The organism is Serratia sp. CY33525 (assembly GCF_052169115.1).
Classification (GTDB): domain Bacteria; phylum Pseudomonadota; class Gammaproteobacteria; order Enterobacterales; family Enterobacteriaceae; genus Serratia; species Serratia sarumanii.
Genome location: NZ_JBJNLK010000017.1, coordinates 1 through 56405 on the forward strand (window position 1 = coordinate 1; position 56405 = coordinate 56405).

The following is a 56405-nucleotide window of genomic DNA, read 5'->3' on the forward strand; positions in this document are numbered from 1 at the left end:
GCGCTTACTGCTGAATTCACTGTCGGCGAAGGTAAGTTGATGACTCATGATGAACCCTGTTCCATGGCTCCAGATGACAAACATGATCTCATATCAGGGACTTGTTCGCACCTTCCCTAACTTAGTGATAGTGCCGATAAAAGACGTCGTCGTATCAGCACCTGTTAACGTCAGTTTTAATCGGATAGTACCGGAAATTGGTGTGCTGACTTCTCGGAAGTGTGGACGCAAACTTTCGCTGAATTTGTTATACATATAATCCGCCAATAACTTGCGCTCTTCCGGCAAGAGATCGCCAAACTGGTGATCCCCACCTTTATAAATAACGACCGGTTCGATAATGATATTGGTGTATTTACTCCAGTCCACTGGCGGGGCATAGCGGTAAGGAATACGGTTGGATTTATCATCAGTGTTAGGAGTGAGCAATGATGATGAATCAATGCTAGCATACCGTACCGGTGGTTTTGCCGAACATCCGGCCAAAATAACGGTAGGTACCGCAACAACCAAGAGAAAAGCGTTGATATAATTAGACATTTAAGGCTCCCGACCAGAGATATCATCGATACTGATTTTAACTGATTGTTTTTCCCCAGAAAAACAACCGAAATATGGTGCTTAACAAGACTTTTTCTTTAGGTGGATGGTGGTGTACACAACCAAGAGCGATCATAAAAACACCAAAACAGTACCACCTGGTACACTTTTATCACAGTTTCATCGCGTGTCAAGAAAAAGCGTCTTGTCATGTAACCATTGCTTTAACGGTAAGGAATGCTAATGAAAGTACGTACTAAAGCACGCCGAGACGCTATCGTCGAAGAAGCGGCATTGCTTTTTCAAGAAATGGGCTATGAACGAGCGTCAATGAATGAACTGGTCAAGCGGATTGGCGGATCGAAAGCGACTCTTTACCGTTATTTCCCTTCTAAAGAGGCGCTATTTGTCGCCGTTGTTCGTGAGCATGCAACTCAGCACCTCACAGAAGCCGCTGAGGGACTGATGATTGATGCGCAAACTTTCACGCTGGAACAGACTTTGATGCGTTTTGCCGAGCGAAAGCTGCAGGTTGTTGCCAACGATAATAGCGCAATCGCCGTTTATCGGATGGTGGTTGCCGAGTCTGGTAATTCTGATATCGGCACTCTATTTTATGATGCAGGAATACGAGAAAGTGTAACAAAACTCTCGGAACTCATGGCGATAGCGATGGAGCGTAAGGAACTGCATTTGGCAGATCCGCACCTTAGAGCTTTACAATTTTTGTCGCTATTAACCGCAGAGGTTGATATGCGTGTGTACCAGCGCCAATTAACCCCGCTAAGTACACCGCAAATTCAGGAAATGGTTTGCCATGCAGTTCACATGTTTTTAAATGGAGCGGCATTCAGAGATAATGGCTGAAAAAAGGCCTCTGTACCTCAGGCATCCCTTATTTTTTCTTTTAACGATTCGTTTGAAATCACGCTGAATCATTAAATTCAGTGTAGTCACGCATCTGGTATTCAAGGTTTTCGAAACAGACTTTGAGACAAACATGCACCTGAAACATCCCCGTTCTCTCAGTAATACAGCCTCCAGCGCACTCGAAGAGGGTTCGGCTCGCCTTTCATGCCATCGGAGCCGAGCCTGGACAGGCAAACGCCCCCTGGCAGAAATATGCCAGGGGAATGCCTCCACGGTGCCCCCTCTCGCCCGGCGGCCCAAAACCTTCTGCCCGGCCAGTTGTGCTGTCTGTCGTTCGACGCCGGCCGGCGCACCCGAACTTAGCCCGAAAGCTGCTCGATAGTTTGCAGAATGCGCTTGTCGGAGATCGGGTACGGCGTGCCCAGCTGCTGCGCGAACAGGCTGACGCGCAGCTCTTCGATCATCCAGCGCACCGCTTTCACCTCTTCCTCCTGCTGCCGCTTGGGCGGCAGCTTGTTCAGCCACTGCTGCCAGGCCTGCTGCACCTGCTCCACCCGCAGCATCTGCGCGCGATCGCGATGCGGATCGATGGCCAGTTTTTCCAATCGGCGTTCGATCGCCTGCAGGTAGCGCAGTGTGTCCGGCAGGCGTTTCCAGCCGTTGCCAGTGACGAAACCGCGGTAGACCAGGCCGCCAAGCTGGGTTTTGATGTCCGACAACGCCAGCGCCAAGGACATGTCCACCCGGCCTTTCAGCCGTTTGTTGATGTTGAAGACCGCCGTCAGGATCTGCTCAACCTGCCTGGCCACCTCGACGACCGTGTCGTTCAGCTCGGCGCGGATCTGCTCCTGCAGGCGCGCAAAGCCTTCTTCTTGCCAGACCGGGCCGCCGTGTTCGGCGATCAGCTTGTCGATGCCGCACGAAATGCAGTCGTCGATCAGCTCCAGCACCTTGCCGTACGGGTTGAAGTAGAGCCCCAGCTTGGCCTTGTTCGGCAGCTTTTCATGCAGGTATTTGATCGGCGAAGGAATATTCAGCAACAGCAGGCGGCGCGTGCCCTGCCACATCGCCTGTTGCTGCTCGCTTTCGCTGTCGAACAGGCGGATCGCCACGCTGTCCTTTTCATCCACCAACGCCGGGTAAGCCTTCATCGAATAGCCGCCGCGCTTCTGCTCGTAAAACGCCGGCAGTTGGCCAAAGCTCCAGACATGCAGATTGCTCTGCTCCAGCCCATCGTCGGCCACCGCCGACAGCGTCTCCTGCACCTTCTCTTTCAGCTGCAGGCGCAACGCGGCCAGGTCTTTGCCTTCGCGCAGCGTCTGATTTTTCTCGCCCACCACGCGGAAGGTCATCTTCAGGTGATCGGGTACCTGATCCCATTGCCAGTCATCACGTGACACGGTCACGCCAGTCATGCGCCGCAGCTCGCGCTCCAGCGCGTCCAGCAGCGGCAATTCCAGCGCAGTGACGCGGCCAAGGAACGCCTCGGCGTAGTTCGGCGCCGGCACGAAGTTGCGGCGCACCGGTTTCGGCAACGATTTGATCAGCGCAATCACCAGCTCGCGGCGGATGCCGGGGATCTGCCATTCGAAGCCCTGCTCCTCCACCTGGTTGAGGATCGGCAGCGGAATGTGCACCGTCACGCCGTCGGCGTCGGTGCCCGGTTCAAACTGGTAGCTCAGCCGCAGCTTGAGGTTGCCCTGATGCCAAAAGTTCGGGTAATCGAGCGCGCTGATCTTGTTGGCGCCGTCCTTAATCAGCATCTCTTTTTCGAAGTTCAGCAGATCCGGCTGCTGTTTGGCCGCGCTCTTCCACCAGCTGTCGAAATGACGGCCGGAAACCACGTCGTTGGGGAGACGGCGATCGTAGAAGCCGAACAGCGTTTCGTCATCCACCAGAATGTCGCGGCGGCGTGATTTATGCTCCAGCTCCTCCACTTCGGCGCGCAGCTTTTGGTTGTCGCGGAAGAAGGCGTGGCGCGTCTGCCAGTCGCCCTCCACCAGCGCATGGCGGATAAACAGCTCGCGGCACAGCAGCGGATCGATGGAGCCGTAGTTGACCTGGCGCGCCGCGACGATCGGCAGGCCGAACAGCGTGACCTTTTCGCTGGCCATCACCGCCCCCTGCGACTTCGACCAGTGCGGTTCGCTGTAGCTGTGTTTCACCAGGTGCTGAGCCAGCGGCTCGATCCATTCCGGTTCGATGCGCGCAGCGATGCGCCCCCACAGGCGGCTGGTTTCCACCAGCTCGGCCACCATGATCCACTTCGGCGGCTTCTTGAACAGGCCGGAGCCGGGGAAGATGGAGAAGCGGGCGTTGCGCGCGCCGGTGTATTCCTGCTTGTCCGCATCCTTCTGGCCAATGTGCGACAGCAGGCCGGTCAGCAGCGCGGTGTGCACGCTGCGGTAGTCGGAAGGCGTGCTGTTGATCGGCAGCCCCAGCTCTTTCACCACCTGGCGCAGCTGGGTGTAGATATCCTGCCACTCGCGCACCCGCAGGTAGTTGAGGAAATCGTTGCGGCATAGCCGGCGGAACTGGCTGGAGGAGTTCGCCTTTTGCTGCTCCTGCAGATAATCCCACAGGTTGACGAACGCCAGGAAGTCCGAGTCCTTGTCGGCGAAGCGGCGGTGTTTTTCATCCGAGGCCTGCTGCTTGTCCATCGGGCGCTCACGCGGATCCTGAATCGACAGCGCGGCGGTGATGATCATCACCTCGCGCACGCTGCCGCTCTTCTGCGCTTCCAGCACCATGCGCGCCAGACGCGGGTCGATCGGCAACTGCGCCAGCTGGCGGCCCTGCGGCGTCAGCTGATAGTGGCCGTTGTCGGCGGTGGCGATCGCCCCCAGCTCTTCCAGCAGGCGCACGCCATCCTGAATGTTGCGCTTGTCCGGCGCCTCGACGAACGGAAACGCGGCGATGTCGCCCAGCCCCAGCGAGGTCATCTGCAGAATGACCGAAGCCAGGTTGGTGCGCAGAATTTCCGGATCGGTAAACGCCGGCCGCGACAGGAAATCCTGCTCGGAGTACAGACGGATGCACACCCCTTCCGACACGCGGCCGCAGCGCCCTTTACGCTGGTTGGCAGAGGCCTGCGACACCGGTTCGATCGGCAGGCGCTGCACCTTGGTGCGGAAACTGTAGCGGCTGATGCGCGCGGTGCCCGGATCGATGACGTACTTGATGCCCGGCACCGTCAGCGAGGTTTCCGCCACGTTGGTGGCCAGCACGATGCGGCGGCCGTGGTGCGACTGGAACACCCGGTTCTGCTCGCTGTTCGACAGGCGTGCATACAGCGGCAGCACCTCGGTGTGCGGCAGATTGAGGCGGTTCAGGGCGTCGGCGGTATCGCGGATCTCGCGCTCGCCACTCATGAAGATCAGAATGTCGCCCGGCCCTTCGCGGCCAAGCTCGTCCACCGCATCGAAAATCGCCTGCAGCTGGTCGCGATCGGTATCGTCGCCGTCGTCGACCACCGGGCGGTAGCGCACCTCCACCGGGTAGGTGCGGCCGGAAACCTCGATGATTGGCGCATTGTTGAAATGGCGCGAGAAGCGCTGCGGATCGATGGTCGCCGAGGTGATGATCACCTTGAGATCCGGGCGCTTCGGCAGCAGTTCGCGCAGGTAGCCGAGAATAAAGTCGATGTTGAGGCTGCGCTCGTGCGCTTCATCGATGATCAGCGTGTCGTACTGCATCAGCAGGCGGTCCTGCTGAATTTCCGCCAGCAAGATACCGTCGGTCATCAGCTTGACCAGGGTATTTTCTCCCACCTGATCGTTGAAGCGCACCTTGTAGCCGACGCTGCCGCCGAGCGGGGTTTCCAGCTCGTCGGCGATGCGGTTGGCGACGGTGCGGGCCGCCAGGCGGCGCGGCTGGGTATGGCCGATCAGCCCTTTCACCCCGCGCCCCAGTTCCAGGCAGATCTTCGGCAGCTGGGTGGTTTTCCCCGAGCCGGTCTCCCCGGCGACAATCACCACCTGGTGATCGCGGACGGCGTTTAATATGTCCTGTTTTTTTTGGCTGACCGGCAGGCTTTCCGGATAGGTAATGCGCGGGCAAGACGCGGCGCGCGCCTGCACTTTTTGCCGCGCCGCCGCGATGTCGCTTTCTACTTCGGCGGCCACCGCCAACTGGGCATCGGGATTTTTGATTTTTCGTGCGCCCTGCAGGCGACGACGCAGACGTTGTTGATCGCGGAGCATCAGCTCACCCAGTTGGGCCGGCAGTGCCTCGAGCGGAGATTTCACGTTCGGTGTTCCTTGTTTCTTCGCCGCCAAGGCCAGGCTTGGCAACGGTTTGATGTTTTTTTAGCGATTTTTTTGCTTTAGCCGCACAGCCTATCACAAACGGCTTTCTCCCCCTACTTCCACGAGTAAAGCCTCGCCATGTCATTCAATAAAATCGAACGAAGATCTCGAAATATTGCGCTATCACTGTTGGAGGAATGTGAATAGCATGTACTCCATGCAAGGGACGCTGAGTCCTGATGTCACTGTCACAACGTAAGGAATTATCGATGAGCAACGTATTGGTTCTGAAATCAAGCATCCTGGCGACCTACTCTCAGTCTAACCAACTGGCCGATTTCTTCGTAGAGCAATGGAGCAACGCCCACAGCGGCGACACCATCACCGTGCGCGATCTGGCCGCACAGCCCATCCCGGTGCTGGACGGTGAACTGGTCGGCGCGTTGCGTCCTTCCGATGCTCCGTTGACCCCGCGTCAACAAGAAGCGCTGGCCCTGTCGGACGAGCTGATCGCCGAGCTGCAGGCCAATGACGTCATCGTGATTGCCGCGCCGATGTACAACTTCAACATCCCGACCCAGCTGAAAAACTATTTCGACCTGGTTGCCCGCGCCGGCGTGACCTTCCGTTACACCGAAAACGGTCCGGAAGGCCTGGTGAAAAACAAACGCGCGGTGATCCTGACCAGCCGCGGCGGCATTCATAAAGGCACCCCGACCGACCTGGTGGAACCTTACCTGCGTCTGTTCCTGGGCTTCATCGGCATCACCGACGTGGAGTTCGTCTTCGCGGAAGGCATCGCCTACGGCCCGGAAGTGGCGACCAAAGCACAGGAAGACGCCAAGGCGGCCCTGTCTCAGGTGGTGTCTGCCTAAGATCCTGCGCAGGGGCGCCGCGCCCCTGCCGGACAAGACGCACATCCTGTCAAACCTGCACTACCCTCATAATAATCATCTATCCGTATCTCTTGGCGCGCCAGACGGCGCGCTTTTTTTATTTCTTCAGCCACTGGCCGTTGATGCCGCGCACATACTCGCCGCTCTGCGCCCGCGTCACCAGCTTCTGCCCGGCCATGCGCGCCACTTCGTCGACGGCGATATGGTTGCCGTCCGCCACTTCCTGATACTTCTCGGCGCGGCCGGCGTTGATGCGCTTCACCAGCGCCAGCGTTTCCGCGTCCTGCTTCACCGGGGCGATATAGCCGCTCAGGGTTTCGCCCACCCGCCCTTGCTGCTTCGCCTCATCCAGCGTCAACGCCATCGCCACGCCGCTGAACAACCAGGCGGCGCCGGCCAGCCACAAATAACGTTTTTTCATGTCGGCTCCTAGAACAGACCGCTTTGGGTTTTCAGCAGGTTTTCGACGTCCTTATCCACCTTGATATGAATTTCATGCTCGATCTTGACGTTCATATTGATGGTGATCGGATCCTTCGGCGTCGCCACCTCGATGCGCGGCACGCAGCCGCTCAGCAGCGAAACGCACAGCACCGCTGCCAGCGTCGACACACTCATGATTTTCATTGTTGCTCCCCAGGTTGTGAGAGGGCCTGCTCCAGCCACTCCTGTAAATTGTCGCCGAAGCGCAAACTGCGCCACAGCTGAAACACGTTTTCCTGATGCCGATAGTTCAGGATCACCTCGCGCTTGGCGTTCTTCTGCGGGTTGATGCCGTCGATACGCGCGCTCAGCGTCAGTTCGCCCAGGTTGTCGAGATCGACCCGGGCGTGCGAACGGTTGATTTCCATGTAGCGCAGCCAGTCGATCGCCGCGCCGGTCGCCAGGTTGTTGCTGCCGATGGCGTCGGCCATGTCTTTGTCCAGCCGCAGCGTCAGGGTGCCGGCGTTGGCGATCCAGCCGTTTTGCACCAGCCATTTCGGGTGGTTCAGGAACAGCGGCAGCTCACCGTCGACCCGGCCGGACATGGCGAACTGCTTCGGCTTCAGGGCGGTAAACAGCGCGCTGAGATCGACCTTGTCCAACTTCAGCACCGCGGCGTCATGCTGCGGCAACCGCAGCGCCGACAGGCTGATATGCCCGTTGAGCATGTCCACGCCGACGTTGCTCAACGTCAGCGGCTGCCCTTCGCTATAAGGATAGGTGCCCTGCAGATCGGCGGAAATGTTCTGCATCTCGAACAGGTTGCTGAAAGACTTGATGCGCAGCGACACCGGCTGTTTGGCCCCCAGCAGCCACTGATGCTGCTTGAACCGGTACGACAGGATAAAGTCCAGGCCGCTCATTTCGCCGTCTTTCAGCCACATGCCGCCGTTTTTCACCACCCAGTGGCCGCCGGCTTCGAAGCCCTGCTCGCGAGCGGCGGAAAACGCCGACTGCGCATAAAACTCGCCGTCGCGCAGCGTGAGATTGAGCTCCGGCGCGAGCAGCGGCTGGAAGACCTTCAGCGACTGTTTCGGCCACCAGGCTTCACCGCGCAGGCGTTCGCCGTCCCAACGGCCGCGCAGCGCGATCGGCCCGATCTGCTGTGCCTGCAGTTTGCCCTGCAGCTGGAAACTGTCCGGCGAAAGGCCGTTCACCTGCAGCGCCAGCACCGGCGCCGGCAGATGGCCGCCGTCGCTGAAGCTGACCTTATCCGCCGCCAGTTGCAACTCGCCGTTGAACTGCGGGCTTTGTTCATCACGCCGCCAGCGCAGCGGCCGGTTGAGGCTCAGGCGCGGCGCAGCGACCGTCACCAAACCATACTTCAATTTATCGAAACCGGTGGAGAGCTTGTCGAGCACCAGCTCGCTGTCCTGCCAGCGCCCGCTGCCGGCGACGTCCCAGGCGGCCTGCAGCGGCGGCAACCGGCCGTTGCCCCAGTAACGCCACTGCCAGTCGCCCTTGTCCGGCCAGAAATCCTGCGCCTGGCCGTCCAGGTGCAGCTTGAAGCGCCCCCAATAGCTGTCGCTGGCGTTCAGAATCGCCTGCAGGCGGCCGGTGATACCGGCGGCAGTCACCTTCACGCCCGCCAGCGGCAAACGCGCCTCTTCCAGCGTCATTTCCGGCGTCACCTTGCCCCACAGGCGCAACAGCGACCCCGGCTGCAGCACCAGCGTCGGGTTGAGAATGCTGCCGCCGATCACGCCCGGAATCGACGCGGTGGCGGAGAAGTCGGCCAGATTGGCCTGACCGGTCAATTGGAAGCGCAGATCGCTGTCGGTCAACCCTACCTTGCCCGGACCGAGGGTGAGCACCGCATTGCCCTTGCCGTTGTGGCCGGCGGTGATCACGTTCAGCCGCGCGCTGATCTCCGTTTCATCCCACCCTTTGCTCCAGTCGTGCAGCGCAACGCTCAGGCCGCCGTTCAACGGCTGCCCGCTGTACGGCCAACGCCACTCGCCCTGCCTGATACTGACCCGCTGCGGCGCGACTTCCCACGGCAGCACCGCCAGCGGCCGATCGTCACCTTTTTCGCTTACCGTCAACACGCCCTGCCGCTGTTGCCAGCGCATGTCCAGCAATACCGGTTTTTCCAGATAGGCGGTCTGCATTTCCCCCTGCAGCGCGCCCTGCGTCGGCAGGCTGGCCAGATCCAGCGGAATGGTTATCTTGCCGGCGAGACGCAGCGGTTGCGCGCTGTTGGGCGGGACGACGGTCAGGCTCTGCAACGTCAGCTGCTGTTTTTCATCCAGCTGCGCCTCGGCGCTGAGATTCGGCCCCTGATAATGCAGGCGTTGCCCGTCAGGGCCGGAGGAAAGCTGCAGCTTGCCGGCATAACGCTGCCAGGGAACCAGCGTCAGGTCATTAATGGTGAGGTCCAGCGGCGGCAGCTGTTGCTGCAGCTGATCGAGCGCCAGCGGCGCGCTGTTGGCATCGCCGCCCGGCAGTTTTGACAAACAGGCGCTATCGACGCTGACCTTATCGCTCGACAGCTGCCAGCGGCCCTGGCGGTAAGCCAACCGCGTCGGCCCGACGTTGGCCAGCAGGCAATCTTGCGCGGTGAAACGCGCCCCCGCCAGCGCCAGGCCGCCCTGGCGCCAGTGCAATTTGCCCTGCAACTCCAGGCGGCTTCCCGCCGGCAACCAATGCGATAACACGCCCGGCAGCCAGCGCGGCAAAGTTTGCCACAACGCCAGCACCAGAATTGCGCAGCCCGCCACCGTCCCTATGAATACTTTTAATCGCCTGGTCATTAAATGGTTGCTTCGTTCCTGAGTTAGGCATTGGTTAAGTCTATGCCTGAATTGACAATAATGATGGCATGAATTTGACATAGGGTGAAGCTGAGCGGGGTCGCAGCGGCGATTTGCACCTTTTTGGCGCAAACGTGTGCGGAGTTGTAGATTTTCGTTACATATGCATCACATAAACAGGACAGTTTTCAGACTTTTGTTATTGTCGTTGCCATTGATGATTAATAGTCTTGCAACCATTCTAATAAAAGTTCAGCTGCTAGCTAACTGTGTACTAGAGAAGCCATTCCCCACACCCCCGTGGGGATTTTTTTGCCTTAATGCCGAATCACGGCGTCAATAAAATCGTGCAATATGCGGCTGTCGCTCGCTTTACGCCAGATAGCATAAATATCGCTGCGCATTTCATTCCCGCATTCTATGTATGCAACCTTTCGCTGCCGCGCCAGGCTTTCGGGCACAAACGCATAGCCTAATCCCGCTGTTACGCAGGCAAATATCACGTCGTAGCATTCCACCTCCAACAGCGCGGCGGGGATGACTTGCTGCTTCTGCAGCCAGGCGTCCACCAGATGGCGATAGTGGCATTGCCGCGAATAAACATAGAGATCGCTTTTTGCCAACAACGCCGGCCGACATGCCCCGCCAATGAAGACCAAACGCTCCTGGAAAGCACGCCGGCTCTGCATCTGCGGATGTTCGATCGGCCCATCTGAAAACACCACGTCCAGCGCCCCTTTTTGCAGCTGAAACTCCAGATCCAGCGAATATCCCTGCACCACACTCAGCTGAACGCGGCGATTTTGCGCACGGTAATGGGCCAACTTTTGCGGCAAATGATGACTCAACGCGATATCCAGCGCGCCAAGCCTCAGTTCGCCCTGCACCGGATCCTGTTCAAACTGCGCTCGCGCCCGCTCTTCGATAGCCAAAAAGCGCTTGGCCTTATGGTAAAGCGCCCGGCCTTCCGGCGTGAGCGACAACCGATTGCGCTCACGCTCGAACAGCGTGACGCCGCACGCCATTTCCAGCTCTTTTAATTTCTTGGTCACGTTAGAGGGCACGCAAAACAGCCGCTCCGCCGCGGCCGTGAGACTCTCCGACTCCACCACCATGCAAAAGGTGGCTAACTGGGCACGTTTAAACATCTTAAGCCTTCACCAATAGTGAACGATTCACGAACTTTATTTCACTTTTAGTCAGCCATCAAGTCCGTAAAATCCTCGCTGTCAGCACAATGCTGCCCCTGGAGATATCCAGTTTCATTACCGACCGAGGAAATCAATCATGATTACGCTCAACGTCTTTTTTCAGGTCAATCCGGCCAAGCGGCAAGCGTTTCTGAGTCTGCTCAACACCATGGTGCAGGAATCCAATAAAGAAACCGGCTGCTCTTTTTACCAGCTTTGGCAATGCCAGAGCGATGAGAACAGCTACGCGCTGATCGAAAACTGGGACGATAAGGCGGCGCTTTCAGCACACCAGAAAACGCCTCATTGGATCGCCTTTAACGATGTCGTTAACAGTTATTTGACCCATGATTACGATGAGCATCATTACACGGAAATCGCTCGTTAAAACCGCGTGAACCGGCCCAAGGCGGGCCGGTTTCACTCCCCTGTCTGATAGAACAAGCCCCGCGCGGGACAAACTGCTAACCAATTGTCGAATTTACTAAAATCTGTTAAATTGATCACAAAATCACGGTGGAGAAACCACGATGAAATTGGCGATATACAGTACCAAACAGTATGACCGTAAATATCTCGAACTGGTGAATCAGCAGTTTGGCTATGAGCTGGAATTCTTCGACTTTTTACTCAGCAAAAAAACCGCCAAAACGGCCGCCGGTTGCAAGGCGGTGTGTATCTTCGTCAACGACGACGGCAGCCGTGAAGTGCTCGAAGAACTGGCGGCGCTGGGCGTCGAAATTCTCGCCCTGCGCTGCGCCGGTTTCAATAATGTCGATCTGGACGCCGCCAAAGAACTGGGCATCAAGGTGGTGCGCGTGCCGGCCTACTCACCGGAAGCCGTGGCGGAGCACGCGGTAGGCATGATGATGTGCCTGAACCGCCGTATTCACCGCGCCTATCAACGCACCCGCGACGCCAATTTCTCGCTGGAAGGGCTGATCGGCTTTAACATGCACAACCGCACCGCCGGCGTGATCGGCACCGGTAAAATCGGCGTGGCGACGATGCGCATTCTGAAAGGCTTCGGTATGAAGCTGCTGGCTTACGATCCGTTCCCGAGCGAACAGGCGCTGGAACTGGGCGCGGAGTATGTCGACCTGAAAACGCTGTACGCGCAGTCCGACGTGATCACCCTGCACTGCCCGCTGACGCCGGAAAACCACCATCTGCTGAATGCCGACGCCTTCGCGATGATGAAAAACGGCGTGATGGTGATCAACACCAGCCGCGGCGCGCTGATCGACTCCACCGCCGCCATCGACGCGCTGAAGCAGCAGAAAATCGGCGCGCTGGGAATGGACGTTTACGAGAACGAACGCGATCTGTTCTTCGAAGACAAGTCTAACGACGTGATTCAGGACGACGTGTTCCGCCGCCTCTCGGCCTGCCACAACGTGCTGTTTACCGGCCATCAGGCCTTCCTGACCGAAGAGGCGCTGACCAGCATTTCGCAAACCACGCTGCAGAACATCAGCCAGTTGGATCGCGGCGAAGCCTGCCCGAACCAGTTGAACGCCTGAGCGTCACCTCGGGGCGCCCCGGCGCCCTGTTTATTTGAGAGAACGCGATGAGAAAAACCACGGTAGCCGCCCTTGCGGCGCTGGCTTTAGCGGGGTGCAGCATGAAACCACATACGGCCGTCACGCCAGGCGATCTGCTGCATCACAACTTCGTGTTGCAGAGCGTGGATGGCGAAACGGCGAAGCCACCGGCGGGCGGCGGCCTGCTCAATCTGGAGTTCGGCGAGAACCTGCATGTCTCCGGCGCGATGTGCAACCGCTTCTTCGGCCAGGGGCAATTACGCGACGGCGTGCTGACGGTGAAACCGCTGGCGACGACGCGCAGGCTGTGCCCTGATGAACAGCGCAACCGCTGGGATCGAGTGATCGGCACCGTGCTGGAAAACGGCGCCGAAGTGACGCTAAACGCCCAGCAGCTGACGCTCAACGGCAGCGGCCACACGCTTATCTATACCCTGCGCGATTGGGTGTATTGATCCTGCGCGCCAGGCCTGGCGCCGCGGGCTTACCCGGCGCAGCTGCCCAGGCCCAGCGTGCGTTCTTCGCACTGCTTGCCGTTCGGCATTTGGCACATGCGCAGCGCTTCACCGTTCAGGTTGTGCGCGATGGTGGTGACGCCGCCGACCGCCGCGCAACCGGCGCTGGTCTGCAACGTATTGATTCTGGCACTGTTGCCCTGCTGTACTGGTTCTTCGTTATTGCTGCTGCAGGCGGCTAAAAGCAGCACGGCGCTGGCAAGCAGCCATTTTGATGTCGTCATTATCCCACTCCTGAACCCGGAACTGCGCTGTGTAAAATCGCCATTGCTGATAACGCGCGTCACTTGGCGGACACGTTTCGCTATCTTTGATGCAAACTTGTTTAATCTAGCTCGATATATAAATAATGAAAATATATTCCAGCCATTATTTGTCGTTTTTTTGCGTCGGCCGGACATTTATTTTGTTTGCAGAATATTTCCGCACCGGCGCGCGGTGCCAAACGTGACGGCGCCACCCGCTGCCAGGCTTCGGCCGCACGCAGAAAGTGATAACGTCACCGCTGCCGACCAGGAAGTTTTTCCGGCGATATCGCTATTCATTATCTTCGCGTGCTTTCAGTGAAACGGCGCATTTTTTGCTACCGGAGAGGACGATATTTGCGTCTATGCTGGCGGCGCTAAGTAATTAGCATTCCACTATTTTCAGTGAATGATGGCTGAATTCTTCAACCGGCGCGACTTGCTGTCGCGCCGGCCTTTTTTCACATTAAAATAACACTCAGTGCACCGTGGCTTTCGACAGTAAATTAATCACCAGCACGCCGGCAATAATTAATCCCATGCCGACGATCGCCGGCCAATCCAATTTTTGCTGATAAACAAATACCGCGGCGACCGACACCAGCACGATCCCCATGCCTGACCAAATCGCATACACGATGCCCAGCGGCATACTCTTGACCACCATCGACAGCCCCCAAAATGCCACGCCGTAGCCCAGCACCACCAGCAGCGACGGCCACAGGCGGGTAAAGCCCTCGGAAGCTTTCAACATGGTGGTGGCGATCACTTCCGCGACTATCGCCATCGTCAAATACATAAATGCGCTCATGATTTTCTTCTGTCAGTTTGCCGATGCGCAATTATGACGTGCCGGAAATAAATTGTCTTTAAACGGTGAAAACAATTTATTGCCGCCGACCCCCAATCGACGAGGAAATAGGCCTTTGACGATTTGTCACCCGCCACACAAACACGATAAAGCCGCGTTCAAACCCTCTGTTAGACTTTTTTCCATTACTGCGAAAGTGCGCTTTCGCGGCTTTGAGAGCAATGAAAAGGTAACGCCGATGATAACTACAGATGGTAATAATGCAGTCGCTTCCGTGGCCTATCGCACCAACGAAATGATTGCCATCTACCCTATCACGCCGAGTTCCACCATGGCGGAGCAGGCGGATGCCTGGTCCGGTGATGGCCGGCAAAACATCTGGGGCGATATTCCCCGGGTAGTGGAAATGCAGTCGGAAGGCGGCGCTATCGCCACCGTGCACGGCGCCTTGCAAACCGGCGCGCTGTCGACCTCGTTCACCTCATCGCAGGGTCTGCTGTTGATGATCCCGACGCTGTACAAACTGGCCGGCGAGCTGACGCCGTTTGTGCTGCACGTGGCCGCGCGCACCGTAGCCACGCACGCGCTGTCCATCTTCGGTGACCACTCGGACGTGATGGCGGTGCGCCAGACCGGCTGCGCCATGCTGTGCGCCGGCAGCGTGCAGGAGGCGCAGGACTTCGCGCTGATCTCGCAGACCGCCACCCTCAACGCGCGCGTGCCGTTTATCCATTTCTTCGACGGCTTCCGCACCTCGCACGAAATCAACAAGATCGTACCGCTCAGCGACGATACGCTGCGGCAAATGCTGCCGCAGGCGGCGATCGACGCTCACCGCAGCCGGGCGCTGTCGCCGGATCATCCGGTGGTGCGCGGCACTTCCGCCAACCCGGACACCTATTTCCAGTCGCGCGAAGCCACCAACCCGTGGTATGACGCCACCGGCCAGCACGTGATCGACGCCATGGAAGCCTTCGCCGCCCTCACCGGCCGCCACTATCGGCCGTTCGACTATTACGGCCACCCGCAGGCCGAACGCGTGGTGGTGGTGATGGGCTCCGCCGCCGGCACCTGCGAAGAGGTGATCGACACCCTGCTGGCCCGCGGCGAGAAAGTCGGCGTGCTGAAAGTCCGGCTGTTCCGGCCGTTCTCCGCCAAATACCTGCTCGACGCGCTGCCGGACAGCGTGCGCAGCGTCGCGGTGCTCGATCGCACCAAAGAACCGGGCGCGCTGGCCGAGCCGCTGTATCTGGACGTGATGACCGCGCTGGCGGAAGCCTACAGCCGGGGTGAGCGCGCCACGCTGCCGCGGGTGATCGGCGGCCGTTACGGCCTGTCGTCGAAAGAGTTCGGCCCCAACTGCGCGCTGGCGGTGTTCCGCGAGCTGGCCCAGCCGCAGCCGCGCCCGCGCTTTACCGTCGGCATCTTCGATGATGTCACCGGGCTTTCGCTGCCGCTGAGCGACGAAATCCTGCCGCAGCGCGCCTCGCTGGAAGCGCTGTTCTACGGTTTGGGCAGCGACGGCTCGGTCTCGGCCACCAAGAACAACATCAAGATCATCGGCAACGCCACGCCGCTGTATGCCCAGGGCTATTTCGTCTACGACTCCAAAAAGGCCGGCGGCCTGACGGTGTCGCACCTGCGCGTCAGCGAACAGCCGATCAACTCGGCCTACCTGGTCAGCCACGCGGACTTCATCGGCTGCCACCAGCTGCAGTTTATCGATAAGTACCAAATGGTCGAACGCCTGAAGCCCGGCGGCACCTTCCTGCTCAATACCCCTTACGGCGCCGACGAGGTCTGGTCGCGCCTGCCGCAGGAGGTTCAGGCGCTGTTGCACCAACGCCAGGCGCGATTCTATATCATCAACGCCGCCAAGCTGGCGCGCGAATGCCGGCTCGGCGCGCGCATCAACACCGTGATGCAGATGGCGTTCTTCCACCTGACGCAGATCCTGCCGAGCGACGTGGCGCTGCAACAACTGCAGGACGCCATCGCCCGCAGCTACAGCAGCAAGGGCCAAGAGATCGTCGAGCGCAACTGGCAGGCGCTGGGCGCCACCCGCGCCGCGCTGACCGAGATCCCGCTGCAGCCGGTCGACGCCAGCAGCCCGATGCGCCCGCCGGTGGTCTCGGACGCCGCGCCGGACTTCGTCAAAACCGTCACCGCCGCGATGCTGGCCGGGCTGGGCGATGCGCTGCCGGTTTCCGCCTTCCCACCGGACGGCACCTGGCCGGTGGGCACCACCCAATGGGAAAAGCGCAACATCGCCGAAGCGATCCCGATCTGGCAGCCCGACCTGTGTACCCAGTGCAACCACTGCGTCGCCGCCTGCCCGCACTCCGCCATTCGCGCCAAGGTGGTTCAGCCGGCGGAGATGGAGCACGCCCCCGCCTCCCTGCAGTCGCTGGATGTCAAAGCGCGCGATATGCGCGGCCAGAAATACGTGCTGCAGGTAGCGCCGGAGGATTGCACCGGCTGTAACCTGTGCGTCGAGGTCTGCCCGGCGAAAGATCGCCAGAACCCGGAGATCAAGGCCATCAACATGGCTTCGCGCCTCGATAATCTGACGGCGGAGAAAGACAACTACGACTTCTTCCTGCAGCTGCCGGAAATCGATCCGGCGCAGCTGGAGCGCATCGACATTCGCACTTCGCAGCTGATCACGCCGCTGTTCGAGTACTCCGGCGCCTGCTCCGGCTGCGGCGAAACGCCGTACATCAAGCTGTTGACCCAGCTCTATGGCGACCGCTTGCTGATCGCCAACGCCACCGGCTGCTCGTCGATCTACGGCGGCAACCTGCCGACCACGCCGTACACCACCAACGCCGAAGGGCGCGGCCCGGCGTGGGCCAACTCGCTGTTCGAAGACAACGCCGAATTCGGCCTGGGCTTCCGTTTAACGGTCGATCAACATCGCGCGCGAGTGCTGCGCCTGCTGAATGCTCTGGCGCCGCAGCTGCCGGAGCGGTTGGTCAATGCCCTGCAGATGGGCGACGTGGCGCCGGAGCCGCGCCGTAAGCAGATCGCCGAACTGCGCACGCTGTTGGCCAATCTAGAAGGCGAAGACGCGCGCCAGCTGGCGGCCGGCGCCGACTACCTGGTGGATAAATCCATCTGGCTGATCGGCGGTGACGGCTGGGCCTACGACATCGGCTTCGGCGGTTTGGATCACGTCCTCAGCCTGACGGAGAACGTCAACGTGCTGGTGCTCGACACCCAGTGCTACTCGAACACCGGCGGCCAGCAGTCGAAGGCCACGCCGCTCGGCGCGGTGACCAAGTTCGGCGAACACGGCAAGCGCAAGGCGCGCAAGGATTTGGGCGTCAGCATGATGATGTACGGCCATGTCTACGTGGCGCAGATCTCGCTGGGGGCGCAGCTCAACCAAACGGTGAAAGCGATTCAGGAGGCCGAGGCCTATCCGGGGCCGTCGCTGATCATCGCCTACAGCCCGTGCGAAGAGCACGGCTACGATCTGGCGCTCAGCCACGATCAGATGAAACAGCTGACCGCCACCGGCTTCTGGCCGCTGTACCGCTTCGATCCGCGCCGCAGCGCCGAGGGCAAGGCCGCATTGGCGCTGGATTCGCGGCCGCCGAACAGCAGCCTGTCGGAAACGCTGCTGAAAGAACAGCGTTTCCGCCGCCTGAACGCGCAGCAACCGGAAGTGGCCAGCGCGCTGTATCAGGCCGCCGAGAAAGAGCTGCAGGAGAAATACGATTTCCTCAGCCTGCTGGCCGGCAAGGCGGAAAAATCCGCCGCAGAGTAACGCCATCAGGGCGCGAGCGATTCGCGCCCTGTTCTTTTACCGCCGGCGTCAACCGCAGCAAAAACCCGCTGGCATTCCTGCGCGCAATCCGTACCATACAGGCCTCGCGTCGGGCGCGTGGCAGCAGGATGATGAATAATGATCAAAAGCGGCCGGTTGAATGGTAAACTCGCGGCTACAACGCCATGCCCCTAGTGCCCCCCATTGAGAATGAGCACGATTTAAATGTCAGAAAAGCAATCCGTTAGCCAAAAAGAGCAGTACAACCTCAACAAATTGCAAAAGCGCCTGCGCCGCAACGTGGGCGAAGCGATCGCCGATTTCAATATGATTGAAGAAGGCGACCGCATCATGGTCTGCCTGTCCGGCGGTAAAGACAGCTACACCATGCTGGAGATCCTGCGCAATCTGCAGCAGAGCGCGCCGGTCAACTTCTCCCTGGTGGCGGTGAACCTCGATCAGAAGCAGCCCGGCTTCCCGGAGCATATTCTGCCCGCCTACCTGGAAAGCCTGGGGGTGGAGTACAAGATCGTCGAAGAGAACACCTACAGCATCGTTAAAGACAAGATCCCGGAAGGCAAAACCACCTGTTCACTGTGCTCGCGCCTGCGCCGCGGCATTTTGTACCGCACCGCCACCGAACTGGGCGCCACCAAGATCGCGCTGGGCCACCACCGCGACGACATTCTGCAAACGCTATTCCTCAACATGTTCTACGGCGGCAAGATGAAAGGCATGCCGCCCAAGCTGATGAGCGACGACGGCAAGCACGTGGTCATTCGCCCGCTGGCCTACTGCCGCGAGAAAGACATCGAGCGTTTCTCAATCGCCAAGGAATTCCCAATCATCCCATGCAACCTGTGCGGCTCGCAGCCTAACCTGCAGCGCCAGGTGATCGGCGATATGCTGCGCGACTGGGACAAGCGTTACCCTGGCCGGTTGGAAACCATGTTCAGCGCCATGCAAAACGTGGTGCCTTCGCACCTGAGCGACATCAATCTGTTCGATTTCAAAGGCATTCACCACGGTAGCGCCGTGGTGGACGGCGGCGATTTGGCCTTCGATCGCGAAGACATCCCGATGCAGCCCGTCGGTTGGCAGCCGGAAGATTCGGACGACGCGGTGCCTGCGCCAGAGCGTTTGAACGTGCTGGAAATCAAATAAGCCCCTCTCGCCGCTTGCCCTCTGCAAGCGGCGGCATTCCCCTCTCTCGACGATCTCGATCCTGTTCACAGTTTGCGCAAAATTTACTGGGCGGTGCCGTTTTTACCCTATACTGTTTATTTATACAGTCATATGGAGATCGCGCAATGAATATCACCCCCTGCCTGTCCCACGTCTCGCTGGGCTCCAACGATTTCGAGGCCGCCGCCGCCTTTTACGATCGCACGCTGGCCGCCTTGGGTTGCCGACGCGTGCTGGAGCATCCCGGCGCCATCGGTTACGGCCGCGACTATCCGGAGTTTTGGCTGCAGGTGCCGATCGACGGCCGGCCGGCCTCGCCCGGCAACGGCACGCACGTCGGTTTTTTCGCCACCAGCAAGCAACAGGTGGATGAATTCCATCGCCAGGCGCTGCTGGCCGGCGCCGCCGATGAAGGCGCACCCGGTTCGCGGCCGCACTACGGCGAGGCTTACTACGGCTGCTTTGTCCGTGATTTGGATGGGCACAAGATTGAAGCCAGCTTCTGGGATGAAAGCGCGGCCTGAAGAAAAGAGGAAAGCCGAATAAAAAAATGCCGGTGATTAAACCGGCATTGTACGAATCAAATGTGCTATGCAGTAATTCAAAAATAAGAAAGTAAGACAATTATGGAGCGCAACGCCCATCGCTTGACGTTGCATTCACCTGCGAGAGAGATCATGCCCCATTTCCCCCGGCTAAATGTTGATATTGCTCAATGTTAACCGGGTTTTCGTCATTTTTGCCTACAGCCAGCGGCTGCGCTTCAGCCACCAGGCGACGCCAAGCACCAACCCGCCCAGCATGAGGCAAAACGCCGCAAAACCGAGAGGATTGCCGCCGCCCGGAATGCCGCCAAGGTTGACCCCGAACAGCCCGGTCAGGAAGGTGGTAGGCAGAAATACCATCGCCAACAATGACATGGTGTAAGTACGGCGGTTCATCGCATCGGCCATCACCGTGGTGATTTCGTCGGACAAGATGGCGGTGCGCGCGATGCTGCCGTCCAGATCGTCCAATCCCCGCCCCAGGCGATCGGCGATGTCCTGCATGCGGCGGCGATCGTCGTCGCTCATCCACGGCAGGCGGTCGCTGGCCAGCCGCGCGAAGACGTCGCGCTGCGGTGCCATATAGCGGCGCAGCACGATCAGCTGTTTACGGATCAACGCCAGCTGGCCGCGCTCCGGCACCTGCTGCTCCAACAAGGCGTCCTCCAGATCGATGATCTTGTCGTGCAGATCCTCGATAAATTCGCTGGTGTGATCGGTCAACGCATCGGAAATTTCCACCAGCCAGCTGCCGCTGTTGGTCGGCCCGGCGCCGCTTTGCAGATCGTTCACCACCTGATCGATGGAATACACCTTGCGGTGTCGGGTAGAGACAATCAGTTTATCGGTGATGTACACGCGAATGGTGACCAGCTGGTCCGGCCGGGAATTGGCGTTGAAGTTGATGCTGCGCAGGGTGATCATGGTGCCTTCGCCCTGGCGGCTGACGCGCGGCCGTGAGCTTTCGCCGGAGAGCGCTTCGCGCACCGAGTCCGGCAGCAGCGGCGTGGTGCTCAGCCATTCGGCGCTGGCCGGGTGCGCGTAATCAAGATGCAGCCAGCACGGCGCGTCGCAGGTGATCTTGTCACCCTGCTCGATCGGCGTGACGCCGCCCTTGCCGTCCAGCTGGTAGGCGTAAACCGCATCGGCGATCTGCAGCTCGCTCCCCTCAATCACATCCATTCATTTATCCCCTCAGTCTTGCTTATGTTGCTGAGTCTAGCGTTAACGCCTTGGAGATCAAAGGCCAAGCTGTAACGCCAGTTTTCAGAACCGCCCTCGGTCGTGATCTATACTCAGCCGCAAGGAACGAACTGAGGATCGCAGGAGATTGCCATGCTAAAACCATTTTTGGACATCGTCGTACCCACCGTAGGCGCCTTCGGCGCGATATTTTTTGCCCTCGTCAAAACGCCCTTCCGCATCCGGCGGGAAAATCACGACAAGCTGCTCAAGCTGCTCCAATCCGTCGAGACGGCGCAAGGCGAACGCATTAACCTGCTGCTGTTTAGGGACTATATGGGGAGTAAAACCATCGGGCTGACGGCGTTACGGCTGTTATTGGCGCTACCGGACAGCGTAGCCGCGCTGGAGCGCTATCGCTTCACCGCAGGCCGACAGCAGATCCTGCGCACTGCGCCCGACGGTTTCGTTTTGCGGCCAAACGCCAATAACGCCTTCAAACGTTTCCTGCTTTCCTGTCGCCATTTTTTGCTGTATCTGCTGTTCGTCACGCTGCTGGTGCTGCTCCCGGCGCTGGCGCAATGGGGGCTACAGCGGTTGGGGGTATTGATCACCCCCACTTCGCTCACTTACCTGCCCGATGCGCGTATTACCGACGGCTGGACGCTGCTGTTCCCCGGCTTATTATTTATTATCATCATGTTCAGCCTGGCATACCTGACCTTCAGACAGCTGGAACGCGCGGGTAACCTCAGCTCGGAACGCGCCTTTTATCGCTACTACCAACGAGCGCGTGAGGAACAACGATGCCGGGAAGTCCTGAGACAAATGCGCACTGCGCTGCGCCGAGCCTGACGAGAATGCGCCGCCTGCGGTGCATCGCAATGGCCGCCCTGCTGCTGTTCGGCCAATCGGTTCGTGCAGAGCCGGTGTTGGAGCGCCTCGCCACGCCCTATCGCGCGTCGACGGCGGCCGGTTCCCTGCCTTATTTTGTCGCTCACGCTCAATCCCCCCAGCCGCGTAACGCACTGGTGGTGATGCACGGCCATCCACGCGACGCCGCCAGGACGTTGCAAGCGGCGATCGACGCCGCGCAGGACGCGGGAGACAGCAGCTTGCTGGTCGCCCCGCTGTTTCAGGTACCGGTAAAACTCGCCGCCCACTGCCATTCCGCCGGTCTGCCCCAGCCGCAAGACGGCGACGCCCTGTGGCGCTGCGGCTCCTGGATCGAGGGCGATTTGGATAATGGCGGGAAGACCGGCTCATTCAACGCCATGGATAACCTGCTGGCCGATCTGAAACGGCGCTGGCCGTCGCTGCAGTCGATAACCGTGGCCGGTTTTTCCGCCGGCGCCCAGTTCGTGCAGCATTATGTCGGCTTTGTCCAGCCGCCACGCGGAGTGCGTCTGCGCTATGTGGTGGCAGATCCCGGCAGCTGGCTCTATTTTGATCGCCTGCGCCCTCTGCCCACCAGTTGGGGAAACTGCAGCAGTGAAGAAACCTGCCGTTTTCGCTGGCAAACGCTGGACGCCGGCCATTGTCCGCAGGCCAACCGATGGAAATACGGTCTGGAAGCGTTTCCCGCTCACCTGCAGCGCACCGCCGACGCGGCCCGCCGGCGTTACGCCGCCGCCGATATCACCTATCTGGCCGCCGCCGAGGATACCGGCGCCGCGCCGGGCGCTTACTATCGGATACTCGACAAATCCTGCGCCGCCCAGTTGCAGGGTCCCTATCGATTGCAGCGCGCCCTGGCCTACGCCGACTACGATCGGCGTTACCTGGCGGCGGAGAAGCCGCATCGGTTAACGATCGTTCCCGGCTGCGGGCACAACGTCGCCTGCGTATTTTCCGCCCCGGCGGCCAGGCAGGCGCTTTTCCCCATTAATGCAGACTAATAATAACGGCAATGAAATAAACCTTTGCCGACAAATCAGGCAATATCGCCGATAAAGCGCTGGCAATGCCGTTATTATTATGACTTAACATATTGCTATCATTTTTAATTCAAAATGATAATAATAAATCAACACAAAGCTGTTTCAGCGCAAATTTTAGGGGCATATACTTTTCTCACTACGAGGAGGTAGTTATGTTACGCGACCATTTAAAAATAAACGCCAGCGATACGCTGGAAAAAATCAGCAATATCCATTTGCAAAACCAGGGCCAGGAAGAGATCAGTGAGTTTGTGGTGAAAAACGCCGCCGGCCTGCAGATTGGCAAGGTCTCCGTCCACGATCGTTTCAGCACCCGACGCTCGTACCCCACCAGTTACCGCATCACTCAAACCGACATGAACGGCCGGGTGGTGGTGGATGCCATGCGGGACTGTCTATAAGCGTAACCATTCTCTGAAATAGCGAAAATACTGTGATGATGGTAACCCTGTTTATTATTAAACGGGGTTTATCGCGTGGAATAATTAATTATCTTCTTAGTTTCATCGTCGAAAAAAATAAAGCCCCCGCATTAGACGGGGGCGATAAATAAATCGACTCAGTGTTTGATGATATACATCGTCTGGCTGTAGGCCACGTCTTCCGGATTGGTGATCGGGTAGCCTTTTACCCACGGCTTGATCAGGCGGCCGTTGGTGTACTGGTAAATCGGCGCGATCGGCGCCTGATCGGCAATGATCTGCTCCATCTTGTTGTAATCGGCGGTCACCGCCGCCGGATTGGTTTCCCGCCCCGCCTGCGCCAGCAGCTTGTCATAGTCCGCGTTCTTGAACTTGGCGATGTTGCCGCTGTGGGTCGAGGTCAGCAGCGACAGGAAGGTCGACGCTTCGTTATAGTCACCTACCCAGGAGGCGCGGATCACGTCGAAATTGCCGGTGTTGCGGCTGTCGATGTAGGTTTTCCATTCCTGGTTCTGCAGCTTGACGTCAATCCCCAGCTTCTTCTTCCACATCGAGGCCACGGCGATGGCGATCTTCTGGTGGCTTTCCGAGGTGTTATACAGCAGCGTCAGCTTCAGCGGGTTGTTCGGGCCGTAACCGGCCGCCTGCAGCAACGCCTTGGCCTGCGCGTCCAACTCCGCCTGTGATTGCTGTTGCAGCAAGCTCACTTCCGGTTTAAACCCGGCCGTCACGTCCGGCGTGAAGTGATAGGCCGGTTTTTCGCCGGTGCCCAGCACTTTTTCGGCGATAATCTTGCGATCGATGGCATAGGACAAGGCCTGGCGCACCCGCACGTCGTTGGTCGGTGCGCGCTGGGTGTTGAACGCGTAGTAATAGGTGCCGAGCTGATCCGGTGTGTACACCTGCCCCGGAATGTCTTTCAGCAGCTTCTGATACATGTTTTTCGGGAAGGATTCGGTGATATCGATGTCACCTGCCAGGTAACGCTTGGTGGCGTTGGATTCCTGGTTGATGGGTACGAAGGTCACTTTGGTCAGCACGGTATGCGCATGATCCCAGTAATGATCGTTAGGCGTCAGTACCAGCTTCTCGTTCACCACCCGCTCCTGCAGTTTGAACGCGCCGTTGCCCACCAGATTGCCGACCTTGGTCCAGTCGTTGCCGTATTTTTCCACCACCGCCTTATTCACCGGGAACAGGCTGAAGTTGGCCGTCAGGCTGACGAAGTACGGCACCGGTTTGTCCAGCTGCACTTTAAGCGTGTAGTCGTCCGGCGCCGACACGCCCAAGCGATCGGCCGGCAATTTGCCGCTGATGATCTGCTCGGCGTTCTGGATCCCCGCCAGCTGCGCGAACCAGGCGAACGGCGACAGGTTTTTCGGCTCTACCAGCCGCTGCCAGCTGTAGACGAAATCCTTCGCCGTGACAGGGTCACCGTTTGACCACCGCGCGTCTTTACGCAGATGGAAAATGTAAGTCTGGTTGTCGCTGGTCTGCCAGCGCGTGGCGACGCCGGGGATCACTTTCCCGTTGGCGTCCTGATTGACCAGCCCTTCGAACAGATCGCGCGCCAGCTGGGCCTCCGGCAGGCCAACCGCTTTGATCGGATCGAGCGAGGCCGGTTCGTCTTTAATGTGGCGCACGATTTCCTGTTTGGCCGCCAGCGCGGTACCCGGGGGAACCTGCGCCGCCATGGCGCTGCTCATACAGGCGCCGATCGCCGCCGCGCAAAGCGCCAAACGAAAACCTCGTTGCATTTTTCTTCCCGTCATTATGATGTTCCCCCGTTAACCATCTGAATTTTTTATCATATAGCACAAGATCCGTCCGGCCTAGCGCTCACGGCCGAGAAGTTGCAAAAAGTGCGATTCAGGCGATAAAAAACCCGTGCGGCGCGGGGCGGCACGGGCGGTGTTTGCAGCGGCGACCGTCAGTCGTACAGGTGGATGCTGTTGATGCGGTAGCTGAACTCTTCGCCCTCTTCTTCATCGAACACGGTGAAAAAGCCTTTCTCGGCCAGCGGACGGGCCGAGATATCGGTTTTTTGCAGCTGGCGCGCGTCGGCGTCGTCGTAGCCGTAATCGAGGTAGAAGGCATCTTTCTGATAGTCGATATGCAGGGTGAACGGATAGTTCGATTCATCCCCGCGCCCGTCGTCGTTTTTCACCACGCCGAACCACTCCCCCTGGCGGATCTGGTTTTCAGCGTCCACGCCGCACAGCAGCGTGATGGTGTCATTTTCATTTTCGCTATAGCTGGCGATGATTCTGGCTACTGGCATGTTAAATCCTCTTGCGGGTGATTGGCTTAGCACTGCCGTTAGTATAACAACAGCGTCAGGCCAGGTGCGGTTTAATTGGCGTTTTCGCCGCCGCCGCGTCACAGATCGTGCAAACGCCGCACAATTGCGATGGGAAAGATGTCTCAAAGCGTAATACACTGAATAAAATGACAATGACTCTCGACCTTTAATCCAGGGACAACACCATGACCGAACATCGACCACGCAGTGAACGTGGCCAGTTGGCCATCGCAGGAGAGAACTACGGCAGCTCGCTGCTGGGCGCGCCGCTGCTCTATTTCCCGGCGGCGAGCAGCGGCCCGCAGACCGGGCTGATCATCGCCGGCACCCACGGCGATGAGAGCGCCGCCATCGTGACCCTGTCCTGCGCACTGCGCAGCATCGCCCCCGAGCGGCTGCGGCACCACGTGGTGCTGGCGGTCAACCCCGACGGCTGCCAACTGGGGCTGCGCGCCAATGCCAACGGCGTCGATCTGAACCGCAACTTCCCGGCCGCCAACTGGCGTTCCGGCGACACCGTCTACCGCTGGAACAGCGCGGCGCCGGTGCGCGACGTCAAGCTCTCCACCGGCGGGCGCCCCGGTTCCGAACCGGAAACCCAGGCGCTGTGTCACCTGATCCATCGCCTGAAGCCGCATTGGGTGGTATCGTTCCATGAGCCGCTGGCCTGCATCGAAGATCCCGCTAGCTCGCGGCTCGGCGTTTGGCTGGCGCACAAGTTCGAACTGCCGCTGGTGACCAGCGTCGGTTATGAAACGCCCGGTTCGTTCGGCAGCTGGTGCGCGGATCTGTCGCTGCCGTGCATCACCGCCGAATTCCCGCCGATCTCCGCCGATGCCGCCAGCGAGCGCTACATCGACGCAATGACCGAGTTGCTGACCTACCCGAATTAATCCTTACGGGGCGATATCGACGATCGCCCCGCATTCGAACGCCAGGCCTGGCTCGACGTCACGCGCCAGCCAGGTCGGGCCGTCCAGATCGACGAAGCGCGCCGCCGGCGCCAGCGGCAAGGCGGCGGATATCGCCCGCGACGTGCACAACATGCAGCCGAGCATGATGTCGAACCCTTGTTCGCGCGCGGCCTGCGCCAGCGCCAACGCCTCGGTCAAGCCGCCGGTTTTGTCCAGTTTGATATTGATCATCTGATAGCGCTGCCCCAGCTGCGGCAGATCGGCGCGGGTGTGGCAGCTTTCATCGGCGCAGATCGGCAGCGGATGAATAAAGTGCTCCAGCGCGGCGTCGTCACCGGCCGGCAGCGGCTGCTCCAGCATCGCCACGCCGAGATCGGCCAGCAGCTGGCAGCGCGCCGCCAGCCCTTCCGCCTGCCAGGACTCATTGGCGTCGACGATCAGCGTCGCCTGCGGCACCGCAGCGCGGATCGCCACCAGTCGTTCGCTGATATAGTGATCGTCGAGTTTGATCTTCAGCAGCGTGGCACCCTGCCGCTCCAGTTCGCGCGCGGCGAAGGCCATCGCTTCCGGCGTGCCGATGCTGACGGTCTGCGCCATACGGATATGCGCCGGAGCCGCCACGCCGCTGCGCTGCCACAGGCTCTGCCCGTGCAGGCGGCACTCCAGATCCCACAGTGCCGAATCCAGCGCGTTGCGGGCGGCGCCCGCCGGCATCTGCGCCAGCAGCTGCTCGCGGGTTATGCCTTGTGCGATCGCCGGCGCCATCTCTGCCAGCTGCGCCATCACCGATTCCTCGCTCTCGCCGTAACGCGGGTACGGCGTGCATTCACCGGTGCCGCGCACGCCCTGCTGTTCGATTTCGACCACCACCACCCGGGCTTCGGTGCGGCTGCCGCGCGCAATCACGAAGGCGGTATGCAGTGGCCAGGCTTCCGGGTAAAAACGCATGTCTCTCATAACGGCTCCTGAGCGAAAACTGCGCATTCAGCCAGGCTGATGCGCCGGTGATGTTTTATAGAACAGCCTAATATATACAACTATTTAGCAAACTTTGATATCCAATCCGCCCCGGTTGTCATAAACTGGCGCCAGGGTGTGAACCTGATGTTAAATGCCGTTGCCGGTGCGCCGTTTCATCAGGTTCATACCCTTTGTATAAACACCTGTAAAAGGAATCTAGCAATGACTCAGACAGTACATTTTCAAGGCAATCCGGTCAGCGTAGCGGGCAAACTGCCACAGCAGGGCGAACAGGCCAAGGCCTTCTCACTGGTTGCCAAAGACCTGTCAGACGTAGCGCTGAGCAGCTTCGCGGGTAAACGCAAAGTCCTGAACATCTTCCCAAGCATCGATACCGGCGTCTGCGCGACGTCGGTGCGTAAATTCAACCAGCTGGCCAGCGGCCTGGATAACACCGTGGTGCTGTGCATCTCCGCCGATCTGCCGTTCGCGCAGTCTCGCTTCTGCGGCGCGGAAGGCCTGAGCAACGTGGTCACCCTGTCCACCCTGCGCGGCGCCGAGTTCAAGCAGGCGTACGGCGTCGAAATCGCCGAAGGCCCGTTGGCGGGCCTGACCGCGCGTGCAGTCGTGGTGCTGGATGGCCAGGACAACGTGCTGTACAGCGAGCTGGTGAACGAAATCACCACCGAGCCGGACTACGACGCGGCGCTGGCTGCGCTGAAATAATAAAGCCGGCGAACGCCGGCTTTGGATACCCATTAAAGGCGCCGCAAGGCGCCTTTCTTATTCTTCGCCCTCGGCGCCGCCTTTGCGGCTGCTCAGGCCATACTCGCGCAGCTTGTTGGCGATGGCGGTGTGGGAAACGCCCAGGCGCTTCGCCAGCTTGCGGGTGCTGGGATAGGTGCGATACAGACGCGTCAGCACCGAGCGCTCGAAACGCTTGCTGATGTCGTCCAGCGAGCCGTCCAGCACCTCGTCGCCCAGCGACATCTCCACCTCGAACTCCGGCAACACGATATCCTGCGGCCGCAGTTCGTAGCCTTCGGTTTGCGTCAGCGCGCGGTAGATAGCGTTTTTCAGCTGGCGCACGTTGCCCGGCCAGCCGTACTTGCTGAGGAAGCCGCCCAAATCGCTCGCCAGTTTGGGCCGCGCCACGCCCTGCTCATCGGCGAAGCGCGCCACGAACAGCTCGGTCAGCGGCATGATGTCCTGCGGACGTTCGCGCAGCGGCGGGATGGTGATGGTCAGCACGTTGAGGCGATAATAGAGATCTTCGCGGAATTCTCCGCGCTGCACCAGCTCGGTGAGGTTTTTCTGGGTGGCGCAGATCACGCGTACGTCGACGTGCACCTCATGCTCTTCGCCGACCCGGCGGAAGGTGCCGTCGTTGAGGAAACGCAGCAATTTAGTCTGCATGCGCGGCGACATTTCGCCGATCTCATCCAGCAGCACCGAGCCGCCGTTGGCCTGCTCGAAGAAGCCCTTCTTGCCTTCCAGCGCGTTGGGATAAGCGCCCGGCGCATGGCCGAACAGCTCGCTCTCCACCACGTCATCCGGCAGTGCAGCGCAGTTCAGCGCCAGGAACGGCTGTTTGCCGCGCGGGCTGCGCAAATGGCAGGCGCGGGCCAGAATATCTTTGCCGGTACCTGTATCGCCGACGATCAGCAGCGGCGCATCGAGCATCGCCAGCTTGCGCGCCTGCTCCAGCACGTGACGCATCTTGGCGCTTACCGCAACGATGTGGTCGAATTCGGTATCGTCGTTCACCGACAGATTTTGCAGCTGGCGGCCCATGCGCGCGGTGGACTTCAGCATCACCACCGCGCCGACCGCGGCCGGCTGCTGCTGTTCGTCTTCCAGATAGATGGGCGTGATGTCCATCAGGAAGTCCTGGCTGCGGATCACCACCCGCTCGGAGTGCGGCGCCGTATGCTCGCTCTCCAGCCAGCGGCTGAAGTTATAGCCGCCGATCAGCGCCCCGGCGGTCTGGTTGCGGATCTTGTCTTCGTTCAGGCTGAACAGCGCCTGCGCCGCCGGGTTGGCCAGCTCGACCTTGCCCTTCATGTCGATCGAGAACACCGGTTCCGGCATCGATTCCAGCAGCGCGCGCAGCGCGCGGTGCTCGCGTTCGGAAGGCATAAAGCTGACGGTGCGCACGTCGGTCACGCCGGCGATGCGGCGGATCTCCGCCATCAGCGCGCGGAAAGTATCGAACTCCAGCTGGGAGAAATTGAGGTAAATGCGGCCGATGGGATCGATCTCGATGCCACGTAAGTCAATGCTGCGCGATACCAAAAGATCGAGTAATTCTCGAGTGAGACCGAGGCGGTCTTCGCAAAATACTTCCAAACGCATCAGTGTTGGCCTTATCTCTGCAGGTGCGGGGATCGTTGACGATGATGATACTCCCTCGCACCGGGCGGTAGAAGCGATCTGTCAGCAAAAGTTGACAGAACTCTGATTTATTGCCGTGGTTGCTGATTTTAAACGCAAGCTAATAACAGCATCGGCGTCATTTTAGACTACAAACAGAGAGTTATCACAACCAGAATTAATTTTGCAGAGATTTATCACGCACTCGCAGGGGGATCGACTGTCGTCAAGTCTCGATTACGTCCGGCGTCGGCGCCGTTGAGAAAGCGGCGCTCCTCAGAGCGCCGTGCGGGATTATTTGGCCTTGCCGTCGCTCTTTTTCAGCGTGTCTTTCAACTGGCCGATCAGCTGGCTGCGGAAATCGCCAAGCTTCGGCTTTTCCCCTTCCAGCCACGGCAGCGGGCGGCACAGTTCCATCGCCTTGATGCCCAGCCGCGCGGTCAGCAAGCCGGCGCCGATGCCCTGCGCCGCGCGCGCCGACAGCCGCGCTGCCAGATCCTGCGACATCCAGTCCATGCCCACTTCGCGCACCAGCTCGGAAGCGCCGGCGAAGGCGATGTTCAACAGCACCAGCCGGAACAGACGAATGCGGCTGAAGTAGCCCAGCTCGATGCCGTACAGCGCGGCGATGCGGTTGATCAAACGGATGTTGCGCCAGGCGATAAACGCCATATCCACCAGCGCCAACGGGCTGACGGCGATCATCAGCGTCGATTCGGCGGCGGAGCGGCTGATTTCGCGCCGCGCCTGGTTGTCGAGCACCGGCTGCACCAGTTTGGCGTACAGCTCCACCACTTCACGATCGTTTTGCGTTTCATGCAGCGAGGCCTGCCAGCGCTGCAGCGCCGGATGCCCCTGATCCAGCCCGGCCTGACGCGCCAGCTTCTCGCAGAATTCGCGCCCCTGGCCCAGCCCGTGACTGTGCAACAGCTCGCGCGCCACATCGCGCTCTTCCGCGCGCTGGCGCAGCCGATACAAACGCCGCCACTCGGTGACCACCGAACCGACGCCGGCGAACACGATCAGGCCGCCGGCCACGCCGCCGCCCATGGCGATCCAGTCCTGCTGCACCCAGGCGGTATGCACCCACTGCACGCCCTGCGCCACCACGCTGACGCCGAACAGCGCCAGGCCGGCGGTGACCATTTTGCGCCACAGGCTGCGTTTCGGTTTCAGCGCGGCGTTAATGATGCCTTCGGCGCGCCCTTCTTCCTCTTCCTGCTGCAGCTCCGGCGCAGCCGGGAAAAAGCTTTCCGCCTGTTCGGCATCGAACGCGACGCCGGCGCGCAACGCCGGCTCCTGCGGCGGCTGCAGCGGCTCGTCAAAATCGATACGCGGTTTGATCGGTTCGCTCATCGCAATTTGTCTCCCAATAAAAACTCCATCACCGCATCCAGACGGATGTGCGGCAACGGACTGTCCACGCTCATGGCGCGTGGACGAAATTCATCGAAGTGGAACCCCTGGCTCTGCCAGAACGCCGGCCCCGGCAGGCGCGCGGGCACTTCGCCGGGGAACACCGTCAGCGGCGCGCCGTCACCGAGGCGGTTGCCCTTCAGCGCCGGAATGCGTTGCCCCTGATGATCGACGATGCCGCTCTCGGTCGCCTGCACCGAGGCCAGGCCGACGCAATCCATGCTGATGCCCTCGAACGCCGCATTCTGCCACGCCTCCTGCACCAGCTGTTGCAGCAACGACACCAGATTGGCGTGCTGATCGGCGGTGATATGGTCCGCCTTGGTGGCGGCAAACATCAGTTTGTCGATGGTCGGCGAGAACAAGCGGCGAAACAGCGTGCGCTTGCCGTAATGGAAGCTCTGCATCAGTTGGGTCAGCGCCAGACGCATGTCGTTGAACGCCTGCGGGCCGCTGTTGAGCGGCTGTAGACAGTCGACCAGCACGATTTGCCGATCGAAACGGACGAAATGTTCTTTGTAGAAGTTTTTGACGATCGACTGGCAATAGTAGTTGAAGCGAGCGCGCAACATGCCGATGTTGGTGTGTTTGTCGGCCTGCGCCAGCTTAGATTCGCCGATCGCGGCCACGTCGGGCCACGGGAAAAACTGCAGCGCCGGCGCGCCGGCCATGTCGCCCGGCAGCACGAAACGCCCCGGCTGAATGAAGTGCAGCCCTTCGCTTTTGCAGCGCAGCAGATAATCGGTGTAGGCCTGGGCGATCGCCGCCAGGCGGTTTTCGTCGGCCGGGGCCAGCGGATCGCAGGCCTTGCACAACTCAAGCCAGGGTTTGGCCCATTCGGCGCGTTCGCCCTGCAGCAGCCCGGCCATCTGGCGCGACCAGGCCAGGTAATCCTGCTCGAGCATCGGCAGATCCAGCAGCCATTCACCGGGATAATCGACGATCTCCAGGTACAGCGTGGAGGTGTCTTTGAAGTGGCGCAGCAGCGAGTCGTTGGAGCGATAGCGCAGCGCCAGACGGATTTCGCTGACGCCGCGCGTCGGCGTCGGCCAGGCCGGCGGCGTGCCGTACAGCTGCGCCAGCCCTTCGTCATAGGTGAAACGCTGGATGCCGAGATCGCGCTGCGGGATGCGTTTGACGCCCAGCAGGCGCTCTTCGCGCGCCGGTGAAAACAGCGGCATGCGCGCGCCGCTGTGCACATGCAGCAGTTGGTTGACGAAGGCGGTGATAAAGGCGGTTTTGCCGCTGCGGCTCAGGCCGGTCACCGCCAGGCGCAGATGGCGATCCATTCCGCGGTTGACCAGCGAGGTTAACTCATTTTGCAGTCGTTTCATTTTGCCTAGAGTCACATCCTTTTATTCATTAAAACATGAAGTTACACGCTATTACTTCGCTAACCACATGGCCTATGCTCACTATTATAGCCACAAGCAGAGTGAGATTTTCCACAGATAAAAATTGCCGTCCCCTTTCAACTTAACCAACAACGCCTTGTGTGGGTGATAGCCAAACACCCTAATATTACCCCCCTATAAAAGACGAGATAGAATTATCCCCATGGGAATCCTCCCATTCAAACCAACGATGAAAATCCCTCATCAAAGAGTTTATTCAATACAAATATTAACCGGAGAACCCGATGAGCACAATTAATTTCGAACAAGGCATGATTGTTATAAATTCAATGACGGCATTAAAAAACACCCAACCGGAATATGATGGCCAACGCATCGTCTTAACCGAGTATTACCAAGGAAAAGGCCAAGGTGGGGGTGTATTCACAGGGCACATAAACGCTGAAAAAGTTATTGACGATGGTGGTTATTCAACACTTAAAGTCAATCAATCTACAGCAGCCTGGTATCGTAACGATTTAACCCAGCTTTCTTTATACGATGGGGGGTGTGATCCTACGCTTGCTGACAATGGCCCTCTTATTCAAAATATTGCATTAATAAGAGGTGAACGCTCCGTCAAGATTCCAAGCGGCTATTGGAATATTAAAACACCGATTGTCTTTCCAGCCAACAGTGGGATTGCTCTGTACGGTGAAAGCAGTTACAACGGCCGAGCCGTACTCATCTATAGCGGCCAGGACTTACCAGAACAGACTGATACAACAGGGATTATAACCATCGCCGCCGCTCAGGGGGAAATGACCTATAGCGGTGTCAGTTTCAGAAATTTCCAACTAAGAGGAAATAACAAGAGAATTAGTGGATTGAGTATAAAATATGCAGGCTATGTGCACACCCAGAATGTAAGCATTCTTTACTGTCGGGGCGCTGGCCTTTACCTGGATAAAGTTCAGGATAGTTATTTTAAATTCATTGAGGTTCAAGGCTGCGGTAGAACAGTGGGAGATTATGATAACTACCATGACATCACTGACTTTAACAAAATGCTTCTCGCCCCCGTTCACTTAACATCGACAATGCAAAATGACCACTGCAACATGCTGCGGTTCGAAGACTGCCAATGGGAGGCCAATTTGATAAGTCCGACAATCTATGTTAATGGCGGAATAGGGCTTTGGTTTAAAAATCTACATATGGAGCATCGCACCGGCCCGCTTCAAAAACTGATCGGCAACAACCCCAATGCAAGTTGCCTATTATACATGAATAATTCCGGTGAGGTTTATCTCAATGAAATTCAGGCATCGGAAGTAAAGCACCTGGTTTATAGTTCAGGATACGGTGTTTTATATGCTACCAATATTAACCGAGGAGGAAATATTACTCATGCGGCATCAGGTAAGCAATTCAATGTGTTCATGAATGGCTGCTGGCTTCAGGATATGGACTTTTCATCCAGTGTTAAAGCCATGATCAGCAATTGCCGATTAGCCAGTTTGACCTGGCGATACCCTGCTTATCCAAGTACCATTTCGGATACCCACTTTTCCGGCAATGTTGCACTTACAGAAGATGGGGCCAACCCACGTATCGATTTGGTCGACTGCCAATATGGCAGCGTAAAGAGCAACTCCAGCAATCTGCGTTTCCTCGGCGGGCGTTGCTCGGGAGATTTTAACTATGTCTCGCGATCAGGCGCGGGTTCGGTCATTGACGTTGACGTTGAAGGCAACACGACCATCAGCACCAGCTATGGCAGTTCATATCAGCCAGGAAAATCCAACTATACCGCAGTACGGATCGCCGACGGCCCCAAAGAACTTGGCGGCGTAATGCGCCCTATTGGTTCAGAATGGTTCAATACTGCTGTGACTGGTGACGAAGAGGGTGCCATCTATAGCTGGGTGAAAACGACAGCAGGGTGGCGCCCTTCCAGCCGGATCAGTCGTTTCGGCACGAGCTTATCATCCATGACGTTTGCTCAACTTCCTGCTGCTAGCGTTTGCAAAGGCACCGCTATTTTTTGCACCAATACTGCGGCAAATCCATCGGCACAAGCCATCATCAGTAACGGTTCGGATTGGGTCTATTTGGCAACCCCGGGGACCAAAGTTACCGCAGCCAATTGAATGAACGATATCAATGCCGCCCTACTTGGGCGGCATTTTCTCTCCGGCTACGTAACGCCCGAATGCCTTGTTCAGGCCTTTACGGAACAGCGGTTCCAGCACCAGCGCCAGCACGAAGCGCACCGGTTTGCGGCCGACGGTCTTCAACAGCCAGCCGGCGGCGCCCGCCGGGCCATAGTTCAATAACGCTATGATGATGACTTTAGCCAATGTCTTCAACATTGCCGCCGCTCCTCGTTTAAATCCACCCGTTCTGGCGGTGTTCGCAACATCGATTTTATTCATGACAATGCCCTCCGGCACAAGACGATTAATTGTACATTCAACGGGATAACGGCGGCGAAGATGCCCGGCCTGCACAGGCCGGGCATCGCAAGAAGGGTTACAGCTTGCGGAAACGGCTCTGTACGCCGAAGGTATCGGACGTTACGTAGCGCTCGACCTGACGCAGCTGCTGCTCGCCGCTGCCCAACTCATATTCCAGCTGATCGAGCAGCTGGCGCGGCGTCTTCTGATGCTCGCCTTCGAAACGGCTGGCCGGCGCTTCGTCCAACACGAACACCAGCGCGATATAGGCCACCAGCGTGAAGAAAAACAGCCCAAAGAACAGCGACAGCACCACCATCACGCGGATCAGGCGCACCGGCACGTCGAAATAGTGGGCCAACCCGGCGCAGACGCCTTTCACCATGCCTTCTTCGGGAACGCGATAAAGCTTTTTACTGCCCAGCGTCATGCTCATCAGGACTGTCTCCAGTTCGGGTGTTCCGCATCAAGGATCTCTTCCAGCGCCTGAATGCGTTCACGCATGCGTTTGGCGTCTTCCGCCAGCTGCGCCAGGCGCTGCATTTCTTGCTGACTCAGCTGGATGCCGGTCTGTTGCCGATTGCTGTAATGCAGCCAAAGCCAAATCGGCGCGACAAACAGCACGAAAATTGTCAGCGGAATGGCAAGTAATAAAGCACTCATTGTTATTCCTTCTTATCGGGTCCTGGATAGGCGGCCACCTCCGACGTGTGGCCGCGGTTCGCCTTACTCTGAGCGGTTCATCTTGGCTTTCAGCGCCGCCAGCTGCTCACTGATGGCGTCGTCGGCTTTCAGCTCGGCAAACTCTTGGTCCAGCGACTTCTTTTTACCGATGCTGATGCTTTCCGCCTCGGCTTCCATGTGGTCGATGCGGCGCTCGAACTGTTCGAAACGCGCCATCGCTTCATCCAGCTTGCCGCTGTCGAGCTGGCGGCGCACTTCACGGGAGGAAGACGCGGCCTGATGACGCAGCGCCAGCGCCTGCTGCCGCGCGCGGGTTTCGGTCAGCTTGTTTTCCAGCTCGCCGATTTCGCTCTTCATGCGCGCCAGCGTTTCTTCTACGGTCGCCACTTCTTGCGTCAGCGTGGCGATCAGATCGGCCACCTTTTGTTTTTCGATCAGCGCCGCACGGGCCAAATCTTCTTTATCTTTGCGCAGCGCCAGTTCGGCTTTTTCCTGCCAGTCACCTACCTGGCTTTCGCCCTGCTCGATGCGACGCAGCAGCTGCTTTTTCTCCGCCAGCGCACGCGCCGACGTAGAGCGAACTTCAACCAGCGTGTCTTCCATCTCTTGGATCATCAACCGCACCAGCTTCTGCGGATCTTCCGCCTTGTCCAGCAGGGTGTTGATGTTGGCGTTCACGATGTCGGCAAAACGAGAAAAAATACCCATAATTCACTTCCTCTTGGTTCTGATGGCGTCTGAAGCGCCGCGTTAAGTCGTACAGCTTGCCTGAAGATATAATCAAAACCCGTGCCAACTTTTATATCATTGATAAATAATGGATATTATTTTTTGACTCTCTGCGTGCTTGCTGTAGAGTGATTATTTTCACCAAACATTGGCGAATTTCATCATGAACGAGCAGCCAGAGAATTTGTTGGGCGAGGCAAACGCCTTTGTCGACGTATTGGAGCAAGTCTCCCAGGTGGCAAAGCTGAACAAACCGGTGCTGGTGATCGGCGAGCGCGGTACCGGCAAGGAGCTGATCGCCCACCGCCTGCACTACCTTTCCAACCGCTGGCAAGGGCCGTTCATCTCGCTCAACTGCGCGGCGCTGAATGAAAACCTGCTGGATTCCGAACTGTTCGGCCACGAGGCCGGCGCCTTTACCGGCGCCCAAAAGCGCCATCTGGGGCGCTTCGAGCGCGCCGACGGCGGCACGCTGTTTCTCGATGAGCTGGCGACCGCGCCGATGCTGGTGCAGGAGAAGCTGCTGCGGGTGATCGAATACGGCCAGTTGGAGCGCGTGGGCGGCAGCCAGCCGCTGCGGGTGGATGTGCGCCTGGTGTGCGCCACCAACGACGATCTGCCGGCGCTGGCGGCGGCGGGCAAATTCCGCGCCGATCTTCTGGATCGGCTGGCGTTCGACGTGGTGCAGCTGCCGCCGCTGCGCCAACGGCGGCCCGATATCATGCTGTTGGCCGAACATTTCGCCATTCAAATGTGCCGCGAGCTGGCGCTGCCGCTGTTTCCCGGCTTTACCGAGCATGCCAGGCGAACGTTGCTCGAGTATGGCTGGCCGGGCAACGTGCGTGAACTGAAAAACGTGGTCGAGCGCTCGGTTTATCGCCACGGCGACAGCGACAGCCCGCTTGACGAAATCATCATCAATCCGTTTGCGCCGCGTGAGGCGGCGCCGGTCGCGCCCGCCCCTGAAGGCGCCGGCGCGTTACCGGCGCTGCCGCTGGATTTGAAAAACTGGCAGCTGGAGCAGGAGAAGGTATTGATCGAAGCGGCGCTGCAGCAGGGGCGTTTCAATCAGCGCAAGGCGGCTCAGCTGCTGGGGCTCACCTATCATCAGCTGCGCGGCATGCTGAAAAAACATGCGCTGCTGCAAAACGGCGAGCAAGACGAGGATTAGTAACGCAGGGATTGGGTGCCGGTCTTTCCCGGCCGTCAGCTATTAGCCCCAGGTTGGGAGATGTGGCCTGAGGACGGCCGCCTGGAGATGTCGGCCTTTCCCGACGGTCACTTCACTGCGCGGGATTTTCCCGCCGATGAATCACCTTCTTGCAAGATCACTGCGGTATTTTCCCTGCCCGATAAATGACGCCGAGCGACAACGCGACGCAGACCAGAAAGGCATAGCGCAGACCGACAGTTTCGGATAAGAACCCGATTAACGGCGGCCCGATCAGCGTGCCCAGAAAGCCGATGGTCAACACCGCCGCGATGGCGGCGCTTGGCGCCATGGAAGAAGACCTTGCGGCCGCCCCCGCAACCAGCGGAATAATGACGCAAATGCCAAGCCCAACCAGGAAAAAACCGATTATCGATGTCACCAACCCCGGCAACCAGGTCGTTAGCGTCATGCCGGTGAACGCCAGCATTCCGCCCCACTGCAACGTTCTTCTCACTCCGATCCGATCAACGAACCGGTTCAACATGAGCCGACCGATCGTCATGGCCGCCATAAATACCGTAAAACCCAGGCCGATGTATTTTCGATCGACCGAGACGACATTCTGAAAATAAACGACGCTCCAGTCATACATGATGCCCTCACAAGCCATCGAGCAGAAAACGATCAGGCCATAGTTGAACAGCGAGCGGTCCGGGATGGCGAAAGCGCGCCCGGTCTGTTCCAACTCCGGTTTGTCGAACAATGCCCGCCGACACAGCAAGGCGGACACCAGAGCCACCGCCGCTATGCCAGTAAAGTGCAGCGGCAAGGCGACATCCCGACCGATCATTAGCGCCCCGATCCCTGCGCCGACGAACCCGGCCACGCCCCATATACCGTGAAAGAACGGCAGCCGCGTTTTACCGCTGACCGCCTCGGCGATACTGGCCTGCATGTTGTTAGAGACATTGACCGCGCTGTAAGCGAACCCGGAGAAAAACAGCAACGCCGCCAATTGAGGGACCGTCGCGGCAAAGGGCACCAGAAGCAAAAGCATGGCGTTGATCAGAATGGCCGCGACGCCGACCATCCTGCTGCCGAGTTTGGCGATCGCCCATCCCGATATCGGCAGCGACAAGACCACCCCGGCCGACATGGCGAACAGTACGCTGCCGAATACGCCGTCAGACAACGCGAGCCCTCCCTTGATCGTCGCCATCCTTGAGCTCAAACTGCCGAAACACAACCCCAGCATGAAAAACATGCTGGATATCGCCAGGTTTTTTTCTTTCATCATCGACATTATGGACGCTCCTCTTATCCGATTAGCGGCCTGCTCAGGCGAAGGCATCGACACCGGTCAGCGACGCCGAAAGCGCCCACAGACGCTGCGCCTGTTCCGGATCGATCGCGTATTCCTTCACGCCGACCAGCGCCTGACTGTCGTGTGCGGCGATACCGGCAATATCGCCATCCTCACAGTAAAGTCCTCCCAAACCCTGCAACTGCGGTGAGGTGGCGGCCCACACCTGAGTCGCGGCCCCCTGCTGAGGCGTTTTAAGGGCGTCGGGATCGGCCGGATTGCCGTCTTCGTCCATCCAGCCTAGGGCTATCATCTCTTCTCTCGATATGTGCCGCTGCAGCGGCGTGGCGATGCTGCCAGGATGCAGGCTAAATGCGCGGATCCCCCGCGAGCGGCCAAGAAGATCCAACCGGACGGCAAACAGGGCATTCGCCGTCTTCGACTGACCGTACGCCAGCCACTTGTCGTAACCGCGTTCGAACTGCACATCTTCCCAGCGGATCGCCGAATGGTGATGCCCGGCGGAGGAAACGCTGACCACCCGCCCGCCATCGGCAATGGCCGGCCACAGCAAATTGGTCAGCGCATAGTGGCCGAGATGGTTGGTGGCGAACTGCCTTTCCCAACCGCGCCCCACCCGCGCCTCCGGGCATGCCATCACTCCGGCGTTGTTGATGACAATATCCGCCCGTAGGCTCGATGCGGTAAAGTCTGCGGCGAATCGGCGCACGCTGTTTAAATCGGCGAGATCGAGTTCGGCGATCTCGACGCCGGCGCTCTGCCCTAACACCTCTTTGGCTGCCGCCGGTGCCCGGCAAGCGACGATGACCCGTGCGCCGGCGTCGGCCAGCGCCAGCGTCGTCTCCAGACCGAGACCTGAATGACCACCGGTGACGATGGCCTGAGTGCCTGACAGATCCAGGCCCGTTAGCACCTCGCCGGCGGTCGTTTTGGGCCCGAATCCTGAGTTGATGGGGGTTTGTTGGATAATCACAGGCTTTCTCCTCGCGGTTAACAGTGGCAGGCCAAACGCAGCCGGCGCGTCGATGAGGAGGAGTATGAAATTCCGTCGCGGGACTGTGAATGTATGAAAGCCCGAACTTCTGTCGAGATCGTCCAGGTTGAACAGCAGAGTGCGGATATGCTGTTTGCCAGGCGAGGTTTCCGGTCTGAGGCAGGCAAAAAAAAAGCCAGCACCCGAGCTGGCTTAAAAAACACTGGAAGCAATGTGAGCAATGTCGTGCCTTCCACATCAGAGCCGCAAACTGTGGCCTTCCGTGAACTGCCAGGCGATGATAATAGTTATCAGTATCGTCTGTAAAGCACTTTGTTGAGAATTTTTCTCATTTCCACACGAAGATTGCGCAATTACCACTCAGGGAACGGGTCAGCCATGTCCAGCCAGTAGTCCACGCCGGCGGCCATTTCATCGTCGCTCAGCAGGCATTCGTCCAGCAAACGCACGATCGTCGCCTGCTGCAGATGCTGGCCGATAAACACCAGCTCCTGGCGCATGTCGCCGAACGGCTCCACCCATTTTTCCTGAATGTGCGCCCGCGCTTCGGGATCCTGCGGCCAGTTCTTTTGCGGGATGGCGCGCCAAAAGGTGCCCGCGAGGCCGTAGTGGGCGATGCCCCCTGCCTGGCTCCACTGCCCGGCCTGCCGCGGCCGCGTCGCCAGCCAGAAAAAGCCTTTCGAGCGCAGCAGCTTGCCGCCGCCCCAGTCGCCGTTGATCACGCGGTAAAACTTGTCAGGCGCAAACGGCCGCCGCGCCTGATAGACGAAGCTGCTGATGCCGTAGTTTTCCGTTTCCGGCACGTGTTCGCCGCGCAGCTCTTTCAGCCAGCCGGGCGCCTGCTGCGCCTTTTCAAAGCTGAAGCTGCCGGTATTCAGCACCGCCTCCAGCGGCAGCTTACCCGGCGCGATCGGCACAATGCGGGCATCGGGGTTCAGGCTGGCCAACAGCGCCATCACTTCGCCCTGCTGGGCTGGCGTCAACAGATCGGTCTTGCTGACCAGCATCACGTCGCAAAATTCAATTTGCTCAATCAACAGATCCGCCACGCTGCGCAGATCGTCCTCGCCCAGGCTTTGGCCGGCCTCCTGCAGGCTTTGCGCCCGTTGGTACTGCTGGATGAAATTCACCCCGTCGACCACCGTCACCAGAGTATCCAGCCGGGCGAACTGCGACAGGCTTTCCCCTTGTTCATCCTCGAAGGTAAAGGTTTCCGCCACCGGCAGCGGCTCGGAGATGCCGCTCGATTCGATCAGCAGGTAATCGAAACGCCCGTCCTGCGCCAGCTCACGCACCGATACCAGCAGGTCTTCGCGCAGCGTGCAGCAAATGCAGCCGTTGCTCATCTCCACCAGCTTCTCTTCCTGGCGATCGAGATGCACGGCATTTTCCACCAGCGCGGCGTCGATGTTTACTTCGCTCATGTCGTTGACGATCACCGCCACACGCATGCCCTGCCGGTTGTTCAGGATGTGGTTCAGCACCGTAGTCTTGCCGGCGCCGAGAAAGCCGGAAAGCACGGTCACGGGAAGTTGTTTCATGGGAGCCTCATTAAAATTCATTGCGTAATGCCTGATAGCCGCGCACCAGTTCGACGTTGGTGGCGGCCACTTCTTCCGAAAACTGCAGCGCGCCGCGATCGACCTGGCGATAGCGCGACAGGTCGCTGTCCGGCCCTACGCGCTCGGTCGAGGGGATATAGCGGTTTTCCGGCAGTGTCACGCCGTCCACCACCGCGTTGTAACGCACCACGCAGCCGGACTGGATGTGGCAGTTGAACAGCACGCTGTTGAAACCGATAAACACCCGATCGTCGATGCGACACGGGCCGTGGACAATGGCGCGGTGGGCGATCGAGCTGTAACGGCCAATGATGACCGCCGCCCCGCTCTTGGAGTGGATCACCACGCCGTCCTGAATATTGGAGTGCGAGCCGATGACGATCGGTTCCATGTCGCCAGCGGCGTTCAACTCGTCGGCGCGGATCACCGCATACGGGCCGACGTAGACGAAATCTTCGACGATCACCCGGCCGCAGATAATGGCGGTGGGATCGATGTAGGCCAGCGGCGAGACCTGCGGCAGATGGCCGCTGGGATTTTTACGCAGCATGATTTTCTCCCCGCCAGCTCAGCTCCGCCACCGCATTGTGGGCATGCAGGCTCTCCTGATGCTCGACACGCAGCGAGAAGGCGCGGTAATCGCACTGGCTGCGCAACATGCGATACAGACGCCGCGCCGCGTCCTCGCAAAACATCAGGTTCTGCCCGTTGGCCAGCGCGAAGGCCTGTTCGTCGCGGCGTTTCACCAGCGTTTGTACCGGCGTGCCCAGCGCGTGTTCGATGCGATCGATCAATTTCACCGGTTCGAACGCCCGTTCATTCTCGGGCGTCACGGTGACCCAGGCCCAGCTGCGCTGGCTGTGAGGGGTGGCCGGCATTCCCTGCTCCAACAGCCACTCGCTCACCTGCCGTTGGCTGATCCGCTCCGCCGCCTGTTCAAAATCAAACTGAAACTGTTGCTGCGCCAACTGACGGCTGAGCGCCGCCGAACTCGGGCAGGTCGAGGAGTAAGGTACGCCGACGGTCAGCGCCAGCGTCAGCCTGTCCGTCAGGGTGGCCTCGATGCGCAGCGGGTAAGCCTTCCAGCCGCGCTGCGGCGACAGCAACGCCGGGCGCGACAGCAGCAGCTCGCCGCTGAGCGTCAGGCTGGCGCGATCGCTGTGTTCCGGCTGCGAATCCAGAAAGGCCTGCAGCGTTCGGCCGAGGCGCTGCGGCGTCAGCTCGCCCTGCGTCAATTCGTCCAGCGCCAGATACAGCCGCGACATGTGAATGCCGCGTTCGCCCGCCGCTTCGGCGCGCAGGTTGATGCCGGCGTCGACCTTGGCCATCAGTGGCTTGCCGGCCAGCTCCAGCGGCAGCGCGATCCCTTGCATCCCGACCCAATCGAGCCCGACATCACTCATTTCGCCGCGCCATGCCTGAGCGTCCGGCAGCGAACGGCGTGGTGGAAGTGCAACTTCGTTCATACATCCCCTTGCGTTATTGTGACTTTGCCGGGGAACGGTATCATGATTTTGTTATGTTATAACATATCAAGTAAGATTTTTTTCACGATCGCGAACGACATGATTAATCAAGTCGCAGAAAACTCAGTGATTTTGCTCAATGGATTGGGCTGCCGGTCAGAGTGCGATACACTAACGCTATTGCTGATTAACCCATGAGCCTCTATGCGTGGTTTACCCCTTTGGATAGTGTCGTTGTGCTTTACCGGCTCCGCCCTGGCCACAACAACACCGCCCGCGCCCGCCGCGGCGCCGCTGCCGGACATTCGCCAGAGCGGCTTTGTCTATTGCGTCAGCGGCATACTGAATACCTTCAACCCGCAAATGGCCAGCAGCGGCCTGACGGTGGATACCCTGGCCGCCCAGCTGTACGATCGCCTGCTGGATGTCGATCCCTACACCTACCGGCTGATCCCCGAGTTGGCGCAAAGCTGGGAAGTGCTGGACAACGGCGCCACCTACCGCTTCCATCTGCGCAAGGACGTGCCGTTCCAGACCACCGCCTGGTTCACGCCCACCCGCAAGATGAACGCCGACGACGTGGTGTTCAGCTTCGCGCGCGTATTTGACCAAAAACACCCGTATCACGACGTCAACGGCGGCGAATACCCCTATTTCGACAGCCTGCAGTTCGGCGATTCGGTGCAGAGCGTGAGAAAGCTCGACGACTACACGGTGGAGATCCGCCTGCAGTCGCCGGACGCCTCGTTCCTGTGGCACCTGGCGACCCACTACGCGCCGGTGCTGTCCGCCGAGTACGCCGACACGCTGACGCGCGAAGGCCATCAGGAGCTGATCGACCGCGAACCGGTCGGCAGTGGCCCGTTCCTGCTCAACGAATACCGCTCGGGGCAATATATTCGCCTGGCGCGCAACGCCGCCTACTGGAAAGGCCTGCCGCGCATGCCGCAGGTGGTGATCGATCTGGGCGCCGGCGGCACCGGCCGCCTCTCCAAACTGCTGACCGGCGAGTGCGACGTGCTGGCCTATCCGGCGGCGAGCCAGCTGTCTATCCTGCGCGACGATCCGCGCCTGCGCCTGACGCTGCGCCCGGGGATGAACATCGCCTATCTGGCGTTCAACACCCGCAAGCCGCCGCTCGACAACCTCAACGTGCGCCAGGCGATCTCGCTGGCGATCAACAACCAGCGGTTGATGCAATCGATCTATTACGGCACGGCGGAAACCGCCGCCTCGATCCTGCCGCGCGCCTCCTGGGCCTACGACAACGACGCGCACGTCACCGAGTACGATCCGGCCAAATCGCGCGAAATGCTGCGGCAGGCCGGCGTCGGCCAGCTGAACCTGAAGCTGTGGGTGCCGACCGCCTCGCAGTCTTACAACCCGAGCCCGCTGAAGACCGCCGAGCTGATCCAGGCCGATCTCGGCCAGGTGGGCATCAACGTCACCATTGTGCCGGTGGAAGGCCGTTTCCAGGAAGCGCGCCTGATGGAGATGAACCACGATCTGACCCTGACCGGCTGGGCCACCGACAGCAACGATCCGGACAGCTTCTTCCGGCCGCTGCTGAGCTGCGCGGCAATCCGTTCGCAAACCAACTATGCTCACTGGTGTGACCCGGGCTTCGACGAGGTGCTGCAGAACGCGCTGCTGTCGCAGCAGCTGTCTCAGCGCATCGACAACTACCGCAAGGCGCAGAAGATCCTCGAGCAGCAACTGCCGGTGCTGCCGCTGGCCTCTTCCCTGCGGCTGCAGGCCTACCGCTACGATATCAAGGGATTGGTGCTGAGCCCGTTCGGCAACGCCTCGTTCGCCGGGGTGTACCGTGAATCCGCGCCGGAGGTGAAAAAGTGATTATCTTTACCCTGCGCCGCATTCTGCTGCTGCTGATCACGCTGTTCTTCCTGACGCTGGTCAGCTTCAGCCTGAGCTATTTCACGCCGCGCGCGCCGCTGAACGGCGCCGCCCTGCTGGACGCCTATCAGTTCTACTTCGTCAGCCTGCTGCACTGGGACTTCGGCGTCTCCAGCATCAACGGCCAGGCGATCAGCGAACAGCTGCGTGAAGTGTTCCCGGCCACCATGGAACTGTGCCTGCTGGCCTTCGCCCTGGCACTGTTTATCGGCATTCCGCTGGGCATCATCGCCGGCGTGCTGCGCGGCAAGTGGCAGGACACCGCCATCAGCACCTTCGCGCTGCTAGGCTTTTCGATGCCGGTGTTCTGGCTGGCGCTGCTGCTGATGCTGTTCTTCTCGCTGCATCTGGGCTGGCTGCCGGTATCCGGCCGTTTCGACCTGCTGTATCAGGTGAAGCCGATCACCGGTTTCGCGCTGATTGACGCCTGGCTGTCGGACTCGCCGTACCGCGCCGAGATGATCGGCAGCGCCCTGCGCCACATGATCCTGCCGATCGCCGCGCTGGCGGTGGCGCCCACCACCGAAGTGGTGCGCCTGATGCGCATCAGCACCGACGACGTGCTGAGCCAAAACTACATCAAGGCCGCCGCCACCCGCGGTCTGTCGCGCTTCACCATCATTCGCCGCCACGTGTTGCACAACGCGCTGCCGCCGATCGTGCCCAAGCTGGGGCTGCAGTTCTCCACCATGCTCACGCTGGCGATGATCACCGAAGTGGTGTTCAGCTGGCCGGGCCTCGGCCGCTGGCTGATCAACGCCATTCGCCAGCAGGACTATGCGGCGATCTCCGCCGGTGTCATGGTGGTCGGCACGCTGGTGATCACCATTAACGTCCTGGCCGATATTCTGGGTGCGGCAACCAACCCGCTGAAACATAAGGAATGGTATGCCCTTCGATAACGTATACCGCGAGAAAAAAATGCCGAGCCCGCTGCGCTACACCTGGCGGATTTTTTACGGCGACGCGCTGGCGATGATCGGTTTTTACGGGGTGATCGCCCTGCTGCTGCTGTCGCTGTTCGGCAGCCTGCTGGCGCCCTACGCGCTGGATCAGCAGTTCCTCGGCTATCAGCTGCTGCCGCCTTCCTGGTCGCGCTACGGCAACGTGTCGTTCTTTCTCGGCACCGACGATCTCGGGCGCGACATCCTCAGCCGCCTGTTGACCGGCACTGCCGCCACCTTCGGCTCGGCGCTGGCGGTGACGCTGGCCGCGGCGTTCTGCGGGGTGATCCTCGGCGTGTTCGCCGGCGTCACCCACGGGCTGCGTTCGGCGGTGCTCAATCACATCCTCGATACCCTGCTGTCCATTCCCTCGCTGCTGCTGGCGATCGTGGTGGTGGCGTTTATCGGCCCCAAACTTGAACACGCCATGCTGGCGGTGTGGCTCGCCTTGCTGCCGCGCATGGTGCGCACCATCTACAGCGCGGTACACGACGAGCTGGAGAAAGAGTACGTGGTGGCGGCGCGGCTCGACGGCGCTTCCACGCTGCAGATCCTGTGGTACGCCGTCATGCCGAACATCGCCGCGGTGCTGGTGACCGAGTTCACCCGCGCGTTGTCGATGGCCATTTTGGACATCGCCGCGCTCGGCTTCCTCGATCTCGGCGCGCAGCTGCCTTCGCCGGAATGGGGAGCGATGCTTGGCGATTCGCTCGAGCTGGTGTACGTCGCCCCCTGGACGGTGATGCTGCCCGGCGCGGCCATCCTCGTCAGCGTGCTGCTGGTTAACCTGTTAGGCGACGGTATGCGCCGCGCAATCAATGCCGGGGTGGAATAATGCCGTTACTCGATATCCGCAATCTGACGATTGAATTTATGACCGCCGAAGGGCCGGTCAAGGCGGTCGATCGCGTCAGCATGACGCTGACCGAGGGCGAGGTGCGCGGCCTGGTGGGTGAATCGGGCTCCGGCAAGAGCCTGATCGCCAAGGCCATCTGCGGCGTAACCAAAGACAACTGGCGCGTCACCGCCGACCGTTTCCGCTTCGACGACATCGATCTGCTGCAGCTGAGCCCGCGCGAGCGGCGCAGGCTGGTAGGCCACAACGTCTCGATGATTTTCCAGGAGCCGCAGTCCTGTCTCGATCCTTCCGAGAGCATCGGCCGCCAGCTGGCGCAGGCGATCCCGGGCTGGACTTATAAAGGCCACTGGTGGCAGCGCTTCAACTGGCGCAAACGCCGCGCCATCGAATTGCTGCACCGCGTCGGCATCAAGGATCACGACGACATCATGGGCAGCTTCCCGTACGAGCTGACCGAAGGCGAGTGTCAGAAAGTGATGATCGCCATCGCGCTGGCCAACCAGCCGCGCCTGCTGATCGCCGATGAGCCAACCAACGCCATGGAGCCGACCACCCAGGCGCAGATTTTCCGCCTGTTGGCGCGCCTCAATCAGAACAACAACACCACCATCCTGCTGATCAGCCATGATTTGCAGATGATGAGTAAATGGGCCGACCGGGTGAACGTGCTGTACTGCGGGCAAACGGTGGAAAGCGCCCAGTGCGAAGAGCTGCTGGCGGCACCGCACCACCCTTACACCCAGGCGCTGATCCGCGCCATGCCGGACTTCGGCCGCTCGCTGCCGCACAAGAGCCGGTTGAACACGCTGCCGGGCGCCATTCCTTCGCTGGAACACCTGCCTATCGGCTGCCGTCTGGGGCCGCGCTGCCCTTACGCGCAGAAGAAGTGCATCGAAACGCCGCGCCTGCGCCCGGTCAAAAACCACTTCTTCGCCTGCCACTTCCCGCTGAACATGGAGGAGCAATAACATGGAAACGCTGTTGGAAGTGCGCAACCTGAGCAAAACCTACCGCTACCGCACCGGGCTGTTCCGCCGCCAGCACGTCGAGGCGGTGAAATCCGTCAGCTTTACCCTGCGCGAAGGCCAGACGCTGGCGGTGATCGGCGAGAACGGCTCCGGCAAATCCACGCTGGCGAAGATGCTCTCCGGCATGGTGGAACCGACCGCCGGCGAACTGCTGATCGACGATCATCCGCTGGAATTCGGCGATTATCGCTACCGCAGCCAGCGCATTCGCATGATTTTTCAGGATCCGAGCACCTCGCTCAACCCGCGCCAGCGCATCGGCCAGCTGCTGGACGCGCCGCTGCGGCTGAACACCAGTCTGGAACCCGCCGAACGCGAGCAGCGCATCAACCAGACGCTGCGCCAGGTCGGCATGTTGCCGGATCACGCCTACTACTATCCGCACATGCTGGCTTCCGGGCAGAAACAGCGCGTCGCATTGGCGCGTGCGCTGATCCTGCAGCCGAAGGTAATCGTCGCCGATGAGGCGCTGGCCTCGCTGGACATGTCGATGCGCTCGCAAATCATCAACCTGATGCTGGAACTGCAGGAAAAACACGGTATTTCCTATATCTACGTCACTCAGCACCTCGGCATGATGAAGCATATCAGCGACCAGGTGTTGGTGATGCACGAAGGAGAAATCGTCGAACGCGGCAGCACCGCCGAGGTGTTGGCGGCGCCGCTGCACGAATTGACCAAGCGCCTTATCGCCAGCCATTTCGGCGAGGCGCTGACCGCCGACGCCTGGCGGCGCGACGGCGGCCGTTTTTGAGCCCCGTCCTGGCCTGCAATAAACCCGCTGCGGCGGGTTTTTTATTGCCGCACGCGCCTGCCGCTACGCCAGAAAACGCAAATACAAATTACATTCTTGTTATATATCCTTATATTTTATTCCTTTCAGTTATTGATTAGTCCGTAACATTATTTTATCTCGCCAGGGCGATCGGTGAGGATATCCCCTACGTTGAGCCTCTCATACGACAGGATATCGCACTGATGAACAGCCTTCGCCATCGCCGCCTCTCGCAGTTTCTGCTTACGCTGGCCGCCGGTTTCTCTGTTTACGGCCACGCGCTGTGCTGCGATGAACTGCGCTGAATCCGCCTTTCGCCCCGCCAGCGGGCATGTTGCCTCTTTGTCCAGCCGCCGCTGCCGTACGCAGCGTTGGCTGTTGATCACGATTAAGGATTGACCCTATGGAACGACTCCGTCGACAACATAATGCCCAGTGGTATCACGAAACCCAAAGCAGCGTACGGGGCGATGCGCCGCTGGAGCCGCAGGCGGCCACCCTGCGCGATCGTTTTCTGCTGGGGCTGGGCGCCTTCGCCGACGAAGCGCTGAATGCTGCGCTCAGCGCCCGCGCCGGGGTATTCAACGCCTCGCTGGCCGGTTACCACGCGCTGTTTCCCGACCAGGTGTCGCTGTCACGATACATGACATTGTCACCCTACGATCGCCTCAGCACCGCGTTGACCGTCGCTCAGGTGACGGGCGTGCAATCGCTTTGTAGCCACTACGCCGCCCGCCTCGCCCCGCTGCACAGCCCGGACGCCTCCCGAGAAAGCAATATCCGTCTCGCCCAGATCACCCAATATGCCCGCCAGCTCGCCAGCCAGCCCACGCTGATTTGCCGCAGGGCGCTGCAACAGCTTGGCGACGTCGGGCTGAGCCCGGCGGATATCGTAACCTTCTCTCAGACGATCGGTTTTGTCAGCTATCAGGCGCGCGTAGTGGCGGGTGTGGCGGCGTTAGCCGGCCGCCCGGCGGTGGTGGTGCCCGGCTTCCCGAACGTCGAAGACGCCGATGGCGTCGCTTTCAGCGCCGACGAGTTGAGCTGGACTGCGCGTCTGCCGACAATCGACACGGAAGCCGCCGCCGCCGAACAGCTTGACGTGCTGGATCAGAGCCACCCGCAGGCGCGCGCCGAATCTTATTATTTGCTGTTGGCGCACGATGCCGCCGCGCTGCGCGAGCGTAACGGCGTGTTTAACGGCATCAATGCCGAAGGATATGGGTTATCGAGCCGATTGAAAGCGCTGGCGACGCTGGTGGTCTCGCGCATCAACGGCAGCCGCTACTGCGCGGCTACGGTGGCGCAAGAGCTACAGGACGACGGGCTGGCCCAGGCGCTGTTCGCCGGGCTGCCTCAGGGGCTGGCTTTTACCGAGGATGCCGTCAAACGTGCAGTGATCCACACCGCCGCCGAGCTGACGCGCGCTCCGGAGAAATTCACCCCGCAGAGCGTGCAGCCGTTGTTCAACAGCGGCCTGAATCAGGCGCAGGCGCTGGAAGTGATCCTCACCGCCGCGCTCTACGCCTGGGAAAACCGCCTGCGCCAAACGCTGGGCGATGCAGAGCCGGCACAGCCGGCGCAATGACCTATCACTGAGTTGACGGCTAATTTCGCCGTTAACTCTCTTTGGTCTATTTTGGCTAAAAACTTCACCAAAAGATGAACTGATAAAGTATAAATCCGAAAAAATAATATTTGTCAGAATTATGATTCGTTTTTTCCTGCCGTTCGCGAAAATAACGACTCGTCAAAATTATGTCTGCAAACAAAGCAATAGAAAGATTGCGCCCTCGCTCAATTATGTAACCGTTCTCATCGCAGAAGCAGTAAAACAAGGTTTTAACCCTGCTAATTAATAGAGGAACACATTAACGCCTCTAACTTTTCAGCAGTGGTGGCCTTGCTGTTTAGTTTCTATGATTAAGCCGATAGCGACGTTGTGATTTCCATTTCAAATATTCACTAAAAATAAACGCTCGCCGTCAACCCCATTATTTTTTGATTTTCCATCACAGCAAAAAAATATTGTGAGGTAACCCCATGTCTGAGCAAGAACTTAAATCCAGCAACAGTATCGTTAACGTGATTGTCGTCATCGATACCGATGCTCTGATAGAAGCATTCGAGAATAACAACCCCAGTCAGGACTCCGGCAACCCAACAGGTATCGGCCATCAATACGCTTATATGGTCGTCACCTCCGAACAGGTGATCGGCGGTTCCGGCACGGCGGACCTGAACTTTAAAGCCAATGTCGGCGACGTCATTCGCTGGACCGGCACCTCAGAATCCGCCAATTTCGACGCCGGCGTGCTGATCTACGGGCTGCCGCAGTTCGGCAGCGGCACCCAGGTCTTTTCCAACCCGACCTTCAAAATGTACACCCGCAGCTCGATGATGCCGGCGCAAAATACCGTGTTCCCCGTTACCTTCACCAACCAAAGCTATTGGTTCATCCAGGCGGACATCAGCAATACCGGCACGGAAAATTATTGCATCCAATTTGGCCTTTATTATCGGCCAAATGGCGGCGATCAGAAATTACTGGGTTATTTCTATTGGGATCCGACCATTACCATCAGCAATTAACCTTATTCCGTCGACCGTTAGGCACCACATGATTATGGCCCCTCGGGGCCATAATCGTTGCGGAAACATCGGGTAAACTTAAACGTCTCTATTCATTTTGCCGACGCAGCCACTCGCTGGCGGCGTCGAAGAATTTTTGCGCCAACGGCGTGGCGCGCTCCGCCATATCGACCACCACCGCCGCATGACGCGGCATGGCGCCGATGGCCACCGGGCGCCGTTGTAATGCCGGCATCAGCGGCGATTGCAGCTGGCCGCGCGGGAACAGCCCGCAGCCCAGGCCGACGAAAATTCCCTCCAGCAGTTGGAAGATCGAGGCAGTTTCCAGCCGCGTGTGCAGCGTCAACCCGGCGTCGCGGAAGTGTTGATCGAGATAGCGGCGAAAATAACGCGTCGGCTCGGCCAGGCACAGCGGCAAGGCGGCCACCGCCTCCAGCGGCAACGGCGTGTCGCCCACCAGCTTAGGGAAGTGTTGCGGATGAAATACCAGCTCGACGCCGGTTTCCACCAGCGGTTGCGATTGGAAATGCAGCTCCTTTAAGGTCGACAGCTCGAAAAAGCCGATGCCGATGTCAACGGTATGCGCCGTCAGCGCCTCCAGCAGCTGATCGGCGCTCAGCACCGCCAGCCGGTAATCGAGATGCGGGTAACGCGCGCTGACCGCCTTGAGCATTTCCGATACCGAGATACTGCACTGCGGTACCACGCCAAGGCGCAGCGTGCCGTGCAAGCCGTGCTTGAGCGACTCCACCTCCAGCTTCAGCCCCTGGTAGACCGAGACGATCTCACGCGCCCACGCCAGCACCCGCTCGCCTTCGGCGGTAAAACCGCCGAAATGGTTGCCGCGGTTAATCAGCGAAACGCCCAGCTCTTTCTCCAGATTTTTCAATCGCATGGATAGCGTCGGCTGGCTAACGAAGCTGGCTTCCGCCGCCCGGCCGAAGTGGCGTTCCCGTTCTAAATTACACAAATAAATCAGTTGTTTAATATCCATAGCGCGGCTCAATGATCGGCATTCGCATCAGTATACCACCGGGCGCCGTCGCCCGCCCGGCGAGTCAGAGCTTCAGCTTCACGTAATCCGCCAGGCGAGAGAACACGCCGCCCTGCGGCACCGCCTGCAGCGCCACCAGCGGCAGGGTTTTCACCACCTGGCCATTGTCGCTGATGCGGATCTCGCCGACGGTCTGCCCTTTGCCTATCGGCGCTTCCAGCCGCGCGGCAGTGATCACGTACTGCGCCTTCAGCTTGTCCGCTTCGTTTTTTGGCAGGCTGAGCGACTGGTTCTGCGCGCTGCCGACCGGCAAGCGGTGATCCTCGCCGTACCAGACCGGCTCTTCCCCCAGGCTCTGCCCGGCGCTGAACAGGTGTACGGTGGTAAAGTCGCGCAGCCCCCAGGTCAACAGCTTACGCGCCTGCTCCTCACGCCCCTTAGAGCTTTTGCCGCCCATCACCACGGCGATCAGGCGGCGATCCCCTTCGGTGGCGGAGGCGATGATGTTGAAGCCGGCCGAGGCGGTGTGCCCGGTTTTCAGCCCATCGACGTGCAGCGTCTTATCCCACAGCAGCCCATTGCGGTTCTGCTGCGTGATACCGTTCCAGGTCAGCGACTTCTCACTGTACATATGATATTCCGCCGGTTCACTCATGATAATGGCACGCGCAATCACCGCCAGATCGCCGGCGGTGGTGAACTGCCCCGGCGCATCCAGCCCGTGTACCGTTTCGAAATGGGTGTTCTGCAGGCCCAGCTGCGCGCTCTTCTCGTTCATCAGCTTGACGAAGTTGGCCTGGCTGCCCGCCACATAGTCCGCCATCGCCACGCAGGCGTCGTTGCCGGAATCGATGATAATGCCGCGGCTGAGATCGCGTACCGTGACCCTGTCACCGGGCTTCAGGAACATCAACGAAGACCCCTTGAACACCGGGTTGCCCTGCGCCCAGGCGTCTTTCCCCACGGTGACGACATCGTCAAGACCAATCTTGTGCTGGTCAAGCGCGTGGTCGATCACCAACCCGGTCATGAGTTTGGTCAGGCTGGCCGGGTTGCGCCGTTCATCGGCATTGCCGGCAGCCAACACCTGGCCGGTGGTGTAATCCATCAAAACGTAAGAGGCGGCGTCTATCGCCGGCGGGGTCATGGTGGGAAAATGGGGCGTCGTTCCCGCCGCCTGCGCCGCTAAAGGCAGTAATATACCGCCGATCACCACTGATACTGAACGCTTCACGCTGTGTTCCTCAGGCCCGCAGGCTGAATAAAATGCCAATATAATCCGCGAGATAGACTGCATTAATTCACTTTCAGACGAAACCATTACTCTTTTGCAGCGGGTGTCTTTATGCAACCATTTGTTTACGTCATCGTCCGCCGGCGATAGATAAGCTCTATGCCGCCATTGCCCCATTCGATTAGACGCCACCCGGCAGCCCCCCTAAACTTGTGACATAAATACGCAAGACGCATAAAAAAGCGTTTACTTTTTAGCTACAACCACCTGCGAAGTGTCATCATGAAATTTAAACCGTCAATCAAGCCTTACACCGGCCCGGCGGGCGGCTGGGGTTCGCTTGAAGCCACCACCCGCTTTGTCCTCGACAGTAAACAAACGCTCAAAAACATGCGCAACCTGATGCGCGTCAACAAGGCTCGCGGCTTCGACTGCCCAGGCTGCGCCTGGGGCGACGACAACCACAGCACCTTCAGCTTCTGCGAAAACGGCGCCAAAGCGGTCAGTTGGGAAGCGACGCGCAGCGCCGTCGAGCCAGAGTTCTTCGCCGCCCACAGCGTCAGCACCCTGCAGCAGCAAAGCGACTATTTCCTCGAGTATCAGGGGCGCCTCACCCATCCGATGCGCTACAACGCCGAAACCGACCACTATGAGCCTATCCATTGGCCGGACGCGCTGGCGCTGATCGCCAAGCACATCAACGGCATGGACAACCCGAACCAGATCGAGCTGTATACTTCGGGCCGCGCCAGCAACGAAGCGTCGTACCTTTATCAGCTGTTCGGCCGCATGCTCGGCACCAGCAATTTCCCCGACTGTTCCAATATGTGCCACGAGGCGAGCGGCGTTGGGCTGAAGCAGAGCATCGGCGTCGGCAAAGGCACCATCCGCATCGATGACTTCGAAAAGGCCGATGCCATCTTCGTGTTCGGTCAAAACCCCGGCACCAACCACCCGCGCATGCTGCACAGCCTGAAAAACGCCGCCCGACGCGGCGCGCGCATCGTCAGCTTCAACACCCTGCGCGAACGTGGGCTGGAAAGGTTCGCCGATCCGCAGGATCCGGTACAGATGCTGACGCCAAAATCTTCGCCGATCAGCTCTTCCTATTACCAACCGAATCTGGGCGGTGATATGGCGGCGGTGCGCGGCATGGTGAAAGCCCTGCTGGAAACTCACCGCCAGCGTCTGGCCGCCGGCGAGCCCGCCCTGTTCGACCTGGCGTTTATCGAACGGCACAGCGTCGGCGTAGAGGCTTACCTGGCGCAGGTAGACGCCACCGAGTGGCAGACCATTACCGCGCAGTCGGGCCTGAGCGAGGAGCAGCTGCGCCAGGCGGCGGCCACCTATCAGGGCGCCGAACGGGTGATCTGCACCTGGGCGATGGGCGTGACGCAGCATAAGCACTCCATTGCGACGGTGCGCGAAATCACCAACCTGCAGCTGCTGTTCGGGCAACTGGGCAAACCGGGCGCCGGCCTGTGCCCGGTACGCGGCCACAGCAACGTCCAGGGTAACCGCACCATGGGGATCGACGAGAAGTCGCCCAAAGCGCTGCTCGACAGCCTGGAGCGCCACTTTAACTTTACCGCCAACCGCGCGCTGGGCCACAACACGGTGGAGGCGATCGAAGCGATGCTGCGCGGCGAAGTGAAAGTGCTGATCGCGCTGGGCGGCAACCTGGCCGCTGCGGCGCCGGACACCGAGCGCACCGCCCGCGCCCTGCGCAACTGCGATTTGACGGTGCATATTAGCACCAAGCTTAACCGCAGCCACCTGGTGACCGGCAAAGACGCGCTGATCCTGCCGACGCTCGGCCGCACCGAACTGGACATGCAGGCCAGCGGCTCACAGTACATTACGGTCGAGGATTCGTTCAGCATGGTGCACGCCTCGGAAGGCATCGGCAAACCGCTGGCGGAGACCCAACGTTCGGAGACGGCGATCGTCTGCGGCATCGCCGACGCGGTGCTGGGCACCCGGCAGTTGGACTGGCTGGAACTGGCCGACGACTACTCGCTGATCCGCGATCATATCGCCGCCACCATTCCCGGCTTTGAGGATTTCAACCGGCGCTGCGACCAGCCCGGCGGTTTCTACCTGGGCAATGCCGCCGCCGAACTGCGCTTCGCCACGCCAAGCGGCAAGGCAGAATTCAGCGCCGCCGCGCTGCCGACCACCCTGTTCCCGCAGCTGGGTGGCGAGCAAGCGCCGTTTACCCTGCAGACGCTGCGCTCGCACGATCAGTACAACACCACCATCTATGGTCTGGATGACCGTTATCGCGGCGTTTACGGCCAACGCGAAGTGTTGTTCATCCATCCGGAGGATCTGGCGGCGCTGGGCCTGCAGGATGGCGAACGGGTAGAGATTGAAACCCTGTGGAACGATGGCGTGGTGCGTAAAGTGGACGGGTTCAAGCTGGTGAGTTACGACATTCCGCGTGGCAACCTGGCGGCCTACTACCCGGAAACCAACCCGCTGGTGCCGCTGGCCAGCTTCGGCGACGGTACCGGCACGCCGACTTCGAAGTCGATTCCGGTGGTGATCCGCCGCAGCGAACAGCAACCTTCGCTGCGCATCGCCTGAAAACGCGCGCCCGGTTCACCCCGGGCGCGCCAATATCGCCAGGATGGTCTGCAACTCGTCGGACAGCTGATGCCGTCGCCAGACGAAATACAGGTCGCTCACCCCCTCCTCACCCATTTCCACCACCTTCAGCCCCGGCGCCGGCAAGATCAGCGGCAGCAACGAACCGGGTACGCAGGCGACGCCACAACCGGCCTGCACGCAGGCCGCCATCGCGGCATAAGACTCCATTTCCAGCGTCATGCGCGGTTTCAGCCCGCGCGAGGCCAGCCAGTGATCGACCTTCAGGCGAAACGAACATTCGCGGCTGAAGGTGTAAAACTCCAGCGGCGCCAGCGTGGCGGCGTCGGGTTCCCCGGCATCGGCCGGCATCAGCAATACCAGCCGTTCGTCGAATGCCTTTTGGCTGGCCAGCAGCGGATGTTCTATCGGGCCGTCGGTGATCGCCAGATCGAGATCGCTGTCGATCAACATGCGTTCCAGCACCAGCGAGTCGCGGCTCAGCACGTTGATGTGCAGATGAGGCTGTAAACGGCGCAGCCGGGCAATGCGCACCGGCAAATGGCTGACCAGCGAGAAATCCAGCGCCCCGAGGTTCAGCAGCCCATGTTGGTGCTCGCCGGCGAACAGCTGCTTGCTGCGCTCCGCCTGCGCCACAATGTCGCG

Annotated in this window: 52 protein-coding genes (1 of these 52 running past the window's edge); 24 read left to right on the top strand and 28 right to left on the bottom strand. The window is 59.6% G+C overall.

The window, feature by feature from the left end:
- Positions 1-93: 93 nt before the first annotated feature.
- On the bottom strand, positions 94-540 hold the full coding sequence (locus tag ACJ8IM_RS24160; protein WP_442516253.1) for a DUF3313 domain-containing protein: 447 nt from the start codon (positions 538-540) through the stop codon (positions 94-96).
- A gap of 243 nt (positions 541-783) precedes the next feature.
- On the opposite strand from ACJ8IM_RS24160, the gene ACJ8IM_RS24165 reads away from it, so the two are divergent.
- Positions 784-1407, top strand: coding sequence for a TetR/AcrR family transcriptional regulator (locus ACJ8IM_RS24165; protein WP_033653064.1), 624 nt, complete (start codon positions 784-786; stop codon positions 1405-1407).
- 362 nt (positions 1408-1769) lie between these two features.
- On the opposite strand, the gene hrpA is transcribed toward ACJ8IM_RS24165, so the two are convergent.
- Positions 1770-5657: an ATP-dependent RNA helicase HrpA gene (gene hrpA / locus ACJ8IM_RS24170; RefSeq protein ID WP_072008384.1), complete on the bottom strand. Its 3888-nt coding sequence runs from the start codon at positions 5655-5657 to the stop codon at positions 1770-1772.
- Positions 5658-5926: 269 nt separating this feature from the next.
- Here hrpA and azoR point away from each other — a divergent pair, with 269 nt between their 5' ends.
- Positions 5927-6532 carry an FMN-dependent NADH-azoreductase gene (azoR, locus tag ACJ8IM_RS24175; RefSeq protein WP_033634661.1) on the top strand — a complete coding sequence of 202 codons (606 nt, stop codon included), beginning with the start codon at positions 5927-5929 and terminating at the stop codon, positions 6530-6532.
- Here the strand turns inward: azoR and ACJ8IM_RS24180 are convergent.
- From ACJ8IM_RS24180 to ACJ8IM_RS24200, 5 genes are all read right to left on the bottom strand, one after another.
- Positions 6529-6666, bottom strand: coding sequence for a hypothetical protein (locus ACJ8IM_RS24180; RefSeq protein WP_144337630.1), 138 nt, complete (start codon positions 6664-6666; stop codon positions 6529-6531). The genes azoR and ACJ8IM_RS24180 overlap by 4 nt on opposite strands.
- Complete coding sequence (locus tag ACJ8IM_RS24185; RefSeq protein ID WP_033634662.1) at positions 6651-6974, bottom strand: YdbL family protein; 324 nt, start codon at positions 6972-6974, stop codon at positions 6651-6653. The genes ACJ8IM_RS24180 and ACJ8IM_RS24185 overlap by 16 nt, the downstream gene beginning before the upstream one ends.
- Positions 6975-6982: 8 nt before the next feature.
- Entirely contained in the window at positions 6983-7180 is a 198-nt protein-coding gene (locus tag ACJ8IM_RS24190) for a YnbE family lipoprotein (RefSeq protein ID WP_025302979.1), read from the bottom strand.
- The gene (locus ACJ8IM_RS24195) at positions 7177-9789 is read right to left on the bottom strand and encodes a YdbH family protein (RefSeq protein ID WP_033653063.1); all 2613 of its coding nucleotides are present in this window, start codon (positions 9787-9789) and stop codon (positions 7177-7179) included. The genes ACJ8IM_RS24190 and ACJ8IM_RS24195 overlap by 4 nt, the downstream gene beginning before the upstream one ends.
- 317 nt (positions 9790-10106) lie before the next feature.
- Positions 10107-10937: a LysR family transcriptional regulator gene (locus tag ACJ8IM_RS24200; protein WP_033653062.1), complete on the bottom strand. Its 831-nt coding sequence runs from the start codon at positions 10935-10937 to the stop codon at positions 10107-10109.
- A 139-nt stretch (positions 10938-11076) separates the two neighbouring features.
- On the opposite strand from ACJ8IM_RS24200, the gene ACJ8IM_RS24205 reads away from it, so the two are divergent.
- The 3 genes from ACJ8IM_RS24205 (at position 11077) to hslJ (ending at position 12978) form a co-directional block, all read left to right on the top strand.
- A complete protein-coding gene (locus tag ACJ8IM_RS24205) occupies positions 11077-11367 on the top strand; it encodes a putative quinol monooxygenase (protein WP_033648435.1) in 291 nt (96 codons plus the stop codon).
- A 142-nt stretch (positions 11368-11509) separates the two neighbouring features.
- On the top strand, positions 11510-12502 hold the full coding sequence (locus ACJ8IM_RS24210) for a 2-hydroxyacid dehydrogenase (RefSeq protein ID WP_016927571.1): 993 nt from the start codon (positions 11510-11512) through the stop codon (positions 12500-12502).
- A gap of 47 nt (positions 12503-12549) precedes the next feature.
- Positions 12550-12978 (top strand): heat shock protein HslJ, encoded by a 429-nt coding sequence (hslJ, locus tag ACJ8IM_RS24215; protein WP_033653061.1) that lies wholly within the window; start codon positions 12550-12552, stop codon positions 12976-12978.
- Positions 12979-13007: 29 nt separating this feature from the next.
- Here hslJ and ACJ8IM_RS24220 read toward each other — a convergent pair whose 3' ends face one another.
- Both ACJ8IM_RS24220 and ssmE read right to left on the bottom strand, forming a co-directional pair.
- A complete protein-coding gene (locus tag ACJ8IM_RS24220) occupies positions 13008-13262 on the bottom strand; it encodes a DUF333 domain-containing protein (protein WP_015377999.1) in 255 nt (84 codons plus the stop codon).
- A 499-nt stretch (positions 13263-13761) separates the two neighbouring features.
- Complete coding sequence (ssmE, locus tag ACJ8IM_RS24225; protein ID WP_033634669.1) at positions 13762-14094, bottom strand: multidrug efflux SMR transporter SsmE; 333 nt, start codon at positions 14092-14094, stop codon at positions 13762-13764.
- Positions 14095-14332: 238 nt separating this feature from the next.
- Here ssmE and nifJ point away from each other — a divergent pair, with 238 nt between their 5' ends.
- From nifJ to ACJ8IM_RS24240, 3 genes are all read left to right on the top strand, one after another.
- Positions 14333-17866: a pyruvate:ferredoxin (flavodoxin) oxidoreductase gene (gene nifJ / locus ACJ8IM_RS24230; protein ID WP_308317391.1), complete on the top strand. Its 3534-nt coding sequence runs from the start codon at positions 14333-14335 to the stop codon at positions 17864-17866.
- Positions 17867-18091: 225 nt separating this feature from the next.
- Positions 18092-19030, top strand: coding sequence for a tRNA 2-thiocytidine(32) synthetase TtcA (gene ttcA, locus ACJ8IM_RS24235; RefSeq protein WP_033634672.1), 939 nt, complete (start codon positions 18092-18094; stop codon positions 19028-19030).
- A 146-nt stretch (positions 19031-19176) separates the two neighbouring features.
- Positions 19177-19575, top strand: a complete 399-nt coding sequence (locus tag ACJ8IM_RS24240) for a VOC family protein (protein WP_033634674.1) — start codon at positions 19177-19179, stop codon at positions 19573-19575.
- A 219-nt stretch (positions 19576-19794) separates the two neighbouring features.
- Here ACJ8IM_RS24240 and zntB read toward each other — a convergent pair whose 3' ends face one another.
- Positions 19795-20778, bottom strand: coding sequence for a zinc transporter ZntB (zntB, locus tag ACJ8IM_RS24245; protein WP_033653059.1), 984 nt, complete (start codon positions 20776-20778; stop codon positions 19795-19797).
- A gap of 153 nt (positions 20779-20931) precedes the next feature.
- On the opposite strand from zntB, the gene ACJ8IM_RS24250 reads away from it, so the two are divergent.
- The 3 genes from ACJ8IM_RS24250 to ACJ8IM_RS24260 all read left to right on the top strand — a co-directional run bounded on the left by ACJ8IM_RS24250 (position 20932) and on the right by ACJ8IM_RS24260 (position 23119).
- Complete coding sequence (locus tag ACJ8IM_RS24250; RefSeq protein WP_033653058.1) at positions 20932-21633, top strand: hypothetical protein; 702 nt, start codon at positions 20932-20934, stop codon at positions 21631-21633.
- A gap of 5 nt (positions 21634-21638) precedes the next feature.
- Positions 21639-22676 (top strand): hypothetical protein, encoded by a 1038-nt coding sequence (locus ACJ8IM_RS24255; RefSeq protein WP_033653057.1) that lies wholly within the window; start codon positions 21639-21641, stop codon positions 22674-22676.
- A gap of 194 nt (positions 22677-22870) precedes the next feature.
- The gene (locus ACJ8IM_RS24260) at positions 22871-23119 is read left to right on the top strand and encodes a hypothetical protein (RefSeq protein ID WP_033648443.1); all 249 of its coding nucleotides are present in this window, start codon (positions 22871-22873) and stop codon (positions 23117-23119) included.
- Between the two features lie 158 nt (positions 23120-23277).
- Here the strand turns inward: ACJ8IM_RS24260 and ACJ8IM_RS24265 are convergent, their stop codons facing one another.
- Positions 23278-24912, bottom strand: a complete 1635-nt coding sequence (locus ACJ8IM_RS24265) for a peptide ABC transporter substrate-binding protein (protein WP_033653056.1) — start codon at positions 24910-24912, stop codon at positions 23278-23280.
- 158 nt (positions 24913-25070) lie between these two features.
- Positions 25071-25421, bottom strand: coding sequence for a hypothetical protein (locus ACJ8IM_RS24270; protein WP_015378006.1), 351 nt, complete (start codon positions 25419-25421; stop codon positions 25071-25073).
- Positions 25422-25627: 206 nt separating this feature from the next.
- Here ACJ8IM_RS24270 and mpaA point away from each other — a divergent pair, with 206 nt between their 5' ends.
- Positions 25628-26335: a murein tripeptide amidase MpaA gene (mpaA, locus tag ACJ8IM_RS24275; RefSeq protein WP_033648445.1), complete on the top strand. Its 708-nt coding sequence runs from the start codon at positions 25628-25630 to the stop codon at positions 26333-26335.
- 3 nt (positions 26336-26338) lie between these two features.
- Here mpaA and ycjG read toward each other — a convergent pair whose 3' ends face one another.
- Entirely contained in the window at positions 26339-27313 is a 975-nt protein-coding gene (ycjG, locus tag ACJ8IM_RS24280) for an L-Ala-D/L-Glu epimerase (protein ID WP_033653055.1), read from the bottom strand.
- Positions 27314-27538: 225 nt separating this feature from the next.
- Here ycjG and tpx point away from each other — a divergent pair, with 225 nt between their 5' ends.
- Positions 27539-28042 (top strand): thiol peroxidase, encoded by a 504-nt coding sequence (gene tpx / locus ACJ8IM_RS24285; protein ID WP_004930536.1) that lies wholly within the window; start codon positions 27539-27541, stop codon positions 28040-28042.
- Between the two features lie 57 nt (positions 28043-28099).
- Here the strand turns inward: tpx and tyrR are convergent, their stop codons facing one another.
- From tyrR to ACJ8IM_RS24300, 3 genes are all read right to left on the bottom strand, one after another.
- Complete coding sequence (tyrR, locus tag ACJ8IM_RS24290; protein ID WP_033648446.1) at positions 28100-29671, bottom strand: transcriptional regulator TyrR; 1572 nt, start codon at positions 29669-29671, stop codon at positions 28100-28102.
- A gap of 312 nt (positions 29672-29983) precedes the next feature.
- Positions 29984-31045 (bottom strand): YcjF family protein, encoded by a 1062-nt coding sequence (locus tag ACJ8IM_RS24295; RefSeq protein WP_004930545.1) that lies wholly within the window; start codon positions 31043-31045, stop codon positions 29984-29986.
- Positions 31042-32439, bottom strand: a complete 1398-nt coding sequence (locus tag ACJ8IM_RS24300) for a YcjX family protein (protein ID WP_033653054.1) — start codon at positions 32437-32439, stop codon at positions 31042-31044. The genes ACJ8IM_RS24295 and ACJ8IM_RS24300 overlap by 4 nt, the downstream gene beginning before the upstream one ends.
- Before the next feature lie 305 nt (positions 32440-32744).
- Between ACJ8IM_RS24300 and ACJ8IM_RS24305 the strand changes: the two genes are divergently transcribed.
- Complete coding sequence (locus tag ACJ8IM_RS24305) at positions 32745-34592, top strand: hypothetical protein (protein ID WP_033653053.1); 1848 nt, start codon at positions 32745-32747, stop codon at positions 34590-34592.
- A gap of 21 nt (positions 34593-34613) precedes the next feature.
- Here ACJ8IM_RS24305 and pspD read toward each other — a convergent pair whose 3' ends face one another.
- The 4 genes from pspD to pspA all read right to left on the bottom strand — a co-directional run bounded on the left by pspD (position 34614) and on the right by pspA (position 36290).
- Complete coding sequence (gene pspD, locus ACJ8IM_RS24310; RefSeq protein WP_072008383.1) at positions 34614-34877, bottom strand: phage shock protein PspD; 264 nt, start codon at positions 34875-34877, stop codon at positions 34614-34616.
- A 97-nt stretch (positions 34878-34974) separates the two neighbouring features.
- On the bottom strand, positions 34975-35334 hold the full coding sequence (gene pspC, locus ACJ8IM_RS24315; RefSeq protein WP_033643233.1) for an envelope stress response membrane protein PspC: 360 nt from the start codon (positions 35332-35334) through the stop codon (positions 34975-34977).
- Positions 35334-35561 carry an envelope stress response membrane protein PspB gene (gene pspB / locus ACJ8IM_RS24320; protein WP_004930553.1) on the bottom strand — a complete coding sequence of 76 codons (228 nt, stop codon included), beginning with the start codon at positions 35559-35561 and terminating at the stop codon, positions 35334-35336. The genes pspC and pspB overlap by 1 nt, the downstream gene beginning before the upstream one ends.
- Positions 35562-35624: 63 nt before the next feature.
- Positions 35625-36290 carry a phage shock protein PspA gene (gene pspA, locus ACJ8IM_RS24325; protein ID WP_033634686.1) on the bottom strand — a complete coding sequence of 222 codons (666 nt, stop codon included), beginning with the start codon at positions 36288-36290 and terminating at the stop codon, positions 35625-35627.
- 184 nt (positions 36291-36474) lie between these two features.
- On the opposite strand from pspA, the gene pspF reads away from it, so the two are divergent.
- Complete coding sequence (pspF, locus tag ACJ8IM_RS24330; protein ID WP_033653051.1) at positions 36475-37482, top strand: phage shock protein operon transcriptional activator; 1008 nt, start codon at positions 36475-36477, stop codon at positions 37480-37482.
- Positions 37483-37639: 157 nt separating this feature from the next.
- Here pspF and ACJ8IM_RS24335 read toward each other — a convergent pair whose 3' ends face one another.
- Together ACJ8IM_RS24335 and ACJ8IM_RS24340 are read right to left on the bottom strand one after the other, a co-directional pair.
- Positions 37640-38767, bottom strand: coding sequence for an MFS transporter (locus ACJ8IM_RS24335; protein ID WP_033653050.1), 1128 nt, complete (start codon positions 38765-38767; stop codon positions 37640-37642).
- 34 nt (positions 38768-38801) lie between these two features.
- A complete protein-coding gene (locus ACJ8IM_RS24340; protein ID WP_033653049.1) occupies positions 38802-39761 on the bottom strand; it encodes an SDR family NAD(P)-dependent oxidoreductase in 960 nt (319 codons plus the stop codon).
- 93 nt (positions 39762-39854) lie between these two features.
- Between ACJ8IM_RS24340 and ACJ8IM_RS24345 the strand changes: the two genes are divergently transcribed.
- Positions 39855-40088, top strand: coding sequence for a hypothetical protein (locus ACJ8IM_RS24345; protein WP_154231882.1), 234 nt, complete (start codon positions 39855-39857; stop codon positions 40086-40088).
- Between the two features lie 47 nt (positions 40089-40135).
- On the opposite strand, the gene zigA is transcribed toward ACJ8IM_RS24345, so the two are convergent.
- From zigA to folE2, 3 genes are read right to left on the bottom strand one after another with little or no spacing between them, the layout of a single operon-like run.
- Positions 40136-41323, bottom strand: a complete 1188-nt coding sequence (gene zigA, locus ACJ8IM_RS24350; RefSeq protein WP_033648451.1) for a zinc metallochaperone GTPase ZigA — start codon at positions 41321-41323, stop codon at positions 40136-40138.
- Between the two features lie 10 nt (positions 41324-41333).
- Positions 41334-41894, bottom strand: coding sequence for a carbonate dehydratase (locus tag ACJ8IM_RS24355; RefSeq protein ID WP_033634689.1), 561 nt, complete (start codon positions 41892-41894; stop codon positions 41334-41336).
- Positions 41884-42810: a GTP cyclohydrolase FolE2 gene (gene folE2 / locus ACJ8IM_RS24360; RefSeq protein ID WP_033653048.1), complete on the bottom strand. Its 927-nt coding sequence runs from the start codon at positions 42808-42810 to the stop codon at positions 41884-41886. Before folE2 ends, ACJ8IM_RS24355 begins: the two co-directional genes overlap by 11 nt.
- A gap of 204 nt (positions 42811-43014) precedes the next feature.
- Here folE2 and sapA point away from each other — a divergent pair, with 204 nt between their 5' ends.
- From sapA to ACJ8IM_RS24395, 7 genes are all read left to right on the top strand, one after another.
- Entirely contained in the window at positions 43015-44664 is a 1650-nt protein-coding gene (gene sapA, locus ACJ8IM_RS24365) for an ABC transporter substrate-binding protein SapA (protein ID WP_033648454.1), read from the top strand.
- Complete coding sequence (gene sapB / locus ACJ8IM_RS24370; RefSeq protein WP_004930575.1) at positions 44661-45626, top strand: putrescine export ABC transporter permease SapB; 966 nt, start codon at positions 44661-44663, stop codon at positions 45624-45626. Before sapA ends, sapB begins: the two co-directional genes overlap by 4 nt.
- The gene (sapC, locus tag ACJ8IM_RS24375; protein ID WP_004930580.1) at positions 45613-46503 is read left to right on the top strand and encodes a putrescine export ABC transporter permease SapC; all 891 of its coding nucleotides are present in this window, start codon (positions 45613-45615) and stop codon (positions 46501-46503) included. The genes sapB and sapC overlap by 14 nt, the downstream gene beginning before the upstream one ends.
- The gene (sapD, locus tag ACJ8IM_RS24380) at positions 46503-47495 is read left to right on the top strand and encodes a putrescine export ABC transporter ATP-binding protein SapD (RefSeq protein WP_004930587.1); all 993 of its coding nucleotides are present in this window, start codon (positions 46503-46505) and stop codon (positions 47493-47495) included. The genes sapC and sapD overlap by 1 nt, the downstream gene beginning before the upstream one ends.
- 1 nt (position 47496) lies before the next feature.
- Positions 47497-48309 carry a putrescine export ABC transporter ATP-binding protein SapF gene (gene sapF / locus ACJ8IM_RS24385; RefSeq protein WP_033648455.1) on the top strand — a complete coding sequence of 271 codons (813 nt, stop codon included), beginning with the start codon at positions 47497-47499 and terminating at the stop codon, positions 48307-48309.
- A gap of 424 nt (positions 48310-48733) precedes the next feature.
- Entirely contained in the window at positions 48734-49918 is a 1185-nt protein-coding gene (locus ACJ8IM_RS24390; RefSeq protein ID WP_101455563.1) for a CMD domain-containing protein, read from the top strand.
- A 455-nt stretch (positions 49919-50373) separates the two neighbouring features.
- Positions 50374-50922 carry an inclusion body family protein gene (locus ACJ8IM_RS24395; RefSeq protein ID WP_101455564.1) on the top strand — a complete coding sequence of 183 codons (549 nt, stop codon included), beginning with the start codon at positions 50374-50376 and terminating at the stop codon, positions 50920-50922.
- Positions 50923-51010: 88 nt separating this feature from the next.
- Here ACJ8IM_RS24395 and ACJ8IM_RS24400 read toward each other — a convergent pair whose 3' ends face one another.
- Complete coding sequence (locus tag ACJ8IM_RS24400; RefSeq protein ID WP_033653045.1) at positions 51011-51916, bottom strand: LysR family transcriptional regulator; 906 nt, start codon at positions 51914-51916, stop codon at positions 51011-51013.
- A gap of 64 nt (positions 51917-51980) precedes the next feature.
- A complete protein-coding gene (gene dacD, locus ACJ8IM_RS24405) occupies positions 51981-53150 on the bottom strand; it encodes a serine-type D-Ala-D-Ala carboxypeptidase DacD (protein ID WP_101455565.1) in 1170 nt (389 codons plus the stop codon).
- A 282-nt stretch (positions 53151-53432) separates the two neighbouring features.
- Here dacD and ACJ8IM_RS24410 point away from each other — a divergent pair, with 282 nt between their 5' ends.
- Complete coding sequence (locus tag ACJ8IM_RS24410) at positions 53433-55739, top strand: FdhF/YdeP family oxidoreductase (RefSeq protein WP_101455566.1); 2307 nt, start codon at positions 53433-53435, stop codon at positions 55737-55739.
- Between the two features lie 15 nt (positions 55740-55754).
- On the opposite strand, the gene ACJ8IM_RS24415 is transcribed toward ACJ8IM_RS24410, so the two are convergent.
- Positions 55755-56405, bottom strand: the 3' portion of a protein-coding gene (locus ACJ8IM_RS24415; protein WP_033653043.1) for a LysR family transcriptional regulator. 204 nt of this gene lie beyond the right edge of the window; 651 of the gene's 855 nt are visible here — the last part of the coding sequence; its start codon lies off the right edge, out of view; its stop codon occupies positions 55755-55757.

Excerpts from the sequence above, each read along its gene's own strand:
- nifJ (WP_308317391.1), top strand. The coding sequence starts at position 14,333 with ATGATAACTACAGATGGTAATAATGCAGTCGCTTCCGTGGCCTATCGC.
- ACJ8IM_RS24185 (WP_033634662.1), bottom strand. The coding sequence starts at position 6,974 with ATGAAAAAACGTTATTTGTGGCTGGCCGGCGCCGCCTGGTTGTTCAGC.
- pspA (WP_033634686.1), bottom strand. The coding sequence starts at position 36,290 with ATGGGTATTTTTTCTCGTTTTGCCGACATCGTGAACGCCAACATCAAC.
- ACJ8IM_RS24205 (WP_033648435.1), top strand. The coding sequence starts at position 11,077 with ATGATTACGCTCAACGTCTTTTTTCAGGTCAATCCGGCCAAGCGGCAA.
- sapF (WP_033648455.1), top strand. The coding sequence starts at position 47,497 with ATGGAAACGCTGTTGGAAGTGCGCAACCTGAGCAAAACCTACCGCTAC.
- ACJ8IM_RS24255 (WP_033653057.1), top strand. The coding sequence starts at position 21,639 with ATGCGCCGCCTGCGGTGCATCGCAATGGCCGCCCTGCTGCTGTTCGGC.
- ACJ8IM_RS24195 (WP_033653063.1), bottom strand. The coding sequence starts at position 9,789 with ATGACCAGGCGATTAAAAGTATTCATAGGGACGGTGGCGGGCTGCGCA.
- ycjG (WP_033653055.1), bottom strand. The coding sequence starts at position 27,313 with ATGAGAGACATGCGTTTTTACCCGGAAGCCTGGCCACTGCATACCGCC.
- ACJ8IM_RS24190 (WP_025302979.1), bottom strand. The coding sequence starts at position 7,180 with ATGAAAATCATGAGTGTGTCGACGCTGGCAGCGGTGCTGTGCGTTTCG.
- pspB (WP_004930553.1), bottom strand. The coding sequence starts at position 35,561 with ATGAGTGCTTTATTACTTGCCATTCCGCTGACAATTTTCGTGCTGTTT.
- tpx (WP_004930536.1), top strand. The coding sequence starts at position 27,539 with ATGACTCAGACAGTACATTTTCAAGGCAATCCGGTCAGCGTAGCGGGC.
- ACJ8IM_RS24160 (WP_442516253.1), bottom strand. The coding sequence starts at position 540 with ATGTCTAATTATATCAACGCTTTTCTCTTGGTTGTTGCGGTACCTACC.
- ACJ8IM_RS24300 (WP_033653054.1), bottom strand. The coding sequence starts at position 32,439 with ATGAAACGACTGCAAAATGAGTTAACCTCGCTGGTCAACCGCGGAATG.
- ACJ8IM_RS24355 (WP_033634689.1), bottom strand. The coding sequence starts at position 41,894 with ATGCTGCGTAAAAATCCCAGCGGCCATCTGCCGCAGGTCTCGCCGCTG.
- tyrR (WP_033648446.1), bottom strand. The coding sequence starts at position 29,671 with ATGCGTTTGGAAGTATTTTGCGAAGACCGCCTCGGTCTCACTCGAGAA.
- zntB (WP_033653059.1), bottom strand. The coding sequence starts at position 20,778 with ATGGATGTGATTGAGGGGAGCGAGCTGCAGATCGCCGATGCGGTTTAC.
- ACJ8IM_RS24410 (WP_101455566.1), top strand. The coding sequence starts at position 53,433 with ATGAAATTTAAACCGTCAATCAAGCCTTACACCGGCCCGGCGGGCGGC.
- sapC (WP_004930580.1), top strand. The coding sequence starts at position 45,613 with ATGCCCTTCGATAACGTATACCGCGAGAAAAAAATGCCGAGCCCGCTG.
- ACJ8IM_RS24400 (WP_033653045.1), bottom strand. The coding sequence starts at position 51,916 with ATGGATATTAAACAACTGATTTATTTGTGTAATTTAGAACGGGAACGC.
- ttcA (WP_033634672.1), top strand. The coding sequence starts at position 18,092 with ATGTCAGAAAAGCAATCCGTTAGCCAAAAAGAGCAGTACAACCTCAAC.
- sapD (WP_004930587.1), top strand. The coding sequence starts at position 46,503 with ATGCCGTTACTCGATATCCGCAATCTGACGATTGAATTTATGACCGCC.
- azoR (WP_033634661.1), top strand. The coding sequence starts at position 5,927 with ATGAGCAACGTATTGGTTCTGAAATCAAGCATCCTGGCGACCTACTCT.
- ACJ8IM_RS24395 (WP_101455564.1), top strand. The coding sequence starts at position 50,374 with ATGTCTGAGCAAGAACTTAAATCCAGCAACAGTATCGTTAACGTGATT.
- ACJ8IM_RS24270 (WP_015378006.1), bottom strand. The coding sequence starts at position 25,421 with ATGCCAGTAGCCAGAATCATCGCCAGCTATAGCGAAAATGAAAATGAC.
- pspF (WP_033653051.1), top strand. The coding sequence starts at position 36,475 with ATGAACGAGCAGCCAGAGAATTTGTTGGGCGAGGCAAACGCCTTTGTC.
- ACJ8IM_RS24335 (WP_033653050.1), bottom strand. The coding sequence starts at position 38,767 with ATGTCGATGATGAAAGAAAAAAACCTGGCGATATCCAGCATGTTTTTC.
- ACJ8IM_RS24240 (WP_033634674.1), top strand. The coding sequence starts at position 19,177 with ATGAATATCACCCCCTGCCTGTCCCACGTCTCGCTGGGCTCCAACGAT.
- ACJ8IM_RS24260 (WP_033648443.1), top strand. The coding sequence starts at position 22,871 with ATGTTACGCGACCATTTAAAAATAAACGCCAGCGATACGCTGGAAAAA.
- hslJ (WP_033653061.1), top strand. The coding sequence starts at position 12,550 with ATGAGAAAAACCACGGTAGCCGCCCTTGCGGCGCTGGCTTTAGCGGGG.
- ACJ8IM_RS24345 (WP_154231882.1), top strand. The coding sequence starts at position 39,855 with ATGAAAGCCCGAACTTCTGTCGAGATCGTCCAGGTTGAACAGCAGAGT.
- ACJ8IM_RS24210 (WP_016927571.1), top strand. The coding sequence starts at position 11,510 with ATGAAATTGGCGATATACAGTACCAAACAGTATGACCGTAAATATCTC.
- ACJ8IM_RS24250 (WP_033653058.1), top strand. The coding sequence starts at position 20,932 with ATGCTAAAACCATTTTTGGACATCGTCGTACCCACCGTAGGCGCCTTC.
- ACJ8IM_RS24265 (WP_033653056.1), bottom strand. The coding sequence starts at position 24,912 with ATGACGGGAAGAAAAATGCAACGAGGTTTTCGTTTGGCGCTTTGCGCG.
- pspD (WP_072008383.1), bottom strand. The coding sequence starts at position 34,877 with ATGAATAAAATCGATGTTGCGAACACCGCCAGAACGGGTGGATTTAAA.
- mpaA (WP_033648445.1), top strand. The coding sequence starts at position 25,628 with ATGACCGAACATCGACCACGCAGTGAACGTGGCCAGTTGGCCATCGCA.
- ACJ8IM_RS24165 (WP_033653064.1), top strand. The coding sequence starts at position 784 with ATGAAAGTACGTACTAAAGCACGCCGAGACGCTATCGTCGAAGAAGCG.
- pspC (WP_033643233.1), bottom strand. The coding sequence starts at position 35,334 with ATGAGCATGACGCTGGGCAGTAAAAAGCTTTATCGCGTTCCCGAAGAA.
- ssmE (WP_033634669.1), bottom strand. The coding sequence starts at position 14,094 with ATGAGCGCATTTATGTATTTGACGATGGCGATAGTCGCGGAAGTGATC.
- ACJ8IM_RS24200 (WP_033653062.1), bottom strand. The coding sequence starts at position 10,937 with ATGTTTAAACGTGCCCAGTTAGCCACCTTTTGCATGGTGGTGGAGTCG.
- ACJ8IM_RS24305 (WP_033653053.1), top strand. The coding sequence starts at position 32,745 with ATGAGCACAATTAATTTCGAACAAGGCATGATTGTTATAAATTCAATG.
- ACJ8IM_RS24220 (WP_015377999.1), bottom strand. The coding sequence starts at position 13,262 with ATGACGACATCAAAATGGCTGCTTGCCAGCGCCGTGCTGCTTTTAGCC.
- ACJ8IM_RS24390 (WP_101455563.1), top strand. The coding sequence starts at position 48,734 with ATGGAACGACTCCGTCGACAACATAATGCCCAGTGGTATCACGAAACC.
- zigA (WP_033648451.1), bottom strand. The coding sequence starts at position 41,323 with ATGAAACAACTTCCCGTGACCGTGCTTTCCGGCTTTCTCGGCGCCGGC.
- sapA (WP_033648454.1), top strand. The coding sequence starts at position 43,015 with ATGCGTGGTTTACCCCTTTGGATAGTGTCGTTGTGCTTTACCGGCTCC.
- ACJ8IM_RS24295 (WP_004930545.1), bottom strand. The coding sequence starts at position 31,045 with ATGAGCGAACCGATCAAACCGCGTATCGATTTTGACGAGCCGCTGCAG.
- folE2 (WP_033653048.1), bottom strand. The coding sequence starts at position 42,810 with ATGAACGAAGTTGCACTTCCACCACGCCGTTCGCTGCCGGACGCTCAG.